Source organism: Neisseria sp. P0006.S009 (assembly GCF_051962915.1).
In the GTDB taxonomy this organism is placed as follows: Bacteria; Pseudomonadota; Gammaproteobacteria; order Burkholderiales; family Neisseriaceae; genus Neisseria; species Neisseria subflava_E.
Map to the genome: position 1 here is coordinate 1 of NZ_JBQCUV010000004.1, position 57,671 is coordinate 57,671.

At 49.0% G+C, this 57,671-nt stretch carries 49 protein-coding genes and 1 tRNA gene; 30 read left to right on the plus strand and 20 right to left on the minus strand.

The window, feature by feature from the left end:
- The first annotated feature begins 11 nt into the window (after positions 1-11).
- From ACTHTK_RS07770 to apaG, 7 genes are all read left to right on the plus strand, one after another.
- The gene (locus ACTHTK_RS07770; protein ID WP_107723650.1) at positions 12-80 is read left to right on the plus strand and encodes a prepilin-type N-terminal cleavage/methylation domain-containing protein; all 69 of its coding nucleotides are present in this window, start codon (positions 12-14) and stop codon (positions 78-80) included.
- Positions 81-219: 139 nt separating this feature from the next.
- Positions 220-1,068, plus strand: coding sequence for a presqualene diphosphate synthase HpnD (gene hpnD, locus ACTHTK_RS07775; RefSeq protein WP_107722942.1), 849 nt, complete (start codon positions 220-222; stop codon positions 1,066-1,068).
- Positions 1,065-2,372, plus strand: a complete 1,308-nt coding sequence (hpnE, locus tag ACTHTK_RS07780; RefSeq protein WP_107722943.1) for a hydroxysqualene dehydroxylase HpnE — start codon at positions 1,065-1,067, stop codon at positions 2,370-2,372. Before hpnD ends, hpnE begins: the two co-directional genes overlap by 4 nt.
- Positions 2,373-2,467: 95 nt before the next feature.
- Complete coding sequence (locus tag ACTHTK_RS07785) at positions 2,468-3,187, plus strand: SDR family oxidoreductase (RefSeq protein WP_003682583.1); 720 nt, start codon at positions 2,468-2,470, stop codon at positions 3,185-3,187.
- A gap of 188 nt (positions 3,188-3,375) precedes the next feature.
- Positions 3,376-4,332, plus strand: a complete 957-nt coding sequence (gene thiL, locus ACTHTK_RS07790) for a thiamine-phosphate kinase (protein WP_107722944.1) — start codon at positions 3,376-3,378, stop codon at positions 4,330-4,332.
- On the plus strand, positions 4,325-4,813 hold the full coding sequence (locus ACTHTK_RS07795; protein ID WP_199903839.1) for a phosphatidylglycerophosphatase A family protein: 489 nt from the start codon (positions 4,325-4,327) through the stop codon (positions 4,811-4,813). The genes thiL and ACTHTK_RS07795 overlap by 8 nt, the downstream gene beginning before the upstream one ends.
- Positions 4,814-4,909: 96 nt before the next feature.
- Positions 4,910-5,278 (plus strand): Co2+/Mg2+ efflux protein ApaG, encoded by a 369-nt coding sequence (gene apaG, locus ACTHTK_RS07800; protein WP_003682575.1) that lies wholly within the window; start codon positions 4,910-4,912, stop codon positions 5,276-5,278.
- A 66-nt stretch (positions 5,279-5,344) separates the two neighbouring features.
- Here the strand turns inward: apaG and ACTHTK_RS07805 are convergent, their stop codons facing one another.
- Entirely contained in the window at positions 5,345-5,641 is a 297-nt protein-coding gene (locus ACTHTK_RS07805) for a DUF2288 domain-containing protein (RefSeq protein ID WP_440378134.1), read from the minus strand.
- Between the two features lie 270 nt (positions 5,642-5,911).
- Between ACTHTK_RS07805 and ACTHTK_RS07810 the strand changes: the two genes are divergently transcribed.
- The 4 genes from ACTHTK_RS07810 (at position 5,912) to ACTHTK_RS07825 (ending at position 10,179) form a co-directional block, all read left to right on the plus strand.
- Entirely contained in the window at positions 5,912-6,637 is a 726-nt protein-coding gene (locus tag ACTHTK_RS07810) for a metal ABC transporter ATP-binding protein (RefSeq protein ID WP_199903840.1), read from the plus strand.
- 76 nt (positions 6,638-6,713) lie between these two features.
- A complete protein-coding gene (locus tag ACTHTK_RS07815) occupies positions 6,714-7,589 on the plus strand; it encodes a metal ABC transporter permease (RefSeq protein ID WP_107722948.1) in 876 nt (291 codons plus the stop codon).
- 79 nt (positions 7,590-7,668) lie between these two features.
- Positions 7,669-8,574 (plus strand): metal ABC transporter solute-binding protein, Zn/Mn family, encoded by a 906-nt coding sequence (locus ACTHTK_RS07820; protein ID WP_049331107.1) that lies wholly within the window; start codon positions 7,669-7,671, stop codon positions 8,572-8,574.
- 267 nt (positions 8,575-8,841) lie between these two features.
- The gene (locus ACTHTK_RS07825; protein ID WP_440378135.1) at positions 8,842-10,179 is read left to right on the plus strand and encodes a sodium-dependent transporter; all 1,338 of its coding nucleotides are present in this window, start codon (positions 8,842-8,844) and stop codon (positions 10,177-10,179) included.
- A gap of 127 nt (positions 10,180-10,306) precedes the next feature.
- On the opposite strand, the gene ACTHTK_RS07830 is transcribed toward ACTHTK_RS07825, so the two are convergent.
- A complete protein-coding gene (locus ACTHTK_RS07830; RefSeq protein WP_440378136.1) occupies positions 10,307-12,283 on the minus strand; it encodes a TonB-dependent copper receptor in 1,977 nt (658 codons plus the stop codon).
- 339 nt (positions 12,284-12,622) lie between these two features.
- Between ACTHTK_RS07830 and ACTHTK_RS07835 the strand changes: the two genes are divergently transcribed.
- Complete coding sequence (locus ACTHTK_RS07835) at positions 12,623-13,396, plus strand: FadR/GntR family transcriptional regulator (RefSeq protein ID WP_101756112.1); 774 nt, start codon at positions 12,623-12,625, stop codon at positions 13,394-13,396.
- 109 nt (positions 13,397-13,505) lie between these two features.
- Positions 13,506-14,699 (plus strand): amino acid aminotransferase, encoded by a 1,194-nt coding sequence (locus ACTHTK_RS07840; RefSeq protein WP_107722951.1) that lies wholly within the window; start codon positions 13,506-13,508, stop codon positions 14,697-14,699.
- Positions 14,700-14,790: 91 nt separating this feature from the next.
- Here ACTHTK_RS07840 and ACTHTK_RS07845 read toward each other — a convergent pair.
- Positions 14,791-14,866 (minus strand) — tRNA-Arg (locus ACTHTK_RS07845).
- Between the two features lie 285 nt (positions 14,867-15,151).
- Between ACTHTK_RS07845 and ACTHTK_RS07850 the strand changes: the two genes are divergently transcribed.
- The gene (locus ACTHTK_RS07850; protein ID WP_107722952.1) at positions 15,152-16,018 is read left to right on the plus strand and encodes a c-type cytochrome; all 867 of its coding nucleotides are present in this window, start codon (positions 15,152-15,154) and stop codon (positions 16,016-16,018) included.
- Between the two features lie 216 nt (positions 16,019-16,234).
- Positions 16,235-17,572, plus strand: a complete 1,338-nt coding sequence (gene glmM, locus ACTHTK_RS07855; RefSeq protein WP_004520640.1) for a phosphoglucosamine mutase — start codon at positions 16,235-16,237, stop codon at positions 17,570-17,572.
- 76 nt (positions 17,573-17,648) lie between these two features.
- Here glmM and lolA read toward each other — a convergent pair whose 3' ends face one another.
- Positions 17,649-18,269 carry an outer membrane lipoprotein chaperone LolA gene (gene lolA, locus ACTHTK_RS07860; protein WP_003682545.1) on the minus strand — a complete coding sequence of 207 codons (621 nt, stop codon included), beginning with the start codon at positions 18,267-18,269 and terminating at the stop codon, positions 17,649-17,651.
- A 289-nt stretch (positions 18,270-18,558) separates the two neighbouring features.
- Here lolA and ACTHTK_RS07865 point away from each other — a divergent pair, with 289 nt between their 5' ends.
- From ACTHTK_RS07865 to ACTHTK_RS07880, 4 genes are all read left to right on the plus strand, one after another.
- Complete coding sequence (locus tag ACTHTK_RS07865) at positions 18,559-19,389, plus strand: ferritin-like domain-containing protein (protein ID WP_440378137.1); 831 nt, start codon at positions 18,559-18,561, stop codon at positions 19,387-19,389.
- 15 nt (positions 19,390-19,404) lie between these two features.
- On the plus strand, positions 19,405-20,349 hold the full coding sequence (locus ACTHTK_RS07870) for a cation diffusion facilitator family transporter (protein WP_440378138.1): 945 nt from the start codon (positions 19,405-19,407) through the stop codon (positions 20,347-20,349).
- Positions 20,350-20,418: 69 nt separating this feature from the next.
- The gene (locus ACTHTK_RS07875) at positions 20,419-21,069 is read left to right on the plus strand and encodes an HAD family hydrolase (RefSeq protein WP_314460676.1); all 651 of its coding nucleotides are present in this window, start codon (positions 20,419-20,421) and stop codon (positions 21,067-21,069) included.
- Between the two features lie 98 nt (positions 21,070-21,167).
- Positions 21,168-22,361: an amino acid aminotransferase gene (locus tag ACTHTK_RS07880; protein ID WP_440378139.1), complete on the plus strand. Its 1,194-nt coding sequence runs from the start codon at positions 21,168-21,170 to the stop codon at positions 22,359-22,361.
- A gap of 64 nt (positions 22,362-22,425) precedes the next feature.
- On the opposite strand, the gene ACTHTK_RS07885 is transcribed toward ACTHTK_RS07880, so the two are convergent.
- On the minus strand, positions 22,426-22,839 hold the full coding sequence (locus ACTHTK_RS07885; RefSeq protein WP_036493788.1) for a YqaA family protein: 414 nt from the start codon (positions 22,837-22,839) through the stop codon (positions 22,426-22,428).
- A gap of 274 nt (positions 22,840-23,113) precedes the next feature.
- Between ACTHTK_RS07885 and ACTHTK_RS07890 the strand changes: the two genes are divergently transcribed.
- From ACTHTK_RS07890 to nth, 4 genes are all read left to right on the plus strand, one after another.
- On the plus strand, positions 23,114-24,337 hold the full coding sequence (locus ACTHTK_RS07890; RefSeq protein ID WP_107722957.1) for a sugar MFS transporter: 1,224 nt from the start codon (positions 23,114-23,116) through the stop codon (positions 24,335-24,337).
- A 92-nt stretch (positions 24,338-24,429) separates the two neighbouring features.
- The gene (locus ACTHTK_RS07895; RefSeq protein ID WP_107722958.1) at positions 24,430-25,053 is read left to right on the plus strand and encodes an alpha/beta fold hydrolase; all 624 of its coding nucleotides are present in this window, start codon (positions 24,430-24,432) and stop codon (positions 25,051-25,053) included.
- Between the two features lie 181 nt (positions 25,054-25,234).
- Positions 25,235-26,614 (plus strand): Na+/H+ antiporter NhaC, encoded by a 1,380-nt coding sequence (nhaC, locus tag ACTHTK_RS07900; RefSeq protein ID WP_049344642.1) that lies wholly within the window; start codon positions 25,235-25,237, stop codon positions 26,612-26,614.
- Positions 26,615-26,738: 124 nt separating this feature from the next.
- Positions 26,739-27,368, plus strand: coding sequence for an endonuclease III (nth, locus tag ACTHTK_RS07905; RefSeq protein WP_049323145.1), 630 nt, complete (start codon positions 26,739-26,741; stop codon positions 27,366-27,368).
- 58 nt (positions 27,369-27,426) lie between these two features.
- Here nth and putA read toward each other — a convergent pair whose 3' ends face one another.
- The 4 genes from putA to ACTHTK_RS07925 all read right to left on the minus strand — a co-directional run bounded on the left by putA (position 27,427) and on the right by ACTHTK_RS07925 (position 36,440).
- The gene (putA, locus tag ACTHTK_RS07910) at positions 27,427-31,032 is read right to left on the minus strand and encodes a bifunctional proline dehydrogenase/L-glutamate gamma-semialdehyde dehydrogenase PutA (RefSeq protein WP_107722959.1); all 3,606 of its coding nucleotides are present in this window, start codon (positions 31,030-31,032) and stop codon (positions 27,427-27,429) included.
- Positions 31,033-31,255: 223 nt separating this feature from the next.
- The gene (gene putP / locus ACTHTK_RS07915; RefSeq protein ID WP_107722960.1) at positions 31,256-32,782 is read right to left on the minus strand and encodes a sodium/proline symporter PutP; all 1,527 of its coding nucleotides are present in this window, start codon (positions 32,780-32,782) and stop codon (positions 31,256-31,258) included.
- Positions 32,783-33,233: 451 nt separating this feature from the next.
- Complete coding sequence (locus ACTHTK_RS07920) at positions 33,234-34,028, minus strand: formate/nitrite transporter family protein (RefSeq protein WP_107722961.1); 795 nt, start codon at positions 34,026-34,028, stop codon at positions 33,234-33,236.
- A gap of 198 nt (positions 34,029-34,226) precedes the next feature.
- Complete coding sequence (locus ACTHTK_RS07925; protein ID WP_107722963.1) at positions 34,227-36,440, minus strand: RelA/SpoT family protein; 2,214 nt, start codon at positions 36,438-36,440, stop codon at positions 34,227-34,229.
- A gap of 88 nt (positions 36,441-36,528) precedes the next feature.
- Here ACTHTK_RS07925 and ACTHTK_RS07930 point away from each other — a divergent pair, with 88 nt between their 5' ends.
- Entirely contained in the window at positions 36,529-37,239 is a 711-nt protein-coding gene (locus ACTHTK_RS07930; RefSeq protein WP_107722964.1) for a GrxB family glutaredoxin, read from the plus strand.
- Between the two features lie 56 nt (positions 37,240-37,295).
- Here the strand turns inward: ACTHTK_RS07930 and ACTHTK_RS07935 are convergent, their stop codons facing one another.
- The 3 genes from ACTHTK_RS07935 to ACTHTK_RS07945 are packed head-to-tail and all read right to left on the minus strand — an operon-like array spanning position 37,296 to position 40,782.
- Positions 37,296-37,814, minus strand: coding sequence for a PqiC family protein (locus ACTHTK_RS07935; protein ID WP_107722965.1), 519 nt, complete (start codon positions 37,812-37,814; stop codon positions 37,296-37,298).
- Positions 37,814-39,475, minus strand: a complete 1,662-nt coding sequence (gene pqiB / locus ACTHTK_RS07940) for an intermembrane transport protein PqiB (RefSeq protein WP_107722966.1) — start codon at positions 39,473-39,475, stop codon at positions 37,814-37,816. Before pqiB ends, ACTHTK_RS07935 begins: the two co-directional genes overlap by 1 nt.
- Positions 39,472-40,782, minus strand: coding sequence for a paraquat-inducible protein A (locus ACTHTK_RS07945; protein ID WP_107722967.1), 1,311 nt, complete (start codon positions 40,780-40,782; stop codon positions 39,472-39,474). The genes pqiB and ACTHTK_RS07945 overlap by 4 nt, the downstream gene beginning before the upstream one ends.
- Positions 40,783-41,186: 404 nt before the next feature.
- On the opposite strand from ACTHTK_RS07945, the gene ACTHTK_RS07950 reads away from it, so the two are divergent.
- Together ACTHTK_RS07950 and ACTHTK_RS07955 are read left to right on the plus strand one after the other, a co-directional pair.
- The gene (locus ACTHTK_RS07950) at positions 41,187-41,810 is read left to right on the plus strand and encodes a biliverdin-producing heme oxygenase (protein ID WP_107722968.1); all 624 of its coding nucleotides are present in this window, start codon (positions 41,187-41,189) and stop codon (positions 41,808-41,810) included.
- Positions 41,811-41,983: 173 nt separating this feature from the next.
- Entirely contained in the window at positions 41,984-44,356 is a 2,373-nt protein-coding gene (locus ACTHTK_RS07955) for a TonB-dependent hemoglobin/transferrin/lactoferrin family receptor (protein WP_440378140.1), read from the plus strand.
- 77 nt (positions 44,357-44,433) lie between these two features.
- On the opposite strand, the gene mnmC is transcribed toward ACTHTK_RS07955, so the two are convergent.
- Positions 44,434-46,044, minus strand: coding sequence for an FAD-dependent 5-carboxymethylaminomethyl-2-thiouridine(34) oxidoreductase MnmC (gene mnmC / locus ACTHTK_RS07960; RefSeq protein ID WP_107722970.1), 1,611 nt, complete (start codon positions 46,042-46,044; stop codon positions 44,434-44,436).
- 124 nt (positions 46,045-46,168) lie between these two features.
- Here mnmC and ACTHTK_RS07965 point away from each other — a divergent pair, with 124 nt between their 5' ends.
- Entirely contained in the window at positions 46,169-46,759 is a 591-nt protein-coding gene (locus tag ACTHTK_RS07965) for a tyrosine-protein phosphatase (protein ID WP_107722971.1), read from the plus strand.
- A 74-nt stretch (positions 46,760-46,833) separates the two neighbouring features.
- Here ACTHTK_RS07965 and cysE read toward each other — a convergent pair whose 3' ends face one another.
- A complete protein-coding gene (gene cysE, locus ACTHTK_RS07970; protein ID WP_049359705.1) occupies positions 46,834-47,652 on the minus strand; it encodes a serine O-acetyltransferase in 819 nt (272 codons plus the stop codon).
- Positions 47,653-47,802: 150 nt separating this feature from the next.
- Between cysE and grpE the strand changes: the two genes are divergently transcribed.
- The 3 genes from grpE (at position 47,803) to ACTHTK_RS07985 (ending at position 51,072) form a co-directional block, all read left to right on the plus strand.
- Positions 47,803-48,363 (plus strand): nucleotide exchange factor GrpE, encoded by a 561-nt coding sequence (gene grpE, locus ACTHTK_RS07975; RefSeq protein ID WP_070735055.1) that lies wholly within the window; start codon positions 47,803-47,805, stop codon positions 48,361-48,363.
- Positions 48,364-48,664: 301 nt separating this feature from the next.
- Positions 48,665-50,593 carry a molecular chaperone DnaK gene (gene dnaK / locus ACTHTK_RS07980; RefSeq protein ID WP_049348822.1) on the plus strand — a complete coding sequence of 643 codons (1,929 nt, stop codon included), beginning with the start codon at positions 48,665-48,667 and terminating at the stop codon, positions 50,591-50,593.
- Positions 50,594-50,853: 260 nt separating this feature from the next.
- Complete coding sequence (locus ACTHTK_RS07985) at positions 50,854-51,072, plus strand: hypothetical protein (protein WP_107722973.1); 219 nt, start codon at positions 50,854-50,856, stop codon at positions 51,070-51,072.
- 73 nt (positions 51,073-51,145) lie between these two features.
- Here ACTHTK_RS07985 and ACTHTK_RS07990 read toward each other — a convergent pair whose 3' ends face one another.
- The 6 genes from ACTHTK_RS07990 to ACTHTK_RS08015 all read right to left on the minus strand — a co-directional run bounded on the left by ACTHTK_RS07990 (position 51,146) and on the right by ACTHTK_RS08015 (position 57,432).
- On the minus strand, positions 51,146-52,486 hold the full coding sequence (locus tag ACTHTK_RS07990; RefSeq protein ID WP_440378141.1) for a DUF2868 domain-containing protein: 1,341 nt from the start codon (positions 52,484-52,486) through the stop codon (positions 51,146-51,148).
- Between the two features lie 760 nt (positions 52,487-53,246).
- On the minus strand, positions 53,247-53,621 hold the full coding sequence (copM, locus tag ACTHTK_RS07995) for a CopM family metallochaperone (protein ID WP_107722975.1): 375 nt from the start codon (positions 53,619-53,621) through the stop codon (positions 53,247-53,249).
- 229 nt (positions 53,622-53,850) lie between these two features.
- On the minus strand, positions 53,851-55,596 hold the full coding sequence (locus ACTHTK_RS08000; RefSeq protein WP_107722976.1) for a DUF927 domain-containing protein: 1,746 nt from the start codon (positions 55,594-55,596) through the stop codon (positions 53,851-53,853).
- A complete protein-coding gene (locus ACTHTK_RS08005) occupies positions 55,593-56,693 on the minus strand; it encodes a DUF7146 domain-containing protein (protein WP_107722977.1) in 1,101 nt (366 codons plus the stop codon). Before ACTHTK_RS08005 ends, ACTHTK_RS08000 begins: the two co-directional genes overlap by 4 nt.
- Positions 56,690-56,905: a hypothetical protein gene (locus ACTHTK_RS08010; RefSeq protein WP_049351938.1), complete on the minus strand. Its 216-nt coding sequence runs from the start codon at positions 56,903-56,905 to the stop codon at positions 56,690-56,692. The genes ACTHTK_RS08005 and ACTHTK_RS08010 overlap by 4 nt, the downstream gene beginning before the upstream one ends.
- A 200-nt stretch (positions 56,906-57,105) precedes the next feature.
- Positions 57,106-57,432, minus strand: a complete 327-nt coding sequence (locus ACTHTK_RS08015) for a hypothetical protein (protein WP_107722978.1) — start codon at positions 57,430-57,432, stop codon at positions 57,106-57,108.
- Between the last annotated feature and the right edge of the window lie 239 nt (positions 57,433-57,671).

Genomic DNA, 57,671 nt, shown 5'->3' on the forward strand with positions numbered 1-57,671 from the left:
ATAGGGCAACTGTGCAGAGGGGGTATTCTTTGATACAGCTGTTGGTGGTGATGCTGTTGGTTTCGATATTGGCGACGTAAGATATTAGGCCGTCTGAAAGATACTTAAGATTAGCTTTCAGACGGCCTTGTTATAAGATGAATTTTTGATATTGGCGTACTTTTTTAAATACAGATAAAATCCCTGCTAATTATTTATAACAATATTTTAGGATACACAGTGCTTGCTTTGGATTATTGTCATCAAAAGGTTGCCGAAAGCCATTCCAGTTTTTTATCCGGCTTTCGTTTTTTATCGGTAGAAAAACGGAATGCGATCACTGTTTTATACGCTTTTTGTCGCGAACTAGACGATGTAGTTGATGGCTGTACCGATCCAAATGTAGCTCAGATAACGTTGAACTGGTGGCGCAGTGATTTGGAGAAAGTGTTTAATAATGAGATGCCTGAGCATCCCGTTCATCAAGCTTTAAAAGATATTCGGGCAAATTTTGATTTGCCGAAGAATGAATTTGAAGCTTTGATTGATGGCATGCAGATGGATTTGGAGCAGGCTCGTTATGGTAGTTTTGATGAATTAAAGCTGTATTGCCACTGTGTTGCAGGGGTAGTGGGGTGCCTTATTGCGCGGATTTTAGGTTTTTCCAATCCAAAAACTTTGGAATATGCGGACAAAATGGGCTTGGCTTTGCAGTTGACGAACATTATTCGTGATGTGGGCGAAGATGTGCGACAGGGAAGAATTTATCTGCCGATAGAGGAAATGCAGAAGTTTGATGTTCCTGCCAACGTAATTATGCAGTGCAAACCGACAGAAAATTTTGCAAAATTGATGCAGTTTCAAGTGAATAGGGCGCGTGAAACTTATCGTGAAGCGATGTTGCTTTTGCCGGCTGAGGATAAGAAATCGCAGAAAGTCGGCCTGATTATGGCGGCTATTTATTATGCGTTGTTGAATGAAATTGACCGTGATGGTGCGCAAAATGTGTTGACTTATAAAATTGCGATTCCTTCTCCCCGTAAAAAACGTATTGCTTTGAAAACTTGGCTGTTTGGATTTAAACCATGAATACTAAGCGTCCAAAAATTGCCGTGATTGGTGCCGGTTGGGCAGGTTTGTCTGCGGCGGTTTCCCTGATTCATCGAGCTGATATTTCTTTGTTTGAGGCTGGGAGACAGGCAGGCGGTAGGGCGCGTGCCTTGTCTGGGAAAGATGATGGATTCAGCTTTTTGGATAATGGGCAGCATATCTTGTTGGGTGCGTATCATGGTGTTCAAACTTTGATGCAACATATTGGCGTTCAACCTGAATCAGCCTTTTTACGCCAGCCTTTGCGATGGTATATCCATGAAGGATTACAATTTCAGACGGCCTCTCTGCCTGCGCCTTGGCATTTGCTTGTCGGTATCCTGCGTGCGAAAAATCTTTCTTTTTCATTGAGAATCAAATTGCTGTCGGATATGTCGGCATTGCAACGTTGGGCTGCTCATCATAAAACCGATTTGACGGTTGCGAAGTGGTTGAGAACACGAAATATTCCCCGCAGCCTGCTTGGCCAATTTTGGCAACCTTTGGTCTGGGGTGCTTTAAATACGCCATTAGAACAGGCATCGTTGCGCATTTTATGTAATGTATTGAATGATGGCGTGTGGTCTGAAAAGGCGAACAGCGATTATCTTTTGCCTAAGCAGGATTTAGGGCGGATCGTAGCCGAACCGGCTTTGGATTTCTTACTCACGCATGGTGCAAAAATACATCTTGAAACCCGTATTACACATTTAAACCATCATATCGATGGCCGAATTGAAATCAATGGCGAAGTATTTGATGCGGTAGTTTTGGCTGTTGCTCCATATCATGTTGACGCGCTTTTGCCTGAAGATACGCCTGACTATATTCAGACGGCCTATCAATCGTTGCATTACCATGCGATTACCACGGTTTATTTGCGTTATGCCCAAGCAGTCAAACTGCCTGCACCTTTAACCGGATTTGCCGATGGTACGGCGCAATGGGTGCTGCGTCGGGGGGCATTGGGTTTACTGGATAATGAAGTTGCGGTTGTTATCAGCGTTTCCGATTGCACTGAGGCTTGGAAGGATAAAGATTTGGCCGAGAAAGTTCATGCGGACATTAAGCGGGTTTGTCCGGATTTGGGTAAGCCTGAAGCCGTACGCATTATTACGGAAAAACGCGCGACTACGGCGACAACGGTTGATTTTGTACAACCTGATTTCTCATGGCTGCACCATCGCCGTATTTATCCGGCCGGCGACTATCTCCATCCTCGCTATCCGGCAACATTGGAAGCTGCAGTTCAGTCAGGCTTTGCCGCGGCTGAAAAGCTTATGCTGGATTTGCGGGTTGAATAAACTGAGGCCGTCTAAATGTTCAGACGGCCTTTTTGACTTTACAAAACTTACCAAGCCGATACAATATCTGAAACCATAAAGTTCAAGGAAAAGTCATGACGACATTAGCGAACAAAACCATCTTGATTACCGGCGCATCCCAAGGTTTGGGCGAGCAGGTTGCCAAAGCCTATGCGGCTGCCGGAGCGACTGTCATTTTGGTGGCGCGTCATCAAAAGCGTTTGGAAAAAGTATATGATGCCATTGTGGCTGCGGGCAGCCCTGAGCCGTTTGCCATCTGCTTTGATTTGATGAGTGCAGAGGAGAAAGAGTTTAAGCAATTCGCGGAAACTATTGATGAAGCAACCGGCGGAAAATTGGATGGCGTGGTGCATTGTGCCAGCTATTTCTATGCCTTGTCGCCATTGGATTTCCAAACTGTATCGGAATGGGTCAACCAATACCGTATCAACACCGTTGCGCCTATGGGCTTGACCCGTGCGCTGTTCCCATTGTTGAAGCAATCCGAAGACGCTTCTGTGATTTTTGTCGGCGAAAGCCACGGCGAAAAACCGCAAGCCTATTGGGGCGGTTTCGGTGCCTCCAAAGCCGCGCTCAATTATTTGTGTAAAGTGGCCGCGGATGAGTGGGAACGTTTTGACAACCTGCGTGCCAATGTTTTGGTGCCGGGTGCCATCAATTCGCCACAACGTATCAAATCTCATCCGGGCGAATCGAAAAGCGAACGTAAAAACTACGAAGATGTCCTGCCGCAATTTATTTGGTGGGCAAGCCAAGAGAGCAGGGGGCGGACAGGCGAAATCGTCTATCTGTAAATCTACCTGCTCAGAGTGGTTTGAAAACATGAGGCCGTCTGAAATCTATATTTTCAGACGGCCTTTAACTTATTGAGTTTTATATCTAAATAATATGAAAGTTTGATGTTTGGACATGTTAGCAGGCAAACATCAGGCTGGCACAAAATTAGATATAGTAATCTAAGTTATAGTTATATTGGATAAATATGACGGAATTTGACTTTATCAGACAATATTTGCAGCGACAAAAATCGGAAGGTCTAATTTTAGGCATAGGGGACGATGCCGCTATTATTCGCCCAAGTAACGGATTTGATTTATGTTTTAGCGCTGATATGTTGGTCAAAGGCAGACATTTTTTTGAAGATGTTTCGCCTGAAGATTTGGCATGGAAAATGCTTGCAGTAAATTTATCCGATATGGCCGCTATGGGTGCCAAGCCGCGTTGGGTGTTGCTCAGTGCTGCGTTGCCTGAATTGAATCAAGACTGGCTCAAACGGTTTTGCGATAGCTTTTTTGCTTTGGCCGCGCGTTTTGATACGGTGTTGATTGGTGGCGATACCACCAAAGGCGATTTGGTCTTTAATGTAACGATAGTAGGTGAAGTTCCGACAGGGTGTGCCCTGCGGCGTGATGCGGCCGAAGTCGGCGACGATATTTGGGTATCGGGTCGGTTGGGTTTGGCTGCCGCTGCGTTGAACAAACATCTTGGGCATTATCAATTGCCGTCTGAAATCATGGCAGTTTGCGATGATAAATTGCTCCGTCCGGAACCGCGCGTTTCATTGGGTCAGGCATTGTTGCCGTTTGCCCATGCCGCGCAAGATGTTTCAGACGGCCTGGCTCAAGATGTGGGGCATATTTTAAAAGCCTCTGCTGTCGGGGCGGAAATATTTGCCGATTGTGTGCCGTCGTTGCCTGAATTGAAAAACGTTTTGTCGCGCGAACAATGGTTGTCGGCAGTATTGGCCGGCGGCGATGATTACGAACTGATTTTTACTGCTGCTCCAGAAGACAGGGAACGCGTTTGTCAGGCAGCGGAACAAAGTGGCGTACCGGTCGCCCGAATTGGTAAAATTACTGACTCAGGCCGTCTGAATATTTTGGATGCCGAAGGCGGCGTATTGGAACTGACTTCTTTAGGATTTGATCATTTTGGCTGAACGTAAACCTACTTTTTCTTGGCTGTTGCACAAACCATTGTGTTTTTTAGGATTCGGTTTCGGCAGCGGCTTATCGCCGGTTGCGCCGGGTACGGCCGGAACGCTGGCAGCATTACCTCTGGCTTTTGTATTGTGCCTGTTGGGCATAGACGGCTGGATATTGCTTTTATTGTGTGTCGCCCTGTTTTTCTGGGGTATCCGCATTTGCGGTTATACCGAGAGGGAACTGGGCATTCAGGATTACGGCGGTATCGTTTGGGATGAAATTGTTGCGATGCTGTTGGTGCTGTCGCTGATTCCGTTTAAGTGGAGCTGGTGGCTGGCCGCTTTTGTTATTTTCCGCTTGTTTGATGCGTTGAAACCATGGCCGATCAAATGGTTTGACCGGCGGATTCATGGAGGTTTAGGCATTATGCTTGATGATTTGATTGCGGCTGCGATGACCTTGATGGTCTTAGGCCTGTTTTATTGGATCGCGTGATACGTTTTAAGTGTTTCGACCCTTTGCAAAAATAGGGCGGACACGCCGGAATTATCCGGATTGAAATAAAATAAATACCATACGGGGTAAACAATTATGAATGAAATCGAGATTAACGTGGAGCCGCGTTATATGGCCGGTCAGAGCGACGTCTATCGCGATCGCTATGCCTTCAATTATCTGATTACCATCTGCAACCGCAGTGATGAAATCATTACTTTGCGTCAGCGTTTTTGGGAAATCACCGACGGACACGGTGAGACAGAGCAGGTCGGTCATGCCGGCCTGATTGAAGAGCAACCTGTTTTGTACCCGGGCGAAGCCTATGAGTACAACAGCGGTTCGCAAATCAGCACGCCTTGGGGCAGCATCGAAGGCGCGTATGAGTTTGAAGACAGCATCGGCAAACGTTTCGTTATCGGGGTGCCGAAGCTTGAATTCAAAGCAGGCTTTACTTTGCAATAGACCGTCTGAAAAATGAAAAACCGGAACATGCGAAATGTTCCGGTTTTGTTTTTTCAGACGGCCTTATCAGTCTTTGCAAGGCTGTACCAATACCCACGGCGCCACGACAACCGCCCACATTTCCTGCTTATCCGATAAAAATGTGCGCGCCATATCATCGCTGATGGCACCGAATTTGCCTTGTTCCATCCAATGTTTCAATGGCGCGGCTTCATCTTCGGCAACATGGCGGGCGACGGCAATCAAATCCAAATCAGGTGCTACATAGACGGCGGCACCGCGTGCGAAGTGGGGTTGCAGCTCTTCCCATGAAATGCGGGCAGTTTCGGTATTGAGTTTTTCGTTTAAGAGTGGAATAGACATAGGGCAATCATCAAATAAAAAATGGATTGTAACCGATATTCGGCCTTTTGCCCGATGCCGTCTGAAAACGAAAGAAATTTACAGGGTTAACGTTATACAGTATCATTTTAATGTTTTAATTTTCTTTCAGACGGCCTGTTGTCCGTATTCGGGCAAGGGCGGTTTTAGGCTTATGAATTCTGTATTGTTGACCGGATTGCTGCAAAGGCTGCTGATTGCGCTTGCCGCATTGGCGGCGTTGTGGGCTGTATATTTTTGGGCGGTGTCGCCATGAGTATCGTGGTGGAAAATCTGACGGTCAGCTATCAGCGCAGGCCGGTGGTGCACCATGTGGATATGGTGTTTGAAGATGGCAAGATGTGGACGATTTTCGGGCCGAACGGCGCGGGCAAATCGACCCTGCTCAAAGCCATTATGGGCTTGCAGAAGACGGACACGGGCAGCGTGCGCTATGAAAATATGGCGCGCAAGAACATTGCCTATTTGCCGCAGCAGTCGGATATTGACCGCAGCCAGCCGATGACGGTGTTTGAACTGGCGGCGATGGGGCTGTGGTATGAAATCGGATTTTTTGGACGCGTAAACGCGGAGCAGAAAAAGCGCGTGATGGCGGCGTTGGAACGCGTCGAAATGCAGGATTTTGCCACGCGCCAAATTGCGCATTTGTCCAATGGCCAGTTCCAACGCGTATTGTTTGCGCGGATGCTGGTGCAGGATGCCAAATTTTTGCTGCTGGACGAACCGTTTAACGCGGTAGATGCGCGGACGACTTATGCGCTGTTGGAAGTTTTGCGCCAGTGCCATCAGGACGGTCAGGCTGTGATTGCCGTGTTGCATGATTACGAGCAGGTGAGGGCATATTTTGCCAACACGCTGCTTTTGGCGCGTGAAAAAGTGACTGCCGGTGCGACTGAAAATGTGTTGACCGATGAGTTTTTGGCACAGGCAAACCGAATGATGCAGAAACAGGAAGCGGCCGATTGGTGCGCGGTTTAATGGACAAGGCCGTCTGAAAGTAAGTATTTTTCAGACGGCCTAAGGCTTTCAGAGATTAATAAAAAAGCGATAAAACATGGATTTATATGAGTTGGTCGTCGCGCCGTTCGCCGAATTTGACTTTATGCGCTATGCCCTGGCATCGATTTTCTGCCTGGCATTGAGCGCGGCGCCTGTCGGTGTGTTTTTGGTGATGCGTCGCATGAGTTTGGTGGGTGATGCCTTGAGCCATGCGGTTTTGCCCGGTGCGGCCATTGGTTATATGTTTGCCGGCTTGAGTTTGCCTGCAATGAGCGTCGGCGGTTTTGCAGCCGGTTTGCTGATGGCTTTGTTGGCCGGTTTGGTCAGCCGGTTTACTTCATTGAAAGAAGATGCAAACTTTGCCGCATTTTATTTGAGCAGCCTCGCCATCGGTGTGGTTTTGGTCAGCAAAAACGGCAGCAGCGTCGATTTGCTGCATTTGCTGTTTGGCTCGGTGTTGGCGGTGGATATTCCGGCTTTGCAGCTGATTGCCGTTTCTGCGAGTGTCACTATTTTGCTGATGGCGGTCATGTTCCGCCCGCTGGTGTTGGAAAGCATAGACCCTTTGTTCCTCAAGGCTGTCGGCGGCAAGGGCGGCTTTTGGCATGTGCTGTTTTTGGTGCTGGTCGTGATGAATCTGGTTGCGGGTTTTCAGGCATTGGGTACGCTGATGTCGGTCGGTTTGATGATGTTGCCGGCGATTACCGCCAGACTGTGGGCAAAAAGCATGGGTTGGCTGATGATTTTGTCGGTCGCATTGGCTTTGCTTTGCGGCTTGGCAGGACTGTTGTTTTCCTACCATATCGAAATCCCGTCCGGCCCGGCGATTATTTTATGCTGCGGCACGCTTTACCTGATTTCCGTCGTGTTCGGTTGGGAAGGCGGCATTTTGGCAAAATGGCTGCGCCGCAAGAAACACCGCACGGCATGATTTTTCAGACGGCCGCTTGAATAATCAGGCGGTCTGTTTTATGATGATGTTAATGTTACGTTATATCACTGGAGAGAATATGAAACATTGGAAACTCGGCATCGTTGCCGCATTATTGACCGGTGCCGCTTATGCCGCTCCGCTGCCTGTTGTTACCAGCTTCAGCATTTTGGGCGACGTGGCCAAACAGATTGGTGGCGACCGTGTGGCCGTTCAAAGCTTGGTGGGCCCCAACCAAGACAGCCATGCCTACCACATGACCAGTGGCGACATCAAAAAAATCCGCAGTGCCAAATTGGTATTGCTCAACGGTTTGGGCTTGGAAGCCGCCGATGTACAGCGTGCAGTCAAACAGAGCAAAGTTCCTTTCGCCGAAGCGACCAAAGGCATTCAGGCTTTGAAAGCAGAAGAGGGCGGCCATCATCATGACCACGATCATGAAGGCCATCATCACGATCACGGCGAGTTTGACCCGCACGTTTGGACCGACCCCGTCCTGATGGGTACTTATGCGCAAAACGTTGCCAATGCGCTGATTCAAGCCGACCCTGAAGGCAAAACCTACTATCAGCAACGTTTGGGTAACTATCAAATGCAGCTGAAAAAACTGCACAGCGATGCGCAGGCTGCCTTTAATGCCGTACCTGCCGCCAAGCGTAAAGTCTTGACCGGACACGATGCGTTTTCTTACATGGGCAAACGCTACAATATTGAATTCATCGCCCCTCAAGGCGTGAGCAGCGAAGCCGAGCCGTCTGCCAAACAAGTGGCTTCCATTATCCGCCAAATCAAACGCGAGGGCATTAAAGCCGTCTTTACTGAAAATATCAAAGACACGCGCATGATTGACCGTATTGCCAAAGAAACCGGCGTTAATGTCAGCGGACGTTTGTATTCCGATGCATTGGGTGGCGCACCGGCAAACAGCTACATCGGCATGTACCGCTACAATGTCAAAGTTATGACCGATGCCATGAAAAAATAAAGCGGCTTAAGGATAAAGGCCGTCTGAAACCTTAAAAACAAGGTTTCAGACGGCCTTTTATATGCTTATTTTTGAAATAAACCGTCAAATTTAGAATATAAAAATAAAATTTGTGCTATTGAAAGTTTAATTATCAAAAATTCATGCTAATTTGCCTGGTAAGTACGCACCATCCGTGCGAATTGCTTATCGGCTGTCCGTCAGCCACTCACGGCTTGACTTCACCCTGTTACAATTCGGCATCTTCACGTTTCTTAATATTACATCATGAGCAACCATTCGTCTTGGTCATCCAAAATCGGCTTTGTGCTTGCGGCGGCAGGCTCGGCCATCGGTTTGGGTGCAATTTGGAAATTCCCTTATACAGCCGGTACCAACGGCGGCGCCGTATTCTTTCTTTTATTTTTGATTTTCACTATTTTGGTAGCCTTGCCGGTTCAATTGGCCGAGTTTTACATCGGCCGTACGGGCGGTAAAAACGCCATTGATTCCTTTAAAGTATTACGTCCGGGTTCGCAGTGGCCGTGGGTTGGCCGCATGGGCGTGGCCGCATGTTTTATTTTGCTGTCGTTTTACAGCGTGGTCGGCGGCTGGGTATTGAACTACGTCGTGCACAGCTTTACCGGCGAAATTTACGTTGGCGCAGACTTTAAGGCACTGTTTGAAAATACGATTTCGTCACCATTTGGCTCGCTATTTTACCAAGGCTTGTTCATGCTGATTACTATTTGGGTGGTCAAAGGCGGCGTTTCAGACGGCATTGAAAAGGCAAACCGCGTGTTGATGCCGGGTTTGTTTATCCTCTTTATCGCGCTGGCTATTCGTTCACTGACCTTGCCCGGTGCAATGGACGGCGTGGCATTTTTGTTGAAACCGGATTGGTCGTATTTGAAACCCGGCACGATGCTGACTGCTTTGGGACAGGCATTTTTTGCCTTGAGTATCGGCGTGTCCGCGATGATTACCTATGCTTCGTATTTGGGTAAAGATCAGGATATGTTCCGTTCCGGCCATATGATTATGTGGATGAACCTGTTTGTATCGCTGCTGGCCGGTTTGGTGATTTTCCCTGCGGTATTTGCCTTCGGTTTTGAACCCGGCCAAGGCCCTGGTTTGATTTTTGTCGTGCTGCCTGCGGTTTTCATGAAAATGCCGATGGGTACATATTTGTTTGCCGTGTTTATGCTGTTGGTTGTCTTTGCCACGCTGACTTCCGCGTTTTCCATGCTGGAAACCGTTATCGCGGCAACCATCCGCCAAGACGAGAAAAAGCGCAGCAGCCATGCTTGGGTAACCGGCATTGCGATTTTTATAGTCGGTATTCCTTCAGCGCTGTCTTTCGGTGTATGGAGCGAGTTTAAAATTTTCGGCAAAACCATTTTTGATTTGTGGGATTTTATTATTTCCGCCGTCATCATGCCGATTGGCGCATTGAGCGTTGCCGTGTTTACATCATGGGTTCAGGACAAACAGTCTGTCTTGCGCGATGCAGGCATGGGCAGTACCATTCCGAAACAGCTGCTTTATCTGTGGCTGGGTGCGCTTCGCTATCTTGCGCCGATTGCGATTATTGTGGTGTTCATCAACTCTTTGGGTTTGATTTAATCCGATAGTGAGCAAACAGTCCGGCGTTGCATTGCTTCGCCGGACTGTTTGTTTAAAAACATCATTAAAAATATTAAGGCCGTCTGAAAATTTTTCAGACGGCCTTTTTATAGATGCGCGAGGCTGATTAGAACTTCGCTTGCAGTCTCAGCCATGCAGTACGGCCGGGTTCGTTCACGCGCATGGTTTGTGTACCGGCAGAAGGGTCGCCGCCGCGGCTGACGAATTCAGCATAGGTTTTGTTGAACACGTTGTCCACGCCGCCTTGCAATGTGGCGTATTTACTGAATTTCCAACCGGCATTGAGCGAGAGTACGCCAAAGCCCGAAGAAGCGCCGATGTCTTGGCCGACGATATTGCCTTGGCCTTTGCTGTAACGGTTTTGTTTGGCTACGACGCGCCATAATGCGCCCGCGCTGAATTTGCCGTTGTCAAAGGCGAGGGTGTTGTTCCACTCGAGCGGCGGCGTTTGTGCCAAAGGTTTGCCGTCGGTACGGTTTTTGCCGTGGGTGTAGGCGAGGCTGGTGCCGACTTCCCAGTTAGGCGCAAATGTCCATTTGACTTCGGCTTCGCCGCCAAAGCGTGAAGCGTTGATGTTGCGTACGTTGAAATTCATGCCTTGGCGCTCCATCATGATGAAGTCTTTGATGTCGCTGCCGAATACGGATACAGACGCGTGGAGGTTAGGACGTTTCCAGATTACACCAGCATCGATTTGGCGGTTTTGCTCTGCGCGGATGGCTTTGTTTTCAGAGCGCAGGCGTTCCCAGTAGTCAGGCGCACGTTCGGCAATACCGAAGCCGGCATAGTATTTCAGGCCGTTGTCCGTATTTCTTTCCCAGCGCAGGAAGCCTGAGTTCAAATTGAATTTTTGATGTTTCAAAACGGGGTCGGTCACGCGCGCGGTATCGTAATGCGCTTTGACTTGGTCATGGCGCAAACCTGCTACCCAGCGTTGATTGTCGGTTTGCTGCCAAGAGGCTTCGGTGAAAATACCCCATTGTTTGAAACTTTGGTTGGGCATATAAGGCTTGTGGCTGTAACCGTCGCCGCCACGCTCATGACGCGCGACGTGGACGTCATCCAAATAATCCAAACCGGTTTGCAGGTTGAGCTTGTCCCAGTCGAAAGTGGCTTTCAGACGGCCTGTATCGGTATTGCGTTTAGGGTTGTTGGCATTTTTAATCTGCTTGCCGGCAGGATTGTAGATGGTACGCAGGCTGTATGTGTCCATCACGTGGTCGATTTCGCTTTTACCGTAGCGCAGTTCCAATTCGCTGAACCATGGTGTGAGGTTGCGTTGGGTAAAACGTATGTTCCACGCATCACGGTCGAATTTGCTACCGTCCATCATACGGTCGGCGTAGGCAACCTTGGCTCTGCTGCGTTCGTATGTGCCGGCAATGGTGGTGTTTTCTGTCGGAGTAACACCCAGTTGTAACATTTGGCTGTCGCGTTTGAAGTTGGAGTGAATGCGGTTGCCGTCGCCGTCTTTGTAATCGTCGGCTTCGTTATGGGAGATATTGGTACGGACATAGCCGTATTTGCCGCCAAACTCGGCTTCCAGCGAGCCGTCAAGGCGGTCGTTGCTGCCTGCTGTCAGAGTGGCATTGATGTTGTAAGGTTTTTCAGTGAAATCAGGATCTTTACGGATAAATTGCACTGAGCCGCTGACCAAACCCATGCCTTGGGTAACGGTTTGTGGGCCTTTGGTGACCACGACTTTATCAAATGAATTTGGGTGGATATAGGCGGTCGGCGGGTCCATGCGCATACCGCAACCGCCATAAATAAACTGGTCGTCGGCATTGACGGAGAGGCGCGAGCCGCCCAAACCACGGAACAGCGGATCGCCCGAGCTGCCGCCTTTGCGGATGATGCTCATGTTGGGCACGGATTGTAAAAGGTCTGCCCCGTCTCCGGCAGGGAGGGGTTGCAAAGCAGCTTTGGGGTTGAAAGTAACGCGATTGGCTTTTTCTTGTTGTGTGCCGGTGACGGTGACAGGGGAAAGGGTAACCGTTTCTTCAGGTGTAGGATCGGTATCTGCCCATGCTTGGGATACGGCTAAGGCAATGGGTAAGATAAGTAATGGTGGGTATTTCATATCGTTTCTCTCTATTATTAGGAATTATGTTAACTAATACCTAAGTATTATATATAAAGTCTAGTTAAATAGAAGCAGTGGGATTTTAATCTAAATCAATATTTTCAGATTTTGGGCGCATAGGTTGTTTATTAAGATTGGTCATACCAAAATATTGATTTGAAGGCATTGGTGAGGTTACTTGATAAAAATGAATGTGTTTGAATTAAACTGCTTGCGATGGAGAGAATGGCATTTCTTGACGAAAAAATAGGGGATTGATTAGAATGGGCGGCCAATTGGTCAATCCAATTTATGGCCGTTTGAATACAACTGTCCTTCAATCATCAGGAATACAACATGACGAAATTGGTTCGTCCGCAAAAAATCAGCGATCAGGTCTTAGCCGTTTTGGAAGAACGTATCGCGACCGGCATTTATGAAGAAGGCAGTAAATTGCCTCCCGAACGTACGCTTGCGGAAGAATTCGGCGTATCGCGTCCGTCAGTCAGGGTGGCATTGAATATCTTGATTGCCAAGCAGGTTTTGGAAGCGCGGCAGGGCGATGGCTATTATGTTTCCGTCAAGCCGCAGCAGGATTTTTTACAAAGCTGGCAGGAGTTGCTCGGCAAACATACCAATTGGGAAACAGACGTTTTCGATTTCAGCTGTCACGTTGAGGGCTGTATGGCGGCACTAGCTGCCGAAAGACGGACTGACACCGATTTGAAACGCATTGATTTCTGGCGGCAGAAGTTTGAAACGGCCTGTGAAAGCGGAAATTTGGAGCATCAAGCCGAAGCAGACGTCAGCTTCCATCAAACCATTGCCGATGCCGCACACAATATCCTGTTCAGCCACCTTTCCAGCAGCCTGTTGAAAATGCTTTATCAGCAAACACGCAGCGGCATTATCTATATCCATCAAACCGAAGACCCGCGCCCGACACTGATTGCCCAGCACCGCGCTATTTTTGAAGCCATTGCCCAGGCTAAACCGGCCGAGGCTGCTGAAGCGGCCAAACTGCATTTAAATTATGTCGCCCGCCGCATTTTGCAGGACAGGGAATATCAAAGCCGCAGCGAGCATGCGGACGTATTGGCGCAAAATGATTTGAAACGGGTGGATTGGTAGCGTTTAAAAATAATCAGGCCGTCTGAATTTTTCAGACGGCCTGATTTTGCAAATAAGACCTTTTAGTGACACAATCTTCCTCATTCTGTCTAAAAACAAAGGAAGCACCATGTACCGTCATGTCGAGTATTATCCGGGTGACCCGATTTTGAGTTTGGTTGAAACCTTCAAGCGCGACGAGCGTTCTGAAAAAGTCAATTTGAGCATAGGCATTTATTTTGATGACGAAGGCAGAATGCCGGTTTTGGAATCTGTCCGCCGGGCAGAAGCAGAGCGTGCGGCCGTACCGCGACCATCGCCTTATCTGCCGATGGAAGGTTTGGACACTTATCGGAGTGCTGTTCAGCGTTTGCTGTTTGGGCAGGATAATCAGGCGCTGGCAGAAGGGCGCGTTGCAACCATACAGACTTTGGGCGGTTCGGGGGCGTTGAAAGTCGGTGCCGACTTTTTGCACCGTTGGTTCCCCGATGCAAAAGCCTATGTCAGCGATCCGACTTGGGACAACCATAAAGGCATTTTTGAAGGCGCAGGTTTTGAAGTGGGGACGTATCCTTATTACAACCCTGAAACCGTCGGCGTGAAATTTGAAGAAATGACTGCGTTTTTCAAAACATTGCCGGAAAACAGTATCTTGATTTTGCACCCTTGCTGTCAAAACCCGACTGGCGTCGATATGTCGCAAGCGCAATGGGATGAAGTGTTGGATATTATCAAAACGCACAAGCTGATTCTGTTTATGGATATTGCCTATCAAGGTTTCGGCGAGGATTTGGACAGCGATGCTTATGCGATTCGTAAAGCCGTCGAAATGGGACTGCCTTTGTTTGTCAGCAACTCTTTCTCGAAAAACCTGTCGCTGTACGGCGAGCGCGTCGGCGGTTTGAGCGTAGTGTGTCCTAATAAGGAAGAAGCAGAGCTGGTGTTCGGACAGTTGAAATTTACCGTCCGCCGCATTTATTCCAGCCCTGCCGCGCATGGTGCATACATCGCTTCTGATGTGATGAACAGCAATGATTTGCGTGCTTTATGGGAAAACGAGGTTTACGCCATGCGCGACCGCATCCGTGCCATGCGTCAGAAACTTTATGATGTTTTGACGACCAAAATCCCCAATCGCGATTTCAGCTATTTCATCAAACAGCGCGGCATGTTCAGCTATACAGGCCTGACCATAGAGCAGGTACACCGCCTGCGTGACGAGTTTGCCGTTTATCTGCTGGATTCAGGCAGGATGTGTGTGGCAGGATTGAATGCATCGAATATCGATTATGTGGCGGAAGCATTTGCCAAAGTGTTGCAATAGCCGTTCAATCTGAAATTGAATGTAGTTTTATTTGAAGTAAATCAAAAGGCCGTCTGAAAAATTTTCATCTTTCAGACGGCCTATTTATAATTGGCGCACCCAACAGGGATCGAACCTGTGACCTCCAGCTTCGGAAACTGACACTCTTCCAACTGAGCTATGGGTGCGAAAGCCGTAAGGTTAACGCATATTGGCTTTATTGGCAAAGTTTATCTTGAAAGTGTCTGAAAGTGGCATTGGCGGTCACTTTTTTGCATAGCTGGAATAATCAATTAACTACAAAGGCTTAGCAGAATTTAGATGGCCTTTTGAGGATTTTTGCGTATCTTTTTCTCAAGATGGATTGGAAAGCCTTTGCGAATTCAGTATAATCCAGCAAAATATTGTTAACTGCGTTTAACACATAAACTATAACTTACAGCACAACCTAACCTAACGGCGAGGCCTACCAAATGAAACAACTCCGCGACCACAAAGCCCAAGGCTCTGCATTGTTCACCCTTGTGAGCGGTATCGTTATTGTTATTGCAGTGATTTACTTCCTGATCAAACTGGCGGGAAGCGGTTCATTCGGCGATGTTGCCGAAACAACCGAAGCTGCGACTCAAACCCGTATCCAGCCAGTCGGCCAACTGAAATTGGGCGATGGTATTCCAGTCGGCGAGCGTCAAGGCGATCAGATTTTCAACAAAATCTGTATTCAATGTCACGCGGCGGACAGCATCGTCCCCAAAGCGCCTAAATTTGAAAACAAAGGCGATTGGGCACCTCGCATTGCCCAAGGTTTCGATACCTTGTTCCAACACGCTCTGAACGGTTTCAACGCAATGCCTGCCAAAGGCGGTGCAGCTGATTTGACCGATCAAGAATTGAAGCGCGTCATTACTTACATGGCCAACAAAGCCGGCGGTACTTTCCCTGATCCTGATGCCGCAGCTCCTGCCGATGCAGCCGCTTCCGGTGAAGCCGCTTCAGCTCCGGCGGCTGAGGGTGCGGCTCCTGCAGAAGCCCCTAAAGCAGATGCGGCCAAAGCAGATGACAAAGGTGCGGCAGCTCCAGCAGCCGGTGGCGCGGACGGCAAAAAAGTTTACGAAGCCAACTGCCAAGCATGTCACGGCGGTGCGGTTCCCGGTGTTCCTCATGTAGGTAAAAAAGAAGACTGGGCTCCTCGTATCAAACAAGGTAAAGACACCCTGCACAAACATGCAATCGAAGGCTTTAACGCAATGCCTGCCAAAGGCGGTAACGGTAGCCTGAGCGATGATGAAGTGAAAGCTGCAGTTGATTACATGGCTAATCAGTCTGGTGCTAAATTCTAAGATTTGATTTTGAATCTCGAATAGAAGGCGCATTCTGCAAAAGGATGCGCTTTTTTCGTGCAGGAAATCCGGATCTTGCTATAATACTGAAGTAGTAAATTATTCTCATGATCAAGGGGCGTCTGAAAGATTCAGACGGCCTTCGAATACAATCAAGATTCTTTTAAAGAAGTTCAACAATATTCACATACGACAAAACAATCACGGAGTTATCTCATGGCAAAAAAATATTTCGGTACTGACGGTGTACGCGGCGAAGTCGGTCAGTTTCCTATCAATCCTGATTTTGTCCTGAAATTAGGCTATGCGGCAGGTCAGGTTTTGGTGCAGCACGAAGGCGAAATCAAACCAACCGTCTTGATCGGTAAAGACACGCGTATTTCAGGCTATATGCTGGAAGCTGCGCTGATTGCCGGTTTTACCGCCGCCGGTGTCAATGTTATTCAAACCGGCCCTCTGCCGACTCCGGGTGTAGCGTATTTGACCCGCGCTTTGCGTTTGTCTGCCGGTGTGATGATTTCTGCTTCCCACAATGTTTATTCCGACAACGGCATTAAATTTTTTGCCGAAGGCGGTGTGAAGCTGAGCGATGAAATCGAGTTGGAAATCGAAGCCAAAATCGATGAGGAAATGAAAACCCAGCCGTCCAGCCGTCTTGGCCGTGCGCGCCGGATTAATGGTGCGGATGATCGCTATATCGAGTTCTGTAAATCCACTTTCCCAAGCCATTTGGACTTGCGCGGTCTGAAATTGGTGGTCGATACCGCCAATGGTGCGGGCTATGCAGTTGCGCCTAAAGTATTCCACGAATTGGGTGCGCAAGTAGTAAGCATCGGTGATGAGCCAAACGGCTACAACATCAATGAGAAATGTGGTGCGACCCATCCGAAAGCTTTGCAAGCGGCTGTGTTGCAAAATGAAGCCGATTACGGCATTGCCTTGGATGGCGATGGCGACCGTTTGATGATGGTTGACCGCAATGGCAAAGTGTATGACGGCGACAGCCTGATTTATGTGATTGCCAAAGCACGTGCGCACGAAGGCGTGGAAATCGGCGGCGTAGTGGGTACAGTGATGACCAATATGGCGATGGAAGTTGCTTTAAAAGAGCAGGGCGTTGACTTCTGCCGCGCCAAAGTGGGCGACCGCTATGTGTTGGAACAGCTTCATCAACGCGGTTGGCTGATTGGCGGCGAAGCCAGCGGCCATATTTTGTGTATGGACAAACACAATACCGGCGACGGCATCATTTCTGCGCTGCAAGTTTTGGCTGCACTGCAAACCTTGAATCAAGACCTTGCCACCGTTTGCGCCGATTGGCAGCCGTATCCGCAAACCATGATCAACGTCCGCATCAAAAAAGGTCAAAACTGGCAGGACGCTTCCAAAGAGGCTTTGGCTGAAGTGGAAAAAGAACTCGAAGGTAAAGGCCGCGTGGTCTTGCGTGCATCCGGTACTGAGCCTGTCGTGCGCGTGATGGTGGAAGCCAAGCAGGCAGACTGGGCGAAAAAAGGCGCAGAAAAAATTGCCGCTGCCATTCAAGGTCAAAAGTAACAGTGTGTTTGATATTGAATTGAACTAAATAAAAGGCCGTCTGTTGTTCAGACGGCCTTTGTGTTTTATTGGAAGCTTAGTTGCTCAAGACATCAACGCCTTTAGGAGGCGTAAATTTGAACATACCGCTGGAAAGGTTAGGCTTGGTGTTCAAACCGCTGAAGCTGATGCTGGTTTGGTTGCCGAAGCTGTCTTTCAGCTGCATGGCGGCGAGGTTGTCGCCTTTGAAGCCGATGCGGATGTATTGGTAGCCGGCGTTGTTTTTCTTAGGCGTAGCCAAAACGTAGTCGATACCGTTGGCAGAACCGTCTTCTTTCAGCGTGTAGCTGCTGTCCAATGCTGTTTTGTTGGAAAGGATGGCGGCAGGGCTATCACCGATGGTTTGGTCTTGTGAGGACTTGGTTACTTGCGCCAAATCTACGTCATAGAGCCAAATGGTTTTGCCGTCGCCAACGATGGTTTGTTTGTAGGGTTTGGTGTATTCCCATTTGAACAAGCCAGGGCGCAGGATTTTGAATGTACCGTGTGTGGTTTGGGTTTTCTTTTTGCTGTGAACGGTTTGGCTGAAGTTGCCGCTGATACCGTCAGCGTCATTATTGAATTTTTTCAGGGCATCCACTGCGCCGGCTTGTGCAAAGCCGATGGCTGAAGAAAGCAGCGCGGCAGCGGTCAGGGTGAACAGTCGGGTAGTTTTCATGTTTTGGTTCCTTGTTCGGAGAGATGGGTTCAGTATAGACGTTATGGTGTAACAGGCAAGGGGCTGAATGGAGGGTTTAATTTGTGTAAATATGAAAAATCCAATCAAGTGACTGAAATAATTTCATTTCTTCAGACGGCCTGCATTTGGTTTTGACGTTTTTTTAATGAAGCACACGATGGTTTGGTGTGGTATTTAATGTCATTTTACGGAAAGCGTGAAATTATAGTCTTTCTGTTTGCTTTTTAAAACGGTTATAATATTTATCTTTTTAAAACAATGGTTTTGTATGTATCTGAATCCTTATCCTTTATTGGAACAGGCTTTGCTGTCGGACAATCCGGATGAAAAGGGAAGGTTGACGCAGGCCTTGTTTGCGCAGTTGGGCGAGGCGGAAGGTTTGACGGCTGAAGCGTCGAAACCTGTGGATTGCCGTTTTGCCGGACATCCGCTCCGTCCGCGTTTGGTTGCCCCTTCGGAAGTCACGCCGCGCAAGATGAATACGGTCGAAGGCTATTCGGCCATGTTGCACGCGATTGCGCACATTGAATTTAATGCGATTAATCTGGCTTTGGATGCGGCGTATCGTTTTCGCAATATGCCGTTTCAGTTTGTATGCGATTGGGTAAGGGTGGCAAAAGAAGAAGTGTTTCACTTTGGCTTAATGCGTGGCCGTCTGAACAGCTTGGGCTACGATTACGGCGATTTTGAAGCGCACGGGCACTTGTGGGATATGGCATATAAAACCGCTTACGATCCCTTGTTGCGCATGGCTTTGGTGCCGCGGGTATTGGAAGCGCGCGGTTTGGATGTCACGCCGGGTATTCGTGCAAAAGTGGCACAGCGTGGCGATGTAGAAACCTGCGATGTGCTGGATATTATTTATCGCGATGAAGTAGGGCATGTCGCCATCGGCAATCATTGGTATCAGCATCTTTGCCGTGAGCGCGGTTTGGAACCGGTTGCCTTATTCCGCAGCCTGATTGCGCGTTACGATATGTTTATCTTCCGCGGCTACGTCAATATTGAAGCACGGGAACGTGCAGGATTCAGCCGTTTCGAGCTGGATATGTTGGAAGATTTTGAGAAAAGTTTGAAACAGGATAAAAAGGCCGTCTGAAAAGGTAAAACCATCATGGCACATCATCACGATCATTCGCACGCGCATACTCATACCGCCAATAAACAGGTATTGCGTATTTCATTTTTCGTCATTGCCGGATTTATGCTGGTTGAGGCGGTTGGCGGCTGGCTGACCAACTCTTTGGCCCTGCTTTCCGATGCGGGGCATATGTTCAGCGATGCGTTTTCGTTGGGCGTGGCATTGTGGGCATTCAAACTTGGCGAGAAACAGACCACGCTGCAAAAGACATTCGGTTACAAGCGTTTTGAAATTTTGACGGCGATGTTTAACGGATTGTCGCTGGTGTTGATTGCGGCAATGATTTTTTATGAAGCAGTCAAACGATTGTTTTATCCGCCGGAAATTTTGACGGGCGGCATGTTGGTGGTCAGTATCATCGGATTGCTGGTCAACATCGGCGTCGCCGTTTATATGTTGAAAAATAGCGATACCGAAGAAAACGTCAATATGCGCGGTGCGTATCTTCATGTAATCAGCGATTTGTTCGGCTCGATAGGGGCGATTGTCGCAGCAGTGCTGATAATGGCGTATGGCTGGCAATGGGCGGATACAGTTGCCAGCGTATTGGTGGCGGCTTTGGTAGGGCGCAGCGGCTGGACGCTGTTTAAACAGACTTTGCACATTTTGATGGAAGGCGCGCCGGAAAACATCCATACTGATGAGTTGCTCAGCGTGATCCGCAATACGGAAGGCGTAAAATCCGTTCACGACTTGCATGTTTGGACAATTACCAGCAATATCCACGTTTTATCCTGCCATATTGTCGTAGATGGCAGCATGACGGTTGCCGAATCCGAACAAATCGCCTACCGCATCGAACATGAATTGGAGCATCACAACATCGGGCATTGTACGATTCAGATTGAAAGCGAACGGCATCCGCATAAAGATGAAGTTTTGTGTTCGCAGGAAATGCACGAACACCATCACCATTAACCATATTCAGGCCGTCTGAAACTTGTTGGATTGTTCAGACGGCCTTCTAAAATCATCAAAGGAACACTTATGACCCAAGCCGTATTATTCGACCTTGACGGCACGCTTGCCGATACCGCACTTGATTTGGGTGGCGCGCTCAACACGGTATTGCGCCGACACGGTTTGCCAGAAAAAAGCATGGATGAAATCCGTCCGCAGGCCAGTCATGGTGCGAGCGGTTTGCTCAAGCTTGGTGCAGGCATTACGCCCGACCATCCGGACTATATGCAATGGCGCAAAGAGTTTTTGGATGAATACAGCCGCTGCTATGCCGACCAAACCATCTTGTTCGACGGCGTAAACGAAATGCTGGAAGCCTTAGTCCAACGCGGTATCCAATGGGGCATTATTACCAACAAGCCCATGCGCTTTACTGATGTCCTCGTGCCTAAGCTCGGGTTTGCCGTGCCTCCTGCCGTTATTGTCAGCGGCGATACTTGCGATGAACCCAAGCCCAGCGTGAAGCCTATGTTTTATGCGTGCGAACAGATGGGTGTCGAAGCGCAGCGATGCTTTTATGTCGGCGATGCCGAGCGCGATATGCAGGCAGGCAAGAATGCCGGGATGACAACCGTGCTTGCCGATTGGGGCTATATTTCCGCCGAAGACCAAACCGAAAACTGGCTTGCCGATTTCCGTATTGCCACGCCTTTGGATTTGTTGGCAATCTTGCGTTAAAACCCTGTAATAATCCGTTTTCAGACGACCTGAAACGGCGTAAAATTACATAAATTTGTATTTTTTCAACCGTTTTACTACTTGTAAAGAGAAAAATCATGTTCTTCAAGCATATCGAAGCTGCTCCTGCTGATCCGATTTTAGGTTTGGGCGAGGCGTTTAAAGCCGAAACCCGTCCGGAGAAAGTCAATCTCGGTATCGGCGTGTACAAAGACGCATCCGGCGCGACGCCTATTGTCAAAGCCGTCAAAGAGGCTGAAAAACGCCTGTTGGAAAGTGAAACAACCAAAAACTACCTGACCATCGACGGCGTTGCCGACTACAACGAGCAAACCCAAATTCTGCTGTTTGGTAAAGACCACGAAATCATTGCCAGCCGTCGCGCCAAAACAGCGCAAAGCCTTGGCGGTACAGGTGCATTGCGCATTGCGGCCGAATTTGTCAAACGCCAGTTGAACGCGCAAACCATCTGGATTTCCAATCCGACTTGGCCAAACCACAATGCCATCGCCAAAGCGGTCGGTATCCAAGACAAACCTTATCGCTACTATGATGCCGCCAAACATGGTTTGGATTGGGACGGCATGATTGAAGACTTGAGCCAAGCGCAAAAAGGCGACATCGTCCTGCTGCACGGCTGCTGCCACAACCCTACCGGCATCGACCCTACGCCCGAACAATGGGAAACTTTGGCAAAACTTTCTGCCGAAAAAGGCTGGTTGCCACTGTTTGATTTTGCCTACCAAGGCTTCGGCAATGGCTTGGAAGAAGATGCCTACGGCTTGCGCGTGTTCTTGAAACACAATACAGAATTGCTGATTGCCAGCTCTTATTCCAAAAACTTCGGTATGTACAACGAGCGTGTCGGTGCGTTCACTTTGGTGGCCGGAGATGAAGAAACAGCAGCCCGCGCCCACAGCCAAGTCAAAACCATCATCCGCACCTTGTATTCCAACCCGGCTTCACACGGTGCGAACACCATTGCGCTGGTGTTGAAAAATGATGATTTGAAAGCACAATGGATTGCCGAACTCGATGAAATGCGTGGCCGCATCAAAGCCATGCGCCAAAAATTTGTCGAGTTGCTCAAAGCCAAAGGTGCAACCCAAGATTTTGATTTCATTATCGAACAAAACGGTATGTTCTCTTTCAGCGGCTTGACTCCCGAACAAGTTGACCGTTTGAAAAACGAGTTTGCCATTTATGCCGTCCGCTCCGGCCGCATTAATGTTGCAGGTATTACCGATGACAACATCGACTACCTGTGCGAAAGCATTGTGAAAGTCTTGTAATTGTCGAATTAAAGGCAAAGGCCGTCTGAATCATTCAGACGGCCTTTATTTTTGACTTGTAAGCTTATCCGGCAACTGCGTTCATTCCCCAATAAATCATGGCATAGCGCAGCAGTTTGCCTGTAATCAGAATGATGGCGCAATGCAAAGCATTGAGCCTGAGCCAGCCTGCGGCAAGGGGGAGTGCATCGCCGATAATCGGCAACCATGCGAACAATAGCGGCCAAATCCCCCATCTTTGTATACGCGCCAATACTTTTTCAGACGGCCTTTTCTTGGCCGGAAACATTCTGCCCATGTAATACGAAACCATACTGCCCAAGCCATTCGCCAAACCGGCACACAAACATGCGCCGAGGGCATGTTGCGGATATTGGTACACAAATGCGGCGTATGCCGCCTCGGATGTACCCGGAAGTAGTGTGGCTGAAGTGAAAGCAGAAGCAATCAGGGCAAGGTAAGCGTAAAGAGGGGGCATGTTTTGAGTTGCATCAAGTGATATTGTAAAAAAGAAATAATAGGTTTAATAAGAGGATTATGCCTTTATTTTTTAATCTAATAAAAGATAAATCCAATATTATTGAAATTTTTAAAATTAAACGACTGAAGGATAATGTAGTCGGCTGTTAGAAAATAGTTTTCAAAGTGACGGATTATCAGTATGATACGGGCGGCTGTTAATGGGTGTTAAGTTTAATGAACTGATTCAAGCTCATTTTTCCAGCAAATCTTAACAAAACGAAAGGCAAATCATGTCTGCGCATTCACAACAAAATCATACTCCTGCACTGGTTGTCCTAACCACACTCTTTTTCATGATGGGTTTCATTACCTGCATGAACGATATTTTGATTCCGCATTTGAAAGATATTTTCGACCTAACTTATGTTCAGGCGATGCTGATTCAATTCTGTTTCTTTACCGCTTATGCGATTATGTCGATTCCGATGGGCTATTTGGTCGGCAAAATCGGCTATAAAAACGGCGTGATTAGCGGCTTCGTATTGACCGCCATCGGCTGTCTGCTCTTCTATCCTGCAGCCGGTAGTCATTCTTATGCAACTTTTTTGGGTGCATTGTTTATTTTGGCTTCAGGTGTAACCCTGTTGCAAGTAGCGGGTAACCCTTATGTGACTTTGCTGTCCAAACCGGGTAAAGAATCTGCAACACTGACTTTGGTTCAGGCATTTAACTCTTTGGGTACGACCATTGCTCCGCAAATCGGCGCATTCCTGATTTTGGCTGATGCAACACAAACTGTCAGCAAAGCCGAGCAAATTTCTTCTGTTCAAATTCCATATTTAGGTTTGGCCGGTCTGCTGATTATTTTGGCTGTATTCGTCAAAATGATTCGTCTGCCTAACGCAAACAAAATTGCTGAAGAAGAGAGCGAACACAACCATGATGGCAAACACAGCGTATGGCAATACCGTCATTTGGTTTTTGGTGCGGCCGGTATTTTCTGTTATGTCGGTGCGGAAGTATCCATCGGTTCTTTATTGGTCAGCGTGTTGGGCTATCTGAAAGGTTTGGATCACGCATCTGCCGCGAAATATTTGTCGTTCTACTGGGGCGGTGCAATGGTCGGTCGCTTCTTAGGCTCTGCTATCATGGCAAAAATTGCGCCTAACCGCTATTTGGCATTTAACGCTACTGCTGCTGTTGCCTTGTTGGGCGTTGCTATGTTGGCAGGTAAAGCCAGTGCAGATGTTGCAATGTGGGCATTGTTGGCCATCGGCTTCTTCAATTCGATCATGTTCCCAACCATTTTCTCTTTGGCAACCAAAGGTCTGGGTCGATTTACCAGCAGCGCTTCCGGCGTATTGTGTACTGCGATTGTCGGCGGTGCGGTTGTGCCTGTGGTACAAGGTTGGGCAGCGGATACTTACGGTTTGATGATTTCTTTCGTTGTATCAGCGATTTGTTATGTCTATATCGTCTTCTTTGCTATAAAAGGCTACAAAGCTGATGAATAATCTATCCTGATAACAGGCCGTCTGAAACCTTATGGGATTTCAGACGGCCTTTTTACTTTGTGGCATAATGATTTAAATGACAGGAGGAAAAAATGGCCAAAATCATTTTGCTGCATGGCTTGCACATGCATTCGTGGGTCATGAGACCGCTGGCGTATTTGCTGGAACAAGAAGGTTTTGAAGTTGTGCTGTTCGATTATTGCAGTGTGTTGCACTCAATGAATCGGCATGTTGAGGACTTGGCGCGATGGATTGATGAGAACCATGCTGATGAAACGCTGCACTTTGTCGGCCATAGTTTGGGCGGGTTGGTCTTACGCAATTTTGCAGCGGCATATCCGGATAAAGTCAGCGGCCGTATCGTTACCATGGGTACGCCGCATCAAGGCAGCCGTGCCGCGCAACGTGTGCTCAATTTGGGTTTGCAAAAGCCGGTATTGGGCGGCTCTTACAAAGGGGCATTGGACGGCAGTATGCCTGAGTTGCCAGAGGGTGTTGAGCTGGGCAGTATCGCCGGTAACAAACCGTATGGTCTGGGCCGTGTTTTAGGTTTGCATGGCGAACATGATGGTACGGTTTTGGTCAGCGAAACGCATTGTCCGAATATGCGCGATCATGTCGTTTTACCTGTCAGCCATAGCGGTATGCTGTTCAACCGTAAAACGGTCGAACAAGTAGTGGCATTTTTACATGATGGACGTTTTAAAAAGCAATAAAATTCCATTTATTTTAATTAAAAAAATATTTTATTTTAAATAATTCGTTTATTTTAAAGAAAATGGCAAGGATTTGTGAGCGTTGTTTTCGTAAAATAATCAACAGGCCGTCTGAAACCGGTTTTTCAGACGGCCTGTTATGCTAAAATCTGTTAAATACTTATTAAAAAGGCAAAGAACAATGTTTGCTTTCAAATCCTTACTTAATATGCCGCGCTTTGAGGCCATCGCTGTGGCCTTGGCTTTGGTGGCGGCAATGGGTTATACGATTATTTCGCTTGAATGGCTGCCGCATATGTCGATTGTGACGGCGATCGTGGTCTTGCTTTTGTACGGTTTGATGCGTGGCTTGAAATATCAAGACATGCAAAACGGTATGATCGGCGCGGTCGGGCAGGGCATGGGCGCGATTTATCTGTTTTTCTTTATCGGCCTGATGGTCAGCGCGCTGATGATGAGTGGTGCGATTCCGACGCTGATGTATTACGGTTTCGGATTGATTTCGCCGACTTATTTTTATTTCTCGGCGTTTGCGCTTTGCTCGATCATCGGTATTTCCATCGGCAGTAGTTTGACGACTTGTGCGACTGTCGGCGTGGCATTTATGGGTATGGCTGCTGCGTTTCATGCCGATATGGCGATGACGGCAGGTGCGATTGTGTCGGGTGCGTTCTTTGGCGATAAAATGTCGCCACTTTCCGATACGACCGGTATTTCCGCTTCGATTGTTGGCATTGATTTGTTCGAACACATCAAAAATATGATGTACACCACTGTGCCTGCGTGGTTGATCAGTGCGGCATTGATGTTGTGGCTCTTGCCCAATGTTGCCGCGCATGACATGAATAGCGTCGAGGCTTTCCGCGCGCAATTGGAAGCAACCGGTTTGGTGCATGCCTACTCGCTGATTCCGTTTGCTTTATTGGTTGTCCTCGCCCTGATGCGCGTCAATGCCATTGTGGCCATGTTGTTTACCGTTGTGGTGGCGCTGATTGTGACTTACTTCCACAGTACGCCTGATTTGAAACAGCTGGGCGCGTGGTTTTACAGCGGATACAAACTTGAAGGCGAAGCATTCAAAGACATTGCCCGCTTGATTTCGCGCGGTGGCTTAGAAAGCATGTTCTTTACGCAAACCATCGTGATACTCGGCATGAGCTTGGGCGGCCTGTTGTTCAGCATTGGTGTGATTCCGTCTTTGCTGGAAGCCATTCGTGCGTTCCTGACCAATGCCGGACGCGCTACTTTCAGCGTGGCCATGACATCGGTCGGCGTCAACTTCCTGATTGGCGAACAATATTTAAGTATCCTGCTTTCCGGCGAAACCTTTAAGCCGGTATATGACAAACTCGGCCTGCATTCGCGCAACCTTGCCCGTACGCTGGAAGATGCGGGTACGGTCATCAACCCGTTGGTGCCTTGGAGCGTCTGCGGCGTATTCATCAGCCATGCCTTGGGTGTGCCTGTTTGGGAATATCTGCCTTATGCCTTCTTCTGCTACTTGAGTTTGGCTCTGACGCTGGTGTTTGGCTGGACAGGGTTGACTTTGAGTAAAAAATAAACAGTAGGCTGTTTGATAATCAGGCCGTCTGAAAACAATTTCAGACGGCCTTGTTTTACTTGAAGTAGCCGTATCAACATGATTTCACTATAATTGCTGCGCCAATAAAAAAATAATCCAAACAATGAACAAACAAATCCGCCAAGAAATTTTCGAGCGTTTCCGCGCTGCCAATCCTCATCCGACTACCGAGTTGAATTTCAGCTCGCCGTTTGAGCTGCTTATCGCCGTTTTATTGTCTGCGCAAGCAACTGATGTCGGCGTGAACAAAGCGACTGCCAAACTTTTTCCCGTTGCCAATACGCCGCAAGCTATGTTGGATTTGGGGTTGGACGGCGTGATGGAATACACCAAAACCATAGGCCTCTACAAAACCAAATCCAAACACATCATGCAGACATGCCGTATTTTGCTGGAGAAATACAACGGCGAAGTACCTGCTGACCGAGAGGCTTTGGAATCTTTGCCCGGTGTTGGCCGAAAAACCGCCAATGTGGTGTTGAACACTGCATTCGGGCAACCTGTTATGGCGGTCGATACCCATATTTTCCGTGTGGCCAACCGCACCAAAATCGCGCCCGGCAAGGATGTGCGCGAAGTTGAAGACAAGCTGATGCGCTTTATTCCCAAAGAATTTTTGATGGATGCCCATCATTGGTTGATTTTGCACGGCCGTTATACATGTAAGGCTTTGAAACCGCAATGCAGCAAATGTTTGATTAATGATTTGTGCGAATATCCGGCAAAAATGTAAATAAAAACAGATAAAAAAAGGCCGTCTGAATTTCAGACGGCCTTTGATTTGGCTACGATTAGTCGGCAACTGCCATCAGGCTGGCGTTACCACCGGCAGCGGTAGTATTGATACTGCAAGAAATTTCTTCAAATACTTGCAGGATGTCCAGACCTTGTTCGGAAGGCAGGATGCGGATGAGCGCACCGTCGCGGCCGGCCAACTCTTGTTTGCGCTCGCTGCTCAAAGGCTCGATAGCGGCAACATGGCTGATGCCTGCGTTTTCAGGTTTGCTGTTGACTTGCAACAAACCGTCCAAATCGGCTGAGTAGGAAGCCAACGGGCTGTTAGGCTCAACAACGGTTTGGATGCCTGCGGCTGCCAGCTCGGTCAGGGCAGAGAAGGCTTGCAGCAGATTGCCGCCATGTACCCAAACACGTTTTGGAGAGCGCCAGCTCAATGAGTTGCGTTCGCCGGTCGGACCGACCAATACGGTTTCGGCTTTGCGCAGGGTACGGACGCGGGCGTGACCCAAAGCTGCGGCTGCGGCTTTTTTCTCTTCTGCGTTAAACGGCAGTTTGTGAACCAGGGTTTCCAAACGTTTGAGTGCGTCTTCGTCTGCTTGACCGATTCGGCTGAGGGTTGGGGCAACCCATTCAGGAGTACGAACCAGGCGTTGCAGATAGAATGAACCGCCTGCTTTTGGACCGGTACCGGACAAGCCGTGACCGCCGAAAGGTTGTACGCCGACAACAGCACCAACGATGTTGCGGTTAACGTAGATGTTACCGGCTTCGATGCGGTCGCGGATATGGTCGACAGTGCCTTCGATACGGCTGTGTACACCGCTGGTCAGAGCATAGCCTTTGGCGTTGATTTGGTCGATGAGTTGATCCAATTCGCTGGCGCGGTAGCGGACAACGTGCAGTACAGGACCGAACACTTCGCGTTGCAACTCGTTCAGGTTATTCAATTCAAACAGGATTGGACGAACGAAGGTAGAGTTGTTGTCATCAACGTCGGCGGCAGTTTTGATTTCGTGGTAAGCCTTTGCTACGCCTTTCATTTTGTTGATGTGGGCCAACAGGTTTTGTTGGGCTTCAGCATCGATGACAGGGCCGATGTCTGTGGTCAGTTGGGTCGGTTTGCCGACAACCAGCTCGTCCATTGCGCCTTTGATGATGTTGATCATTTTATCGGCAACATCTTCTTGAACACACAAGATACGCAGGGCGGAACAACGTTGGCCCGCGCTGTCGAAGGCAGAGTTCAATACGTCGAGGCAGACTTGTTCCGGCAGGGCGGTAGAGTCCACGATCATCGCGTTTTGACCGCCGGTCTCGGCAATCAGGACAGGGCTGTCGTCGCGTTTGGACAGGGCTTTGTTGATCAGGCGCGCTACTTCGGTAGAACCGGTAAAGATCACGCCGCCGATGCGGGCATCGCCGGTCAGGGCAGAGCCGACATCGCCTGCGCCGAGTACGAGTTGCAGCGCAGAAGTCGGAATACCAGCTTGATGCATCAGGGAAACTGCGTAAGTAGCAATCAGGCTGGTTTGTTCGGCAGGTTTGGCGATAACGGTGTTACCGGCTGCCAATGCAGAAACCACTTCGCCGGTAAAGATGGCCAATGGGAAGTTCCATGGGCTGATGGCAACGATTGCGCCGACAGCTTTGGCATCTTTAGGCAGGGTGTTCTCAGCTTCGTTGGCATAGTAGCGGCAGAAGTCAACGGCTTCGCGTACTTCGGCAACGGCGTTGTTCAGGGTTTTACCGGCTTCGCGGACGGCCAGCATCATCAATGCAGGCGTGTGTTGTTCCAACAAATCGGCAAAACGGCGCAGGCAGTCGGCGCGTTCTGAAGCAGGTTTGGCGCTCCACTCCGGCAGGGCGGCAACGGCTGCACCAATAGCTTCTTGAGCCAAGGCTGCATCGGCAAAGCTGACAGTGCCGACAACATCGTTGTGGTCTGCAGGGTTGCGGACGGGTTGAGCTTCGCCCACGTTACGCGCTTCGCCATTGACGATAGAAGCGGCGTGGAAGTCTTCGGAAGAAGCTTGGTTGAGTTTTTCTTGCAGGTTTTGCAATACGTTTTCGTTGCTGAAATCGACGCCTTGGGAGTTCAGACGGTTTTTGCCATACAAATCGCGCGGCAGAGGCAATGCCGGATGCAGGTGGATGCCTTGTTCGGCGATGGTGTCGAACGGGCTCTTAATCAGGCGGTCGATGCTGATGTTTTCGTCAACGATTTGGTTCACGAAAGAAGAGTTCGCACCGTTTTCCAACAGACGGCGTACCAAGTAGGCAAGCAGGGTTTCGTGTGTGCCGACCGGGGCATACACGCGTACGCGGCGGCCTAAGTTTTGCGGGCCGACCACTTGGTCGTACAGGGTTTCGCCCATGCCGTGCAGACATTGGTGTTCGAAGTCTTTGCCTTTACCCATTTGGTAGATTGCGCCCAAAGTATAGGCGTTGTGGGTGGCAAATTGTGGGAACACGGCATCTTGCGCATCCAAGAGTTTGCGTGCGCAGGCGAGGTAGGAGATGTCGGTGTGGACTTTACGGGTGTAAGTCGGATAGCCTTCCATGCCGTCTACTTGAGCCCATTTCACTTCGCTGTCCCAGTATGCGCCTTTCACCAAACGGATCATCAGTTTTTGGTTGTTGCGGCGTGCCAGGTCGATCAGATAGTCGATAACGAACGGGCAACGTTTTTGGTAGGCTTGAACAACGAAACCGATACCTTTGTAGCCGGCCAAGTCAGGATCGGAAACCAAAGCTTCCATCAAGTCCAAAGACAATTCGAGACGGTTAGCTTCTTCGGCATCGATGTTGATACCGATATCGTATTTTTTACCCAAAAGGAACAATTCTTTCAGGCGTGGCAACAATTCGCTCATAACGCGTTCGTGTTGGGCGCGTGAGTAGCGTGGGTGGATGGCGGAAAGTTTAACGGAGATACCGTTGCCTTCGTAAACGCCTTGGCCTGCGGCATCTTTACCGATGGCGTGAATGGCTTGAACGTAGTCGTTGTAGTAGCGGTTGGCATCTTCTTCGGTGTATGCGGCTTCACCCAACATATCGAAAGAGAAGCGGTAACCCATTTTCTCGCGCTCTTTACCGTTTTGCAGCGCTTCTTCAATGGTTTGGCCGGTTACGAACTGTTTGCCCAACAGGCGCATGGCGTAGTTCACACCTTGACGGATCAGAGGCGCGCCGCCTTTGCTGATCAGACGGCTCAATGCGGAACTCATCTGTTTGTCGTTTGTCGCGGTCAGTTTGCCGGTAATCAGCAGACCCCATGCGGCCGCGTTAACGAAGAGGGAAGGGCTGTTGTTCAAGTGGCTTTTCCAGTTGCCTTCGGAGATTTTGTCGGCAATCAGGCGGTCGCGGGTTGCATTGTCCGGAATACGCAGCAAGGCTTCGGCCAGACACATCAGTGCAACACCTTCTTCACTGGAGAGAGAGAATTCGTGCATCAAGGCATCTACGCCGCTTGCTTTGGTGCGGCTGGAGCGGACTTGGGTAACCAAACGACGGGCAAGCTCGGAGGCGGCATTGCGCTCTTCGTCGGTCATCTGTGCACGTTGCAACATATCCTGAACAGCCTCGATTTCATCGCGGCGGTAGGCATCAGTTACAGCTTGACGCAGAGGAGTTTGTGTTGGAAAAGCGAAGTTAAACATTATTTATGTTCTCCAAAGGTTTTTTCATGGTTTCAGACGGCCTGAATTAAGACTGACAAAACAAGCATTCTGAAGGATAGTAATATCGTAATAAAATTATGATGCGGATACAAGATGCATCCGCATAAATTGCTGTTTTTTCTGATAAGGCTCAGATTATTTTGAAACAGTTTATGTCGTAAAGACGGCCTGCACGGAATCATGCAGGCCGTCTGAAAACGTCTTATTTAGAGGCGCGGTATTCCGCGTCTGCTTTTTCAAAGCGTTCTTGTAATTCGCGTGAAGGTTTTTTGTCGATCAGGGACACCAAAACAATCACGAGTGTGCAAATGATAAAGCCAGGAACGATTTCATAGACAGTAGCGAAACCTGTTTCTTGTGCGGCCAAAGCAGGTTTTTTGATCCACTCGGCCCAAACTACTACAGTCAGTGCACCTGCAATCATGCCGGAGAGTGCGCCGTAGGCAGTAATGCGTTTCCACAGTACAGACAGGATAACAACCGGACCGAATGCGGCACCAAAACCTGCCCATGCGTAAGCCACCAAGCCCAATACTTTGCTGTTAGGATCAGAAGCAATCAGGATGGAAATCACGGCAATCGCCAAAACCATCAGACGGCCAATCCATACCAACTCGGCTTGTTGTGCTTTTTTACGCAGGAAGCCTTTGTAGAAGTCTTCGGTAATCGCGCTGGAGCAAACCAACAATTGGCAAGACAGGGTGGACATTACGGCGGCGAGAATCGCGCTCAAGATGATACCGGCAATCCAAGGGTTGAAGAGCAGGGTGGCCAAAGCGATGAAGATACGTTCGTGGTTGCCGTTCATTTCATCAACGTGGGCAGGGTTGGCACCGAAGTAAGCGATACCGAAGTAGCCGACAGCCACGGCACCGGCCATACACAGAATCATCCAAGTCATACCGATACGGCGTGCTGAAACCAGAGATTTAGCGCTTTCAGCAGCCATGAAACGGGCCAAAATGTGTGGTTGGCCGAAATAGCCTAAGCCCCAAGCGGCGGTAGAGATAATGCCGATAAAAGTAGTACCGGCAAACAGGCTGCCGTATTCCTTACCGGTAGAAGCGGCAACTTGTTGGATGGCAGCGTTCATTTGATCTGCACCGCCCAAACCCAAGTACACCATTACAGGAGTCAGTACTAATGCAAAAATCATCAAAGAAGCTTGCAGGGTATCGGTCCAGCTTACGGCCAAGAAACCGCCCAAGAAAGTGTAGGCGATGGTCGCGCCGGCACCCAACCACATAGCTTGAGTGTAAGACATACCGTGGAACAGGCTTTGGAATAGGGTAGCACCGGCTACGATGCCTGAAGCACAGTAAATAGTGAAGAAGAACAAGATAATCAGTGCAGAAACCACTTTCATCAAGTGACCGCCGGCACCGAAGCGGTGGAAGAAGTAATCAGGAAGCGTCAGCGCGTTGTTGGCGTATTCGGTATGTACGCGCAGACGGCCTGCAACCAACAGCCAGTTGAGGTATGCACCCACAATCAGACCAATGGCAATCCAAGCTTCATTCAAACCGCTCAGGTAAATGGCACCTGGCAAGCCCATCAAAAGCCAACCTGACATATCGGAAGCACCGGCAGACATCGCGGTCACGAACGGACCTAAGCTGCGGCCGCCGAGAATGTAGTCGTCGAAGTTTCGTGTTGAAAAATAGGCGGCGAGGCCGATCAGTAATACGGCGACCAAATAGATCGCGAAAGTGATATACATGGGATTCATGTACTTATTCCTCATCTAACTTTTAAAACGGGTTTGAAATTGCAAGCAATTCATACCCAAACTTTTTTCTAATAAAAATACAGCTTAAAAATCCTGTTTTTTGCGAGAGAGACAGGATAAATTATTTTCAAATACAATAAAATACGAAATCTTAATGCATTAAATTGTAAATAATTTAAACCAGCATACCGCAAAAAGTTGCTTTTGCAAAGCGAAGAACTCAGCCTTTATTCGAAATTGATGCCGCTTTTTGGCTAAGTCATTTAAAAACATAAAAATATATAAATTTTTACTGATGATGACGAAGGAAAGTGTGTGAAACTATCTTTCCTGATGTTTTTGGGGGATTAAAGAGAAAAAGTAATTAAACGACTTGGACTTTCAGACGGCCCTGTGTAGAACCCCCGTATCTGTGTCGGGCAGATACGGGGTTTTTAGAAAAAAGACTACATTAAATAGAAAAATCGTCTTTTAGTAAGTGTTTGTAAGCAAAGAGATAAGAGGCTGCGACAAAGGATGATCCGCCCAGGACGTTGCCTAAGAAAACGGGAATCATGTTGTAGAAAAATTGACCCCAGCTGACGTTTGCGCCCGCCCAAATGCCGGCCGGAATGATGAACATATTGGCAACAAAATGTTGAAAGCCGATTAACACGAAGATCATTACCGGAAACCAAGTTGCCAAAATGCGGCCTGAAGTATGGCGTGAGCCGAAATAGAACCAAATACCCATGCACACCATCCAGTTACATGCGATAGCGGAAACGAATGCACGGCCAAAGTCCATATTAACTTTGGCTTCGGCGATGGCAATGGTTTTAGCCGTAGCCGCTCCTTCTGCCAGGCCGACGTAGTGGCCGAGGAAATAGGCCATGGCAACGGCGCCTGCCAGATTGCCCAAGCTGACGATGAGCCAGTTGCGTACCAGTTTGTAGGTGCTGACGCGGCCGGTCAATCTGCCCAAAGCCATAATCATCATATTGCCTGTTGCCAGCTCGCCGCCGCCGATTAAGATACAAATCAGCGCAATCGGGAATACGGACGCGCCCAAAAGGGCGGCCAGGCCGTTCCATTCAGCCGGAATGCCGCTGATGACGCGCAGGCAGGCAAGATAGCCGAAGCCGACATAGCCGCCGCCTAAAAAACTCAAAATCACCAACATCTTGATGCTGAATTCAGATTTGGCGCAACTTTTGCCGATGGCGTCCTGCAAAATTTCATGAGGGAACAGGTCTCGTGTGTCCATGAAGTTTCCTTAAGGTTAATATAAGAATAAAAATATCTTTCTTTATCATACGGATGGCGAGTTTGCCTGAGAATATGGCGGACAGGAAATAACGGCTGATTGTAAGGATAGAAGCGTAGGTTATATATTGGCAGTTGATGTGTGAAAGGCCGTCTGAAAGCAATACTTTCAGACGGCCTTTAGATGGGGGAATGGGAATTATAAGCGCGTTACGCTTAAAACGCCTTTGATGTCGCCCAGACTGGCTAATACGCGCGGCAGGTCGTTGACTTGGCGGACTTCAAGGGTAAAGCGCATGCTGGCTTCCAAATCGCGCGATTGGGTTTGCACCGCGGTAACGTTAAGTTTATGACGCGCCAGCGCATCCGAAACGTCGCGAAGCAAACCGGAGCGGTCTTGGGCGCGGATTTCAACATCGACGGCAAACACTTGTCCTTCTTGCAGGGCTGCCCAGCTTGCGTTCAACACTTTTTCCGGCGCCTGCTCGGCAAGGTGGCGGAAAGAAGGGCAGGTGCAGCGGTGAACGGAAATGCCGCGGTCGCGGGTAACAAAGCCCACAATATCGTCCGGAGGTGCCGGTTTGCAGCATTTGGCAAGCGTGGTCATCAGGCCGTCTTCGCCGTCAATCAAAATGCCGTTTTTGCCACCTTTTTTGATTTTAGACTGTTTGACGATATTGGTTTCATCAATCGGTACAGGAGGCGGCTCATTCAGAGCGCCGCAGGCTTTGTGGATGGCGCGGTTGGAAACTTCGCCCTGACCGATGGCTGTATAAAGTTCATCGGTTTTTTTGAAGCCGAGTTTTTCCGCCAATGCTTGCAGATTGGGTTTGGGGAAGATTTTTGACAACTGTTTGTCCAACTGGGCGCGGCCTTCTTCGCGCACGGTATCCGCATTTTGCTGGCGGATGTAGGCACGGATTTTACTGATGGCGCGGTTGGATTTGACCCAGCCTTCATAGAGCCAGTTGACGGAAGGGTTCCCCTCTTTGGCGGTAATGATTTCAACGCGTTGACCGTTTTCCAACGGCGTTGACAGCGGTACGATTTGTCCTTCAACTTTTGCACCGCGGCAACGGTCGCCCACGCTGCTGTGCAGGGCGTAGGCAAAGTCAATCGGGGTGGCGCCCGTAGGCAGGGAGAGGACTTTGCCGTGCGGGGTCAAAACGTAAATCGTGTCGTTGAAAAGTTCGGTTTTGAAGGCGGCGGCAAGGTCTTCTTTGCCGCTTTCGGCCATGTTTTCGCGCCAGTCTAGGAGTTGGCGCAACCAAGCGATTTTCTGTTCATAGGCGGAATCACCCTTGCCACCTTCTTTATAACGCCAGTGGGCGGCAACACCGAATTCGTTGAATTGGTGCATGTCGAAGGTGCGGATTTGGACTTCCACGCCTTTGTCTTCCGGGCCGACGATGACGGTGTGCAAACTTTTATAGCCGTTGCCTTTCGGGTTGGCAATATAGTCGTCGAACTCGCCCGGAATCGGCTGCCAGAGGCTGTGGACAATGCCCAGCGTGGTGTAACACTCGGGAATGGTGTCCACCAAAATCCGTACGGCACGGATGTCGAACAGGCCGTCGAAAGTGAGCTTTTTCTTCACCATTTTTTTGTAAATGGAGTAGATGTGCTTCGGTCTTCCGGCAACTTCAAAATGAATATTGTATTTTGTCAGTTCCGTACGCAGGATATTGAGGAAGTTTTCGATGTATTCGAGGCGTTCGGTGCGTTTTTCGTCCAAAAGCAGGGCGATTTCGCGGTATTTTTCCGGCTCTTGATGGCGGAAGCCCAAATCTTCGAGCTGCCATTTGAGTTGCCACACGCCCAAGCGGTTGGCGAGCGGGGCAAAAATGTCGAGGGTTTCTTTGGCAACGGCGCGCTTTTCAGGATTATCGGGAACGTTGCTTAAGAATTGGAGGGTGCGCGTGCGCATCGCCAGTTTGATCAGGACGACGCGGATGTCGGTAACCATTGCCAACAGCATTTTACGCATGGTTTCGGCTTGTTGGGCGCGTTCTTCCGGCGTGGCGAGGCTGTCCACGCGTGCGAATTGGGTCAGTTTTTGTACTTCGTCTACGCCTTTGACCAGCTCGCAAACGGTGCTGTTGCAGCGTTCGGCAACCAATTCTTGCCAAGTGGGAACGTATTTGCCGATGTCGGACAAAATCGTAGCCGCCACGGCATCGGGCAATAAGTCAAGTTCGCTGACGATTTGCATCGAGCCGAGGAAATGTTCCAGCAATGGCTCGCCGTAAGTCGTTAGTGCATCGGCGGGGTAATGTTCTTTAGCTAAGTCAAAGGCCGTCTGAATCAGGTTTTTATCGGAATCGGGCAGCGCGGCAACATAGCCGTCGAACCAAGCGAGGAGGCCTTCCAGCGTTGCACTCGATGTTTGGGGCGTTTGGCGAATAGTGGTCATGGCGTGCGTTTTTTTCTTTTTGATAAAAACGTTGCCATTGTAACAGTTTATTGCCGATAGCCCTAGATTTGTATGCGAATGTGGCACTATGTTTCAGGAAGCCTTGTTTCAGACGGCCTTGGGTGTTATGGTTAACCGTTTTGAAATTTTAAGGAGCATTTCGATGAAACTGTATATTTACGACCATTGCCCGTTTTGCGTCCGTGCGCGGATGATTTTTGGCTTGCGCGATGTGGCGGTGGAAGAGGTCGTTTTAGCAAACGATGACGAAGCTACGCCGATTGGCATGATTGGCTCAAAACAAGTACCGATTTTGCAAAAAGAAGACGGTTCGTTTATGGGCGAGAGTTTGGATATTGTCCGTTACATCGATCAAGGCCGTCTGAAAGAAGAAGTTCGTCCAGAAGTGCAGGCTTGGTTGGATAAAGTGGGTGAATACAATAACAAACTGGTACAGCCGCGCATGGTCAAAATCGGCCTGCCTGAATTTGAGACCGATGAAGCGAAAAAATATTTTATCGACAAAAAAGAGAAAAGTATCGGCAATTTCGAGACTAATCTGAACAAAACGGCGCAATATCTGGAGCGTCTGCATCAAGATTTGGCAGAGCTGGAAGCGCTGGTGTGCGAAGGCAAGGGCTTGGGCGGTGAAATCAGTTTGGAAGATATCCTGACGTTCCCTATTTTGCGCAACCTGACTGTTGTGCGCGGTATTCAATGGCCGCAAAAATTGATGGATTATTTGTTGGCGATGAGCGAGCGTTCCGGCGTAGCTTTGTATTTTGACCGCGCGTTGTAATGAATGTTTGAAATATGAAAAAGGCCGTCTGAAAGTTTTTCAGACGGCCTTTTGGTCTAATAGGCAATCGTATCGGCAACCTGTGACAAACCGTTTTCCAACGATTCGAGCATGGCGGTATAGCCGTCGCCTTGTTGCGGCGTGACGGCGTTAAACGGTTTGCTGCGTCCGTCCGGCCATTGTGCATAACCGCTGATGGTGGTCTGCCCCTGATAGCTGCCTTGGAAGGCTTCGATATAGACTTTCAGGGTTTGGCTGCTTTGGCTGCGTGAAGCAGGCACAAAGGTGCGATGCGGATTGAGGCGGTTGAGCTTGTTGCTGAGGTTTGCCGCCAATGCGCCATCGAGCGGTGCCGCCCAAAGGTGGTTTTTCGCCAGATTCACATGATAGGCATCGATTTGGTAAACGAGGCCGCCGTTGGCAAGCGGTTCGGAAAGGTTGACTTTGACCGCGATTTCGTTGCCTTGTGCTGTCGGACGGATGTACTGGCTGTCGGGCAGGACGAAATATTGTGTGCTTTGCGCAGTGCCGCAGGCGGCAAGCGTCAGGGCGATGGCAATCGGGAAGAGGCGCATTATCGGCTTCCTTTCGGGATAGGGTCTTTGCTGCTGCTGTTGAAAATCAGCGCATTGGGTTTTTCTTTCAAAGTATTAATCACGGGTTGAACGTCTTTTAAGGTTTTGTCCAAACTTTGCAGCGTATTTTGTACGTCGCCGTAGATAGGCGATTGAGGCGATACGCCTTGCAGGGTTTGACGCAACTCTTTCAGGGTTTGGTTCAACTCGTTCGGAATGTTTTGTGTCTGCGGTTTGCCGACCAGTTTGTCGATAGAGCTTAGGGCTGCATTGGCAGATTTGAGTGTGGACTTGAGTTCAGCAAGCGAACCGTTCAAGCCGGCAACGGTTTTATCCAATGGCAGGTTATTGAACTTGTCTAACAAGTCGGCCACTTTTGCCTGCAAATCGTCCAAACCGCCGCCTTGGGTTGCAATAACGGTATCGCCTGCATAAACGGTATGCGGTCGCAGCTTAGGCGAGGAGGAAGGCTGATCGTTCAACTCAATCATTTTGCTGCCAGTCAGCAGGTTGTTGCTGGAGATGGTGGCGGTCAGGCCTTTGTTTAAGGCCGTCTGAAATTGTTGTTTCCAATGTTCTTTGCTTTGTTCGTCGGCATTGATTTCCAAACGGGAAGGCTCGATGCGGATGCGTACGGGAATCCAACCGTTTTCAAACAAATGCAGGCTATCGTTGCGGTCGAAATAAGGGACGTCGGAAACCACGCCGACATTCAGGCCTTTGTATTCAACAGGCGAACCAGCAGTCAGGCCGCGTACGGATTGTTTGAAAAATGCGGTGTAATACAGCGAGCGGTCGTCAGGCAGGTTGGCGACTTCGCTCCGACTGTCGTAAAGCGTGAAGCTGTCTTCGCTTTTGACGTTTTTGCTGTCGCTTGTTTTGGGCGAGTCAAAGGAAATTGCGCCGGACAGCAGGGCAGGCAGAGGGGCGGAGTTAAGTTTGACACCGCTGCCTGTGGTTTCGATATTAATGCCGCTTTCTAGCCAGAAACGGCTGGCGGAATTAATCAGTTTGTCGTTGGGGCTTTGGATGAAGATGGTGTAATGCACGCTTTGGTCGGACGGGTCGAAATGCGCGCTTTCTACTTGGCCGACCATAAAGTTTTCATATAAAACCGGGCTGCTGACGTTGAGGATGCGGTCGTTTTTGCCGATCAAATTCAGGCGCAGGCCGCTTTGACCGATGGCGGCAATCGGCGGAATGTCTTGGACGACAAATACATCTTTGGTTTCTTGGCTTTTACCCGGTGTAAATGCAATATATGAGCCGGAAAGCAAGGTTCCCAAGCCGGTAACGCCGCTTTGGTCGATACGCGGTTTGACCACCCAAAATTGGGTATCGCTGCGGATAAGGTCTTTGGCGTCGGCACTGAGTTGGGCAGTAACTTCCACGCCTTTTTGGTCGTCGCGCAATTTGATGCGGGTAACGCGTCCGACATCGACGTTCAACACCTTAATAACGGTGTTGTTGACTTCGATGCCTTCAGCGCTGTCCATCAACAGCGTAACGACAGGGCCGCGGTTGCGGATGTCTTTAATCAAAAGCCAGCCGCCGGCAATCAGCGCAATCAGCGGAATCAGCCACACGATAGACGTGAAGACATTGGTTTTCTTGACACGCGCCGGGGCGTGGTAATTGGGTGAAGAATCGTGTTTTTTCATTGTGTTAAGGTCTGGTCAGAATCAAGGCCGTCTGAAAGCTGCTGTTGCTTGTCCCAAATCAGACGGGGATCGAAATAATAGGCCGAAAGCATGGTCAAAATAACGACCAGGCAGAAGTAAATCGCCGCGCCACCCGGCACGACGCGCGCCATATTGGTGTGGAACGAACTCATCAAAATAATAATCACAAAAATATCAATCATCGACCAGCGGCCGATGGATTCGGTAATCCGATACAAAACCGACATCTTGTCCGCGCTCATCACAGGCTTGAAGTATGCGGAATAAATCAAAACCGCCATCGCAATAATCTTCAAAACCGGCACCATAATACTGGCACTGAAGATAATCACGGCAATCAATCGGTCGCCGTCGTTCCACATATAAACAATGCCGTTAAAAATCGTGTTGATCTCCAAAGCCGTCGGATTGGACGAAATCATAATCGGCAGGATGTTGGCAGGGAAATACAGGATAAACGCTGCCATTAAAAACGCCAGCGAAATGCTCAGACTTTTCGGGCGGCGGCGGTATAAGTCTGCACCGCATACGCCGCAAGGTTGCTCGTCTTTATTGCGGAAATACAGGCAGCGGCTGCAACAGATTTTGTCTTCAGTGGCCGTCTGAACCGCATGGCCGCCGGTTAAACGGTGAATCTTATAATAAACCCAATGCTGCGGAATCGATACCGAAGTCCGAATCAGCATGACCGACAACGGAAACATCAGGTAAAACGCCGAGCCGAACTCTACTGTAGCAACGGACGAGAGCTTGATATACGCCACCAAAGTGGAAATAAAAAACACATCCACCATAATCCAATGACGCAACCGCACCAATACACGCGTCGCAAAGCGCAGTGCAGGGTAGGCCTTTTCGCGTATCAAAGCCGTATAAACATAAAGGCAGAGCAGTAAAAACAGTAAAGGCGCGCCGAAGGTGAGGATAAACATCACTTCCGCCAGAAAACCATAATCCAGCGAAATCAAAAGCCGCATCATTTGCGGCAACGACAAAATCGATGTCACGCCGAACAAATCCACACGGATATACACCATATTGTAGGCGAAAGCCATCAGAATCAAGGTTGTCAGCGCATAGGCAATCGGCGCGATATACGGATTGTTTTCTACTTCCACAATTTCATGGTTGCATACCGGACAATGGGCTTCCTGTCCCTGACGCAGGCGCGGAATATCCATACGGCAGCCGCAATCCGGGCATTCCACCGTATGTGCAGGCAGTGTCGCATCAGGAAGATAAGACTTGTAGCGCCACCAACGATGGTAGGCAGGAATCCGTTTCATGGTTCGGCAGGGGATAAAGAAGGTGCAAAGAGTGTCGCATTATAAAGGAAAACAGAAGGATAGCTCAAATTTAGGTCGATATTTGATTGAATGGCGGCTGCTTAATAAGGTTTGGGCCGTCTGAAAAGTTTGAAAAGGGTTTAGAAGGTTATTGCTATGGGCTGTTAAATTTTATTAATAGGTCTTAGTTTGGTTTATTGTTATTATATTAAAAATAATATATATTCTCATTAATTAAAAACACGATGAGCCTTGTAGATCTGTGGAAGGTATGCGGTCAACGAATCTGAAGCAGGTTAAAAATTATCTTCTTTGTTTTTAAAACGATTCTTTTCAAATTAGACGGTATTTTTAACCATAAAGGCCGTCTGAAACCATTAGTCTCTTAATTCAAAGGAAACATCATGAGTGAAACACAAGAGCTGACTTTCGCCAAACGCTTGAAAGAGCAAACCACGACAACGCACGACAGCGTTGATAACTTGGTTATGTCCGTTCAGCCTTTTTCCAGCAAAGAAAACTACATCAAATTCTTGAAACTTCAATCTGTTTTCCACAAGGCTGTCGATCATATCTATAAAGATGCCGAATTAAACAAAGCCATTCCAGAGCTTGAATACATGGCGCGTTACGATGCCGTGACTCAAGACTTGAAAGACTTGGGCGAAGAGCCTTACAAATTTGACAAAGAATTGCCATACGAAACCGGCAATAAAGCCATCGGCTGGCTGTATTGCGCCGAAGGTTCTAATTTGGGCGCGGCATTTTTGTTCAAACACGCTCAAAAGCTCGAATACACCGGCGAATTCGGCGCACGCCACCTGGCTCCTCATCCGAACGGCCGCGGCAAACACTGGCGCGCTTTTGTCGAGCATCTGAATGCTTTGAACTTGACTCCGGAAGCTGAAGCGGAAGCCATTCAAGGCGCGCGCGAAGCTTTTGAATTCTATAAAGTGATTCTGCGTGAAACCTTCGGTTTGCCGGAAGGTGCGGAAGCGCCTGAAGGTATGACGCCGCACAGACTCTAAAAAATAATTAAATCAAACAGACAAGGTCTCGGCGTAGATGTTTGCAGGGGCCTTTAATTACACAACAAAGTTTTGTTTGAACGGGTTGCTGTCTTATTAATCATTAATGATTATCAGAAATTTTTATGTATTAACTGATGGATGAACAATCCATTACATCTTGAGTTGATAATATGAAACCATTACAAATGCTCCCCATTGCCGCGCTGGTCGGCAGTATTTTCGGCAATCCAGTCTTGGCAGCAGATGAAGCTGCAACCGAAACCACACCCGTTAAAGCAGAGATAAAAGAAGTCCGCGTTAAAGGTCAGCGCAATGCGCCTGCAGCCGTGGAACGTGTCAACCTTGGCCGTATCCAACAAGAAATGGTACGCGACAACAAAGACTTGGTACGTTATTCCACCGACGTTGGCTTGAGCGACAGCGGCCGCCATCAAAAAGGCTTTGCCGTGCGCGGCGTGGAAGGCAACCGTGTCGGCGTCAGCATCGACGGCGTAAACCTGCCTGATTCTGAAGAAAACTCGCTGTATGCCCGTTATGGCAACTTCAACAGCTCGCGTCTGTCTATCGACCCCGAACTCGTGCGCAACATCGAAATTGTGAAGGGCGCAGACTCTTTCAATACCGGTAGCGGTGCATTGGGTGGCGGCGTGAATTACCAAACCCTGCAAGGTCATGATTTGCTGTTGCCTGAGCGTCAGTTCGGCGTGATGATGAAAAACGGTTACAGCAGCCGCAACCGCGAATGGACAAATACACTTGGGTTCGGCGTGAGCAACGACCGCGTGGATGCCGCTTTGCTGTATTCGCAACGTCGCGGTCATGAGACTGAAAGCGCGGGCGAGCGTGGTTATCCGGTAGAGGGCGCCGGCAGCGGAGCGAATATCCGTGGTTCTGCGCGTGGTATTCCTGATCCGTCCAAACACAAATACCATAGCTTCTTGGGTAAGATTGCTTATCAAATCAACGACAACCATCGTATCGGCGCATCTCTCAACGGTCAGCAGGGCCACAATTACACGATCGAAGAGTCTTATAACCTGACCGCTTCTTCTTGGCGCGAAGCCGATGACGTAAACAGACGGCGCAATGCTAACCTGTTTTACGAGTGGACGCCCGATTCGAATTGGTTGTCGTTGTTGAAAGCGGACTTCGATTATCAGAAAACCAAAGTAGCGGCGGTTAACAACAAAGGCTCGTTCCCGATGGATTATTCTACCTGGACGCGCAACTACAATCAGAAGGATTTGGACGAAATCTACAACCGCAGCATGGATACAACCTTCAAACGCATTACATTGCGTATGGACAGCCAACCATTGCAAATAGGCGGCCAACATCGCTTGTCGTTTAAAACTTTCGCCAGCCAGCGTGAGTTTGAAAACTTAAACCGCGACGACTACTACTTCAGCGGCCGTATTTTACGCACGTCCAGCACGATTCAGCATCCAGTGAAAACCAACAACTACGGTTTCTCGCTGTCTGACCAAATCCAATGGAACGACGTGTTCAGCAGCCGCGCAGGTATCCGTTACGACTACACCAAAATGACGCCGCAGCAACTGAATGCCGAGTGTCATGCTTGTGACAAAACACCACCTGCAGCCAACACTTATAAAGGCTGGAGCGGTTTTGTCGGATTGGCTGCACAGCTGAGTCAGACATGGCGTTTGGGTTACGATGTAACTTCCGGTTTCCGCGTGCCGAATGCGTCTGAAGTGTATTTCACTTACAAACACCGCTCAGGTAACTGGTTGCCTAATCCGAACCTGAAAGCCGAGCGCAGCACCACCCATACCCTTTCTCTGCAAGGCCGCAGCGAAAAAGGTACTTTGGATGCCAACCTGTATCAAAGCAATTACCGCAACTTCCTGTCTGAAGAGCAGAAGCTGACCACCAGTGGCGATGTCGGCTGTACTCAGATGAATTACTACTATGGTATTTGTAGCAATCCTTATTCCGAAAAACTGGATTGGCAGATGCAAAACATTGACAAGGCCCGAATCCGGGGTCTTGAGCTGACAGGCCGTCTGAATCTGGACAAAGTAGTCTCTTTCGTACCTGAAGGCTGGAAACTGTTCGGCTCGCTGGGCTACGCGAAAAGCAAACTGTCGGGCGACAACAGCCTTCTGTCCACCCAACCGCTGAAAGTGATTGCCGGCATCGACTACGAAAGCCCGAGCGAAAAATGGGGCGTGTTCTCCCGCCTGACCTATCTGGGAGCGAAAAAGGCCAAAGACGCACAATATACCGTTTATGAAGACAACGGCTGGGGTACGCCTTTGCAGAAAAAGGTAAAAGATTACCCATGGCTGAACAAATCGGCTTATGTGTTCGATATGTACGGTTTCTACAAACCGGTGAAAAACCTAACCCTGCGCGCCGGCGTGTATAATGTGTTCAATCGCAAATACACCACTTGGGATTCCCTGCGCGGCCTGTACAGCTACAGTACCACCAACGCAGTAGAAAAAGATGGCAAAGGCTTAGACCGCTATCGCGCCCCAGGCCGCAATTACGCTGTATCGCTGGAATGGAAATTCTAAGCAGTTAACGGATAGCTAAAGGCCGTCTGAAAGTTTTGATGACTTTCAGACGGCCTTTTTTATTTAAAACGAAATCTTTAAACGGATAACAACGGCTGCTGCCGAACAATCGCGCGGATGATGGCGCGGTTGGGGTGTAGTGCGGTTCTCAGCCTTTGTGATAGCGGATGCGGCAAACCGAGTATTTCGGCCGCAATGGCGGCGGCGCAGATGGGGGCTGTCGCCAGTCCGCGCGTGCCGTGTGCCGTATTGACGTAGGCATTGGGCAGGTAAGGGCAGGGGATATTGTCGAGGCGGTAGTTTTTGTCCAATGCCAGTTTGGCGTAGGCGGACTGCATGGCGGCGATGTCGCCGAGTGCACCGACAACGGGCAAGTGGTCGAGGCTGTCGCAACGTAGGGCGGCATGGCCTTGCGTGTCTTGAAGGCCGTCTGAAAACGAATCTTGCTCAAACAGGGATTGTGCCAATGGCGGATTGAGCTGTTGCAGGGCGGCGCGGTTTTCGGCTTCTTCGTTTGGATACCAAGTTTCATCGTTGCTGTTGAGGATAAATGTCGCGCCGTAGCAGTGGCGGCCTTGCCAGCTCGGGCTGATGTAGCTTTCGCCGGAAATGGCACAACGCAGTTTTTGTGAAAACGGGCTGGCGGACACAACGCCGGTTTGGCCGCGGATTTGGCGGAAAGGCAGCGCTGAGATGTTGGTGTCGGAGGCAGTCGGGCTGTGCGCGCCCATGCAGTAAACGATATGGCTGGCGCTGAAATGCGCGTCCGGCGTATGTGCCGTCCATTGTGTGCAGTCATGCGATACTGCGGTCAGCGGCGAGTGTTCGTGCAACTCAATCAGCGGATGATTCAATAAGGTATGCACGACAGTGGGTGGATTCAGCCATACACCTTGCGGCCAATAAAGGCCGTCTGAAAATACGTCTATGCCTGCAATGTGCGCAGCCTCTTCGGCAGATACGCTGCGGTAGAGGTGTTTATGCTGGTGTTGCAAACCCAAGGCTTGATTGCGTTTGCGTTCGCTTTCGTCAAAATTCAAATGCAATACGCCGTCGCCGCCCCATACGTCAGAATCAGGCAGCAAGTCTTCCAACAATCGGCGCGTGTAGCCGTAGCCTGTCAGCAGCAGCTCGGTTTGTTCGGTATCGTGTGGCGAGATTTTGGCGTAGAGCAAGCCTTGGCGGTTGCCGCTGCCTGCCTGCGCTGCTTTTCCGGCCTCCAAAACCGTAACGCGTACGCCGTGTTCCGCCAGTTTGCGTGCGGTCGCTGCGCCGGCAATGCCTGCGCCGATAATCAGGACGTGTTCGGGCGCGGCTTGATGTTCAGGCCGTCTGAACCAAGGTTTTAGGGGAATAGGGGCGGATTGGGGTATGGCTTCGGTTTGCCATTCGATATGATGGAAATGTTCGTGTAAGCGGTCGGTGCGGTGTGGCGGCACCAGCCAAAGGTGCACGTCAAGCAATAGGTCTTCCAAAACATTGACGCTGTTGAACTGAAGGCATTTCATGGCTTGAACGAGGCGGTTGTTCAGACGGCCTTCAAGCTCGGAGGGATGATTCGATAATGGAAAATCGGGAATATGGTTTTCAGGCAGGCAGACAATCAAATAAAGCGGCGCGGTATGTTGTTCGATGGCGCGGCAAAGGGTAGCAAGGGAAGGTGTGGTGTTCCAAGCAAGGCAGGTCATGATGAAAGGCCGTCTGAAAAAAGAGGCTTTATTGTAACGCGGTTTGCGCGGATAGAATATCCGGACGGGTTTTGATAAAATCTTTCGATATTTGTTTTCCCATTGATTTTCATACAGGAATTTTATGCGCCGTCTTTTATTGTGCCTTCTCGCTTCCGGCTTGCCCGTTGCCTGTTTATCTGCGCCGCCGGATAACGGCGGCCAAGCCTTTCAGCCCGAACGGTGGGCAACACCCATTAAACACGATGCCAACTTTTATCGCATCGATGACAAGCTTTACCGCAGCGAGCAGCCCGTTGCCGAAGATGGCGAAGCCATTGTCAAGCTGGGCATTCAAAGCGTGATCAACCTGCGCTTTTTCGACCGCAACGATGACGACCATTTGAAGGCGTATGGTTTAACCTTGCTAAACCGTCCGTTGCTGTCATGGAGCATTAAGCCGAAAGAGATTGCGGAAATCCTATACCTGATTGAAAAACAACAGCAAAACGGCGCGGTACTTATCCATTGTTATCACGGCGCGGACCGTACCGGTTTGATTGCCGGAATGTACCGCATCATCTATCAAGGCTGGCCGGTGGAAGAGGCAAAAGCCGAAATGCAACACGGGCCTTACGGTTATCACAGCATTTGGAAAAACATTGCCAAGCTGTTTACCGAAGAGAAAGTCAAGCAGGTTAAAATGCATTTGGAAGCCTTGCGCAAACGCGGTTGACGCCAAGATTCAAAACATAAAAAGGCCGTCTGAAAGATTTGTTTTTTCAGACGGCCTTTTGAATGGCAGACGGTTTAAATCACAAAATCCGTAGATGATAATTGAATGCTTTGATCCATATCGGCAGACGGGGTTTTGGAAGAGCGGCCGACCGGTTTAGCTGGTACGCCGACGACGGTAATCGAAGACGGTACGTCGGCAACGACCACACTGCCTGCGCCGATTTTGGCATTCTTGCCGATGCGGATGTTGCCCAAAATCGAAGCGTTCGCACCAATCATCACGCCGTCGCCGATTTTCGGGTGTCGGTCGCCGCTTTCTTTGCCCGAACCGCCCAGCGTTACGCCGTGGAGGATGGAAATATTGTTGCCCAAGACGGCGGTTTCGCCGGCGACAAAACCGGTGGCATGGTCGAGCATCAAACCATGACCGAAACGGGCGGCAGGGTGGATATCGACGCCGAACACTTCCGACATGCGGTTTTGCAGGAAATACGCCAGCGTTTTGCGGCCGTTTTGATAAAGCCAGTGGTTGATGCGGTGTGCCTGTACGGCGTGGAAACCTTTGAAATACAACAGCGGCAGCGAATATTCATCACAAGCCGGGTCGCGCTCGTAAATGGCTTTCAAGTCGGCCTCGACACATTTGCTGATGCGGGTGTCCGCACTTAAAGCCTGCTGATAAATTTCAAACAGCGCACGCACGTCCATAATCGGACTGCCGAGCTTGCTGGAAAGATGGTAGGCAAGTACCGAATCGAGCGAATCGTGGCGCAACACGGTTTGGTGCAGGAAGCTTGCCAGCATCGGTTCGGCCGCGGCGGCCGCTTCGGTTTCTTCGCGGATGGTGTGCCACAGATTAAAATCGGTTGAATTCAAATGGTCTTTTTTCATGTTTGAGGCCGTCTGAAGAATAAAATCAGATGGCTATCTTACCGTTTTCCAACGTCTTTTAACAAGGCATTTGATAATCGACGTTCAAATGCTTGAAGTTTTTTCAGACGGCCTTATATATGAAACATCGAATATCAACACGCTAAAAGGATGTCAGAAATGACGGAGCATAACGAACAACATCAACACGAAGCAGAAGAAGCGGCAGCCGTAGAAACTGCCGAAACCGTTGAAACCGAACAGGCCGAACCGACTTACGAAGAGCTTCAGGCGCGTGTCGCCGAGTTGGAAGGCCAGCTCAAAGACAGCGAATTGCGCGGTTTGGCAAATGAGCAAAACCTGCGCCGCCGTCATCAGCAAGAAATTGCCGACACCCATAAATTCGCCGGACAAAAATTTGCGGCAGAAATGTTGCCGGTTAAAGATTATCTTGAAATGGCGCTGCTCGACCAAAGCGGCAATTTCGATGCACTGAAAATGGGCGTGCAAATGACTTTGAACGAGCTGCAAAAAGCATTTGATGCCACACACATTAAAGAAATCAACCCACAGCCGGGTGATAAACTCGATCCGCACCAACATCAAGCGATGCAGGCAGTCGTCAGCGAGCAAGAGCCGAATACCATCGTCAGTGTGATGAAAAAAGGCTACACATTATCCGACCGCGTGCTGCGTCCTGCGATGGTTGTCGTGGCGAAAAAAGAAGATTGAAGGCACCGCTTGATAAAGTTTATCAGGCATAAAATTTTCAGACGGCCTTATCCGGTTTCAAAGCCCGATATTTCGCTATTGGAAAATCATTCCGATAAACCGGAATCGGAAAATTAAAACCGGCCGTCTGAAAAAAGAATAAACGGCTTGTGGATAAATAAATCAAGCACTTGAATTTAATCTTAAAAAAAATTCAAATTAGGCCTTGAAAAAAAATGAAGCAACCTTATTTACAAGCCATCGGAACGAAATGTTCCACAGGATTATTAATTAAGAAAAGTTTATTTAGGAGCAACATAATATGGCAAAAGTAATCGGTATTGACTTAGGTACAACCAACTCTTGTTTGGCCATTTCTGAAAACGGTCAAACCAAAGTAATCGAAAACGCAGAAGGCGCACGCACCACTCCTTCCGTTATCGCTTATTTGGACGGCGGCGAAATCCTCGTCGGCGCGCCAGCAAAACGCCAAGCGGTAACCAACGCCAAAAACACTATTTACGCGGCCAAACGTTTGATCGGCCACAAATTTGAAGACAAAGAAGTACAACGCGACATCGAGTCCATGCCTTTTGAAATCATCAAAGCCAACAACGGCGACGCATGGGTAAAAGCACAAGGCAAAGAGCTGTCTCCTCCTCAAATTTCCGCAGAAGTCCTGCGTAAAATGAAAGAAGCAGCCGAGGCTTACTTGGGCGAAAAAGTAACCGAAGCCGTGATTACCGTTCCTGCCTACTTCAATGACAGCCAACGTCAGGCGACTAAAGACGCAGGCCGCATCGCAGGTTTGGAAGTAAAACGAATCATCAACGAACCGACCGCAGCCGCTTTGGCATTCGGTATGGACAAAGGCGACAGCAAAGACCGTAAAATCGCCGTGTATGACTTGGGTGGTGGTACTTTCGATATTTCCATCATCGAAATCGCCAACATCGATGGCGACAAACAATTCGAAGTATTGGCCACCAACGGCGACACCTTCTTGGGCGGTGAAGACTTCGACCAACGCTTGATCGACTACATCATTGACGAGTTCAAAAAAGAACAAGGCATTGATTTGAAACAAGACGTCATGGCTCTGCAACGCCTGAAAGAAGCTGCCGAGAAAGCCAAAATCGAATTGTCCAGCGGTCAGCAAACCGAAATCAACCTGCCGTACATTACTATGGACGCAACCGGTCCGAAACACTTGGCCATGAAAATTACCCGTGCCAAATTCGAAAGCCTGGTTGAAGATTTGATCCAACGTTCTATCGAGCCTTGCAAAATCGCATTGAAAGATGCCGGCTTGAGCACCAGCGACATCGACGACGTGATTTTGGTCGGCGGTCAGTCCCGTATGCCGAAAGTACAAGAAGCCGTTCGAGACTTCTTCGGTAAAGAGCCTCGCAAAGACGTGAACCCTGACGAAGCCGTTGCCGTAGGTGCAGCAATTCAAGGCGAAGTATTGAGCGGCGGCCGCAGCGACGTATTGCTGCTGGACGTAACTCCTCTGTCTTTGGGTATCGAAACCATGGGCGGCGTGATGACCAAGCTGATTCAAAAGAACACTACTATTCCGACTAAAGCGTCTCAAGTGTTCTCTACTGCCGAAGACAACCAAAGCGCAGTGACCATCCATGTGCTGCAAGGCGAACGCGAACGCGCTTCTGCCAACAAGTCTTTGGGTCAGTTCAACTTGACCGACATCGCACCTGCACCACGCGGTATGCCTCAAATTGAAGTTACTTTCGACATCGATGCCAACGGTATCCTGCACGTTTCTGCCAAAGACAAAGGCACCGGCAAAGCCGCCAACATCACCATCCAAGGTTCTTCAGGTTTGAGCGAAGAAGAAATCGAACGCATGGTGAAAGATGCCGAAGCCAACGCTGAAGAAGATAAAAAACTGACTGAATTGGTCGCTTCTCGCAACCAAGCCGAAGCTCTGATTCACTCCGTGAAAAAATCTTTGGCCGACTACGGTGATAAACTCGACGCTGCAGAGAAAGAAAAAATCGAAGCTGCGTTGAAAGAAGCTGAAGAAGCCGTGAAAGGCGACGACAAAGCCGCCATCGATGCTAAAGCCGAAGCTTTGGGTACAGCCAGCCAAAAACTGGGCGAAATGGTTTACGCTCAAGCGCAAGCCGAAGCACAAGCAGGCGAGGGTGCACAAGCCGAGTCTTCTGCTAAGAAAGACGACGACGTTGTAGATGCCGACTTTGAAGAAGTAAAAGACGACAAAAAATAATTGATGCCGTCTGAAAAAAAGCGCGAATCGAAAGGTTCGCGCTTTTTGTCGTTTGGGGAACGTGTAAAGACGCTTTGTCAAAATTGACGGTAAACTTTCAAAACCTTGCTACATCATCGTGTTGCCATAATTCTATTGCCAAATTTTGAACAGATTTCTCCGAATGCTGACAGTCAAAGCCATTAATATTTTGTCCATCGCTTGAGTGCGAATAAGTTCTTAGTTCTTACCTCAAATCAATCCCTTGAAAGAAGATAAATATGAAAAAACTGATTCAAATGACCTCTTTGATGGTTGCAGCTGCCGGTTTGGTATTGGCTCCGGTCGCTTCTGCACACGGCAAACATGAAATGCATCCGAAACAAGAGCGTATGCACAAAAAAGCCAAACCGCAAAAAATGAAAAAACCTGTACCTAAAGCCAAACACCATGCAGCCAAGCCCAAACATCATCAAGAGCATCGCCACGAACATCATTAAGATGAATCCTCAACAATAAATAAGGCCGTCTGAAACCCAAACATCAGGTTTCAGACGGCCTTCGGTTTATCTGTCAAATAGCGCTTTGCCGTTTTTCTTGTGCCAAACGGGTCGGCTCCAGCCAGGCAATGTTTCTTTCTGCCAGCGCATCGCGCCAATAATCCAGTTTGGTGTCCAAATCTTCAGAGAAACTGTCTTGATTCAAAAGTTGAATGATAACGCCGCCGTCCGTAGCTTCAGCCAAGCGGATGATTTGACGCAAAATGCCGCGGTCGGGAACAGTTTGCGTGCGTACGCCGATGAGAAGTTGCGCCGGAGTTTGTTTCAATTCGGCTTCTAATTGTTCCAAATCTTTTCTGCTGGCGGCCACGCCTTTGTCTATCCATTCTTGCGCCAAAACGCCGGAAAACCAAAGCGGCTCAGGCCATTCCGTTTCCAGTGTAACTGCCCATTTGGGCGCATTATTCAGCGTAATTTTAGATGAAACGGGAACGATAGTTTCCTGAAAATCATCGGCATCAACAATCTTCGTTTGCCATGTGCGGAGGATGTTTTGATAGTAGGGCTGATTCAAATCCAAACGTTCGCGAAGGGTTTTTAAAGTAATCTTGCAAGCCAGCCAAGCAAGCAAGCGCGGCAGAATGCCATAGCAGATAATGCTGCCGATGAGTAAGCCTGCCCAAGCGCGTGCATCTTCGATATGATTGTTCAGACGGCCTGCAATTACGGCCTGACTGTCGGGAACAGGAAAGCCCAAACGTTCCGGCAGCCATGACAAAGCCTCAACCGTTTTCACCAATGCCGTATTGCTTAAAAGCGTACTTTCCCAGTTGAACGTATATTGACGCACCAAAAGCAGCAGCACAACAGAAACCAACATTCCCGACAGCGTGCAAAGCCACAGGCCGTGTGAAGTTGCGCCAATCAGCCAACGCGTTTGCGGTTTGCGCCATTCATCTACATAAAGCCGCAAAATTGTCTGATTGACCGGGTCTTTGCCTCGGAACCAAGTTGCCGGACTGCTGATAAAGTGCACATTTTTCAAACGCAGGAATAAAGTCGCCAGCCACACCAGCAGCATGACTGTATTCATGCCCAAAATCCCGGCCAATACCAGAAAAAAGTTCAGCCCCTGATTGTCCATTAAAAGATAAGTGCTGGAAAAACCGACTGTAAACAACAATGTCGCCGCAACAATCCAAAGCCAAAACGAGCCTGTCTCCACCTGTTGCAACACATATTTCAAATGCTTGTCTCGGTCAATAATTTGGGCACGGCGTATCAGTTTTTCCTCGTTGCCGCCATCAATATGTCGCAACGCTTCCGTCGCCTGCACAGGATCTCCTGGAAAAATATAGGCACGTTCTTCAAGGATACGAACCAATTCGACAAGTTTTTGCGATGGATTCAACATAAATGATAGGCCGTCTGAAAGATAAAATGGAAACGTCTGTTATACCCCCAAATAAACCCCTTTTTGTGCAAAGGTCAAAAAATTAAAAGCAGTTTTGATTTTGAATAGGGTATATAGTGGAATAGATGTAAAAAAAGCAGCCCGAAAGCTGCTTATTTTGAGTGTGACGGAGGGATACAAACTAAAGGCATAATTCATTGTTTTATATTATAAAAATAATAAAGCAATCTAAATATACCCACAAATATTCCCACATTTTGCAAAGGTCAAAAAAATAATTTAGCAGTTTAGGCCGGTCATTATAACTTTTTTTGGGGCGTGTTGTTATTTGAGTGATTAGGCCGGCGGCTTCTCTCTCAAATTTAAACCGCTATATATATACAAAATGCACTGGTTACTCTGGTTACCTGGTTACCAGCCCCTAAAAACCTTTATAAATCAACGATAATGCGGTAACCAGTTATGCCCTTGTCATTGGTTACCAGTGCCGGTTAAGTGGTTACCCGCCGCCTTTTGCTTTCTTTTCATGGACTTGCAAAAATCTAGGGACTGCGTTATTACGCGCGCGCGCGTATTGGTGTCGAAATTATTTATTCCACTGCCTGCTTTTTGGGTAGATATGGCGTAAATAGGCTAAAATTGCGCTGTAAGCGTGTTTCATTGATTGGGTAGCAACTGTATTTTTGCCAGACGGGGTGAAAAATACAGTTGCTACACCTTGGTTTTAAAGAACGCGGTTAGCGAGGATGCAGGCTACGGCTTACTTTTTTTTGTTGTGTGCTTTAAGCCATTTTTGCATTTGTTCAATTTCCGCTTGTTGTGCGTTAATAATATCCTCAGCAAGCTTACGCATCTCAGGATCTTTTCCGTATTTTAATTCAACTTCCGCCATTTTTACTGCGCCAATATGGTGTGGCAGCATACCTGCTGCAAAAGCAACATCAGGGTCTTTATATTGCGCAGCAGCCATCATGTCTTGATTCATTTGATTCATACCTTGCATTAATTCTTGTTGCATTGCAGAACCTGTCGACATTTGCATATTCATGTGTGCTTGATGCGGTTGTTCATTAGCTTGGGCATAATTTGAAATTGCAATAGCGCTAAGTGTGATAAAAGTCATAAGTTTTTTCATGTTTTTCGCCTATGTGATAACTAAAGGAACACAAATCATACACTTTGACCTAGGGTTAAAGTCAATATTTATTTCGATACACAAGGGTTGGTATAAGGAAAGGGGCAAACAGTCCTAATTTTTGAAATTTAGGGGCTTCCTGTTGATTTTATGCTTTCTTGGTTGGTCTGTCTGAATGTTTGGACGTAAAAAAGCCCGCCATTGTCGGTAATAGCGGGCTTGCTCTTGGTTATTCGTCAAAGTCGGGCGGGGCTTCTCCCATCAAAACATAGAATCGGCTTGCACTGCCGTTACGTTTGCGCTGGTGTTGCCATCTGCCGTTGTCGGCTTTTTTTAACCATTCGTGATTATGTAGGACTTCACACGCTTTGCGCGGACTATATCCCTTACATACTTCATTTTCAAAGGTTACGGGGACTATCCAATACTCATTTATGCTCCCCTCCTGTTTCCGATAACCTGCGTGATTTTGGTTTGTTGTTTGGGCGTTCCAGTCTGAAAAGCGCATTGACAGTGCGTTAACGTCCATAAAGGCGATCACTTGTTCAATGATTCGGCGGTCTTCGCGGTTTCCTGTGCCGTTTTCTTCAAGCCATTCGTTGAAACACTGCCTTACTCCTGCCTCTCCTGCTCCTTGTCTTATGCCGGTAATAGGGGCGGCATATTCCAAGACGGCGGCCAAAAGGGCGAAGCGGCGGGCGATTCTTCGCGCCTGTCCCTCCATTGGTGGCAAGGTCTCAAGGAATTGGGTGCGGCTGGCTTCTACGGCTTGGGCGGCGGCTTCTTTTCCGTCTTTAAGGATTTGGCGGATAAGGGCGCGGCCTGCTGTTCCTCGCTGCTTGGCTGTGGCTTGGTTGATATGCTCCGACAGTTTCGCGCCATCTGCAAAGCCGTGCAACGTGTCGTAAATGCCATATCTTGCCTCTGCCTGTATGTCAGGTAACCTAACATGATTACCCGCTTTCCATTGGGCGCGGTCTCCTATTAGGCTCTCTGGGTTTATTTCGCCGGTCGAAAGTATCAGATTGCGCCATGTTTTCTGCCGGCGGTTGCCGCCATCTTTTGCGCCTTGTGTTTTTGACACGCCGTTGATAACGCTATAAACCATTTGCGGGATTTTTCGCGGGTCGGCTGATTGCCCGATTTCATCTAACACCAGCAAGCCATCATTGCGGGCTAAAGCTAAATTCTGCAAGCCAAGCGGGGTAGTATCCCAATTTCCTTTAGTGGTTTCAGGGTCGCCCCATACGCTCAAGGCAAGCCGCGCGGCGGTTGTTTTGCCTTTTGAGGAATCGCCCGCCAAATGGAAACCGCCTCCTTCTTCGTTCAAAAGTGCCAAGAATGGCGCGGCCATGCTTAAACCTAAAGCAAGGCATAGGCGGCTATTGTTCTCTGCGTATCGCGCTGCCTGCTCCTGCCATTCCTTGAGGCTGCCTTTTTCTGTGTAACCGTCTTTTTGGCTGGTGTCTCCGTTGTATAGAATGTTTGTGCCGTCTGCATTAACGGCTTCCCCGCCTGCCAGTATGTAGGCGTCCCCGTTCCAACCGGCGCGGTCGGTAATGGTAAAGGCTATCGGGCTTCCCTCTTTCTGCAAATAGTCTGCCAGTCTTTCCCTTTTTGCCCGTCCGCTCATGATGACTAGGCCGAAATTCTGCAAACGCTGCCAGCCTTGAACTGTGCCGATTTCTGCTTGTGGTAGGGCGGCGGTCTTTTGTTGGCGTGTGATTTTGTCTTTAAACTTGATAATCCGATAATACGCGCCGTCATTGTCTTGCCCCGTGCCTATGATGTCGATAGGGTCGGAAAGGAATTGCGGCTCTGATTCGATAATATCGCCGTCTTTATCGGTTCTAACGTTTACCCACCATACGCCCTGATTATCGATTTCAAAGTGAGGGCGCGGGCGGAATAGCTCGATATTCTCAAGGTTGTAATCGTTAGGGCTTTCCTGCTTCGCTGTTTCGGTATTTTTCATGCTGTCTGTCCTCCGGAATGATTGTCTGATTGCTTTTTCTCGTTCAGTTCGTCCAGTGCGTCATAGCCCGGCGTTTTGCTTTGCCATATACTCGCCTTGATTCCCTGCTTAATGGCTCGCATTGCCAAGTCATAAGCGGCTCTGTAACCAACGGGGCGGGGCGTGTCGTTATCGGCAATAATCACAATCTCTTTTATACCGTTCAAAAAGTGAAAATTTGCCAAGCTGTTTGCGCTCAAGGCCGCGCATAAGCCCCAATCGTAAGCCTTGTACAATTCACGGGCGGCAAGGGCGGTTTCTATGCCCTCTGCAATGACAAGACGGCCATTTTCAGGAATCGGGAACAGGTGGACGGCTTGCCCCGATATACTGCCTTTCTTGCGGCTTCTCATTTTCTTGGCCGGTAATGTTTCGCCTGTTACAGGGCCTTTGATTGCCAGTTTCTGGTAGCGCGGGGCGTGTAGTCCGTCCTCTCCGCATGGCTTGTCATAGCTAGGCTGTAAATAGGTTAGGTGTAAGCCTTGTAGCTCTTCGTCCATATCGCGGATAGCGCAAACCATACAGGGGAAACTACCAAGCAACAGCGGCTTATCTTCGCCTGTTGTCCAATAGTCTTTTTCAGGTAGGAAACGGACGTTTTCGGGTAAATGCGCCATGTCCAAACCGCGTGATTTCAAATACTGGATAACAGGGGAATCGGGGCGGATAGGTTCTGTGCTTCTCCACAATGCGGCCAGTTCCTCGATTTGGTCTTTTTCGGGGCGTGGTTGCGCTTGTGGGCGTGTTGGCGGTATCGGCAAAGGGTTTGCATTGTCCATGCCTAAAATGCCTGAAACCTGCTTTAAGGCCGTCTGAAAATCACACCCGAAAAAGTGCATTACCAAGCCGAAACCATCGCCCGCGCCGTTGTTGTAATGGCTGCAAATGAATGTGCCGTTTCCGTCCTTGTCGTCATATCTGAAACGGTCTTTCCCTCCACACGCGGGGCAGGGCTGGTGTTTGTTTTTCAGGTATCGCGGGTCTATGCCTAATGCGGCGTGTATTTCCGGCCAGCGGTATTGCGCGACGGCTTTAATGTCTTGGTATGTTGGTTTCATTGCTCTGCCTCCTCTGATACTGGTTCTAAAACAATTCCGGCGGTCGGGTCGGTTTCCCATATTGCGGGCGTTTCCTGCTCTAGTTGCTCCGTGTCGGCGTGGGCGGGCTGGTTACAGGCTCGGACTACCAAAGCCAAAAGCAACACCCAAAACACCAGCAAGGCGCGGTTAAGATACCGGCGGAAACGGTCGGATTTATTGGTCTGTTTCATGGTTTTATCCTTTGCTCTGCCTCCAGTGTTTCAAAACATGAATCTAATAAAATCAATTAGTTATGAAAACACTAGGGCGAAGTTTGCCCTATGCCGTCTGAAATAGGCGGCATAAAGGCGGGTAAATTTCAGGGAATAGGTGGGCTTAACCGGCGTGGGTTACGCTGTAAACAGCCCATTCTTTCAGGTCGTCTGAATCGTCAGGGCGCGGGATGGGGTCGGTTTTGAATATATCCCTCAAGCTCGGATGACAAATCGAAAGATTCCAAGTTTTCCGCATGGGGGACTAGGGTTTGAATGACTGTGGCAAGGCGTGCCGTGCTTCTGATCGCACTTATGGGGGCGTTGTGGACGGGATGGGCGGCCATGTTGTCGCAAATGGTGTCGATGATTGCGCCCGTATTGGCGATAAATTCGCCGCCGTAATACAGCGCGTCCATGATGCGGTTTGCCAGCTCTAAAGGGATGGTTACCGTTTGGGATTGATTTTGAATGGTTTGGATTTGGGTAGAAGTGCAAGATTGCATTTGAAATGCTCCTAGTTAAATTGAGATTTGAGAAATGCCCGAAATAAGGGGGCGGTGCTCTCTCCTGTAACTAGTCAGGCGTGGACGTTGCCGTTACCACACACCGCCATAAACTTTGATATGCCGTCCAAAGCCTGTAAATAGGCTTCAAACGCCATAAGAGAAAATGGCGATAAAAAATCAGCGCTACCCTGCTGATTTTGTCTAAAGGGATAGATTCCCGTTGATTCTTCGCGCGC

Coding starts and splice junctions, on each gene's coding strand:
- ACTHTK_RS08010 (WP_049351938.1), bottom strand. CDS start 56,905: ATGAAACAGACCAATAAATCCGACCGTTTCCGCCGGTATCTTAACCGC.
- thiL (WP_107722944.1), top strand. CDS start 3,376: ATGACGGAATTTGACTTTATCAGACAATATTTGCAGCGACAAAAATCG.
- ACTHTK_RS07955 (WP_440378140.1), top strand. CDS start 41,984: ATGAAACCATTACAAATGCTCCCCATTGCCGCGCTGGTCGGCAGTATT.
- ACTHTK_RS07850 (WP_107722952.1), top strand. CDS start 15,152: ATGAAACAACTCCGCGACCACAAAGCCCAAGGCTCTGCATTGTTCACC.
- apaG (WP_003682575.1), top strand. CDS start 4,910: ATGAATGAAATCGAGATTAACGTGGAGCCGCGTTATATGGCCGGTCAG.
- ACTHTK_RS07885 (WP_036493788.1), bottom strand. CDS start 22,839: ATGCCCCCTCTTTACGCTTACCTTGCCCTGATTGCTTCTGCTTTCACT.
- ACTHTK_RS07805 (WP_440378134.1), bottom strand. CDS start 5,641: ATGTCTATTCCACTCTTAAACGAAAAACTCAATACCGAAACTGCCCGC.
- ACTHTK_RS07930 (WP_107722964.1), top strand. CDS start 36,529: ATGTTTCAGGAAGCCTTGTTTCAGACGGCCTTGGGTGTTATGGTTAAC.
- ACTHTK_RS07785 (WP_003682583.1), top strand. CDS start 2,468: ATGACGACATTAGCGAACAAAACCATCTTGATTACCGGCGCATCCCAA.
- ACTHTK_RS07870 (WP_440378138.1), top strand. CDS start 19,405: ATGGCACATCATCACGATCATTCGCACGCGCATACTCATACCGCCAAT.
- hpnE (WP_107722943.1), top strand. CDS start 1,065: ATGAATACTAAGCGTCCAAAAATTGCCGTGATTGGTGCCGGTTGGGCA.
- ACTHTK_RS07890 (WP_107722957.1), top strand. CDS start 23,114: ATGTCTGCGCATTCACAACAAAATCATACTCCTGCACTGGTTGTCCTA.
- putP (WP_107722960.1), bottom strand. CDS start 32,782: ATGAATCCCATGTATATCACTTTCGCGATCTATTTGGTCGCCGTATTA.
- lolA (WP_003682545.1), bottom strand. CDS start 18,269: ATGAAAACTACCCGACTGTTCACCCTGACCGCTGCCGCGCTGCTTTCT.
- cysE (WP_049359705.1), bottom strand. CDS start 47,652: ATGAAAAAAGACCATTTGAATTCAACCGATTTTAATCTGTGGCACACC.
- ACTHTK_RS07925 (WP_107722963.1), bottom strand. CDS start 36,440: ATGACCACTATTCGCCAAACGCCCCAAACATCGAGTGCAACGCTGGAA.
- pqiB (WP_107722966.1), bottom strand. CDS start 39,475: ATGAAAAAACACGATTCTTCACCCAATTACCACGCCCCGGCGCGTGTC.
- putA (WP_107722959.1), bottom strand. CDS start 31,032: ATGTTTAACTTCGCTTTTCCAACACAAACTCCTCTGCGTCAAGCTGTA.
- ACTHTK_RS07835 (WP_101756112.1), top strand. CDS start 12,623: ATGACGAAATTGGTTCGTCCGCAAAAAATCAGCGATCAGGTCTTAGCC.
- ACTHTK_RS07875 (WP_314460676.1), top strand. CDS start 20,419: ATGACCCAAGCCGTATTATTCGACCTTGACGGCACGCTTGCCGATACC.
- ACTHTK_RS07810 (WP_199903840.1), top strand. CDS start 5,912: ATGAGTATCGTGGTGGAAAATCTGACGGTCAGCTATCAGCGCAGGCCG.
- nhaC (WP_049344642.1), top strand. CDS start 25,235: ATGTTTGCTTTCAAATCCTTACTTAATATGCCGCGCTTTGAGGCCATC.
- ACTHTK_RS07825 (WP_440378135.1), top strand. CDS start 8,842: ATGAGCAACCATTCGTCTTGGTCATCCAAAATCGGCTTTGTGCTTGCG.
- copM (WP_107722975.1), bottom strand. CDS start 53,621: ATGAAAAAACTTATGACTTTTATCACACTTAGCGCTATTGCAATTTCA.
- ACTHTK_RS07865 (WP_440378137.1), top strand. CDS start 18,559: ATGTATCTGAATCCTTATCCTTTATTGGAACAGGCTTTGCTGTCGGAC.
- ACTHTK_RS07965 (WP_107722971.1), top strand. CDS start 46,169: ATGCGCCGTCTTTTATTGTGCCTTCTCGCTTCCGGCTTGCCCGTTGCC.
- ACTHTK_RS08000 (WP_107722976.1), bottom strand. CDS start 55,596: ATGAAAAATACCGAAACAGCGAAGCAGGAAAGCCCTAACGATTACAAC.
- ACTHTK_RS07920 (WP_107722961.1), bottom strand. CDS start 34,028: ATGGACACACGAGACCTGTTCCCTCATGAAATTTTGCAGGACGCCATC.
- mnmC (WP_107722970.1), bottom strand. CDS start 46,044: ATGACCTGCCTTGCTTGGAACACCACACCTTCCCTTGCTACCCTTTGC.
- ACTHTK_RS08005 (WP_107722977.1), bottom strand. CDS start 56,693: ATGAAACCAACATACCAAGACATTAAAGCCGTCGCGCAATACCGCTGG.
- ACTHTK_RS07945 (WP_107722967.1), bottom strand. CDS start 40,782: ATGAAACGGATTCCTGCCTACCATCGTTGGTGGCGCTACAAGTCTTAT.
- ACTHTK_RS07840 (WP_107722951.1), top strand. CDS start 13,506: ATGTACCGTCATGTCGAGTATTATCCGGGTGACCCGATTTTGAGTTTG.
- grpE (WP_070735055.1), top strand. CDS start 47,803: ATGTCAGAAATGACGGAGCATAACGAACAACATCAACACGAAGCAGAA.
- ACTHTK_RS07895 (WP_107722958.1), top strand. CDS start 24,430: ATGGCCAAAATCATTTTGCTGCATGGCTTGCACATGCATTCGTGGGTC.
- dnaK (WP_049348822.1), top strand. CDS start 48,665: ATGGCAAAAGTAATCGGTATTGACTTAGGTACAACCAACTCTTGTTTG.
- nth (WP_049323145.1), top strand. CDS start 26,739: ATGAACAAACAAATCCGCCAAGAAATTTTCGAGCGTTTCCGCGCTGCC.
- ACTHTK_RS07985 (WP_107722973.1), top strand. CDS start 50,854: ATGAAAAAACTGATTCAAATGACCTCTTTGATGGTTGCAGCTGCCGGT.
- ACTHTK_RS08015 (WP_107722978.1), bottom strand. CDS start 57,432: ATGCAATCTTGCACTTCTACCCAAATCCAAACCATTCAAAATCAATCC.
- ACTHTK_RS07820 (WP_049331107.1), top strand. CDS start 7,669: ATGAAACATTGGAAACTCGGCATCGTTGCCGCATTATTGACCGGTGCC.
- ACTHTK_RS07830 (WP_440378136.1), bottom strand. CDS start 12,283: ATGAAATACCCACCATTACTTATCTTACCCATTGCCTTAGCCGTATCC.
- ACTHTK_RS07935 (WP_107722965.1), bottom strand. CDS start 37,814: ATGCGCCTCTTCCCGATTGCCATCGCCCTGACGCTTGCCGCCTGCGGC.
- ACTHTK_RS07990 (WP_440378141.1), bottom strand. CDS start 52,486: ATGTTGAATCCATCGCAAAAACTTGTCGAATTGGTTCGTATCCTTGAA.
- ACTHTK_RS07950 (WP_107722968.1), top strand. CDS start 41,187: ATGAGTGAAACACAAGAGCTGACTTTCGCCAAACGCTTGAAAGAGCAA.
- glmM (WP_004520640.1), top strand. CDS start 16,235: ATGGCAAAAAAATATTTCGGTACTGACGGTGTACGCGGCGAAGTCGGT.
- ACTHTK_RS07815 (WP_107722948.1), top strand. CDS start 6,714: ATGGATTTATATGAGTTGGTCGTCGCGCCGTTCGCCGAATTTGACTTT.
- ACTHTK_RS07880 (WP_440378139.1), top strand. CDS start 21,168: ATGTTCTTCAAGCATATCGAAGCTGCTCCTGCTGATCCGATTTTAGGT.